General features: G+C 61.4%; 36 protein-coding genes and 2 pseudogenes (2 of these 38 cut by a window edge). 14 read left to right on the top strand and 24 right to left on the bottom strand.

Translation table 11 applies throughout. The features are described from left to right. From LOY35_RS28580 to LOY35_RS13155, 21 genes and pseudogenes are all read right to left on the bottom strand, one after another. Window positions 1-180, bottom strand: a pseudogene (locus LOY35_RS28580) (methyl-accepting chemotaxis protein) (its annotated part extends 330 nt beyond the left edge of the window); the annotation flags it as partial. 345 nt (window positions 181-525) lie between these two features. After that, window positions 526-669 (bottom strand): annotated as a pseudogene (locus LOY35_RS28575) (HAMP domain-containing protein); the annotation flags it as partial. Between the two features lie 1170 nt (window positions 670-1839). After that, complete coding sequence (locus LOY35_RS13245; RefSeq protein ID WP_258633117.1) at window positions 1840-2865, bottom strand: chemotaxis protein CheW; 1026 nt, start codon at window positions 2863-2865, stop codon at window positions 1840-1842. Then, entirely contained in the window at window positions 2865-3065 is a 201-nt protein-coding gene (locus LOY35_RS13240) for a hypothetical protein (RefSeq protein ID WP_258633114.1), read from the bottom strand. Before LOY35_RS13240 ends, LOY35_RS13245 begins: the two co-directional genes overlap by 1 nt. Window positions 3066-3337: 272 nt before the next feature. Next, window positions 3338-3979, bottom strand: a complete 642-nt coding sequence (locus tag LOY35_RS13235; RefSeq protein ID WP_258633112.1) for a response regulator transcription factor — start codon at window positions 3977-3979, stop codon at window positions 3338-3340. A 155-nt stretch (window positions 3980-4134) separates the two neighbouring features. After that, complete coding sequence (locus LOY35_RS13230; RefSeq protein ID WP_258633109.1) at window positions 4135-6051, bottom strand: diguanylate cyclase; 1917 nt, start codon at window positions 6049-6051, stop codon at window positions 4135-4137. A gap of 40 nt (window positions 6052-6091) precedes the next feature. Further along, complete coding sequence (locus tag LOY35_RS13225; RefSeq protein ID WP_258633108.1) at window positions 6092-9247, bottom strand: cellulose synthase subunit BcsC-related outer membrane protein; 3156 nt, start codon at window positions 9245-9247, stop codon at window positions 6092-6094. Next, entirely contained in the window at window positions 9235-9603 is a 369-nt protein-coding gene (locus LOY35_RS13220) for a glycosyl hydrolase family 8 (RefSeq protein WP_258633107.1), read from the bottom strand. The genes LOY35_RS13225 and LOY35_RS13220 overlap by 13 nt, the downstream gene beginning before the upstream one ends. A gap of 5 nt (window positions 9604-9608) precedes the next feature. Next, entirely contained in the window at window positions 9609-11903 is a 2295-nt protein-coding gene (bcsB, locus tag LOY35_RS13215) for a cellulose biosynthesis cyclic di-GMP-binding regulatory protein BcsB (RefSeq protein WP_258633106.1), read from the bottom strand. After that, window positions 11900-14491 (bottom strand): UDP-forming cellulose synthase catalytic subunit, encoded by a 2592-nt coding sequence (gene bcsA, locus LOY35_RS13210; protein WP_258633104.1) that lies wholly within the window; start codon window positions 14489-14491, stop codon window positions 11900-11902. Before bcsA ends, bcsB begins: the two co-directional genes overlap by 4 nt. Continuing rightward, window positions 14488-15210 (bottom strand): cellulose biosynthesis protein BcsQ, encoded by a 723-nt coding sequence (bcsQ, locus tag LOY35_RS13205; protein WP_258633102.1) that lies wholly within the window; start codon window positions 15208-15210, stop codon window positions 14488-14490. Before bcsQ ends, bcsA begins: the two co-directional genes overlap by 4 nt. Next, window positions 15207-15431, bottom strand: a complete 225-nt coding sequence (gene bcsR / locus LOY35_RS13200) for a cellulose biosynthesis protein BcsR (RefSeq protein WP_258633099.1) — start codon at window positions 15429-15431, stop codon at window positions 15207-15209. Before bcsR ends, bcsQ begins: the two co-directional genes overlap by 4 nt. Beyond that, window positions 15428-17047 (bottom strand): cellulose biosynthesis protein BcsG, encoded by a 1620-nt coding sequence (gene bcsG / locus LOY35_RS13195; RefSeq protein ID WP_258633097.1) that lies wholly within the window; start codon window positions 17045-17047, stop codon window positions 15428-15430. Before bcsG ends, bcsR begins: the two co-directional genes overlap by 4 nt. After that, window positions 17040-17234: a cellulose biosynthesis protein BcsF gene (gene bcsF / locus LOY35_RS13190; RefSeq protein ID WP_258633094.1), complete on the bottom strand. Its 195-nt coding sequence runs from the start codon at window positions 17232-17234 to the stop codon at window positions 17040-17042. The genes bcsG and bcsF overlap by 8 nt, the downstream gene beginning before the upstream one ends. Then, window positions 17231-18760, bottom strand: a complete 1530-nt coding sequence (bcsE, locus tag LOY35_RS13185; protein WP_258633599.1) for a cellulose biosynthesis protein BcsE — start codon at window positions 18758-18760, stop codon at window positions 17231-17233. The genes bcsF and bcsE overlap by 4 nt, the downstream gene beginning before the upstream one ends. A gap of 347 nt (window positions 18761-19107) precedes the next feature. Continuing rightward, window positions 19108-19737: a response regulator transcription factor gene (locus tag LOY35_RS13180; RefSeq protein WP_258633092.1), complete on the bottom strand. Its 630-nt coding sequence runs from the start codon at window positions 19735-19737 to the stop codon at window positions 19108-19110. Beyond that, complete coding sequence (locus LOY35_RS13175; RefSeq protein ID WP_258633596.1) at window positions 19734-23057, bottom strand: PAS domain S-box protein; 3324 nt, start codon at window positions 23055-23057, stop codon at window positions 19734-19736. Before LOY35_RS13175 ends, LOY35_RS13180 begins: the two co-directional genes overlap by 4 nt. Window positions 23058-23330: 273 nt before the next feature. Next, entirely contained in the window at window positions 23331-24602 is a 1272-nt protein-coding gene (locus tag LOY35_RS13170; RefSeq protein WP_258633090.1) for a sensor domain-containing diguanylate cyclase, read from the bottom strand. Window positions 24603-24606: 4 nt separating this feature from the next. Next, window positions 24607-25143 (bottom strand): YfiR family protein, encoded by a 537-nt coding sequence (locus tag LOY35_RS13165; protein WP_258633088.1) that lies wholly within the window; start codon window positions 25141-25143, stop codon window positions 24607-24609. Further along, window positions 25140-27014 (bottom strand): TonB-dependent siderophore receptor, encoded by a 1875-nt coding sequence (locus LOY35_RS13160; RefSeq protein ID WP_258633086.1) that lies wholly within the window; start codon window positions 27012-27014, stop codon window positions 25140-25142. The genes LOY35_RS13165 and LOY35_RS13160 overlap by 4 nt, the downstream gene beginning before the upstream one ends. A gap of 433 nt (window positions 27015-27447) precedes the next feature. Continuing rightward, window positions 27448-29961 carry a bifunctional diguanylate cyclase/phosphodiesterase gene (locus tag LOY35_RS13155; RefSeq protein WP_258633084.1) on the bottom strand — a complete coding sequence of 838 codons (2514 nt, stop codon included), beginning with the start codon at window positions 29959-29961 and terminating at the stop codon, window positions 27448-27450. A 385-nt stretch (window positions 29962-30346) separates the two neighbouring features. On the opposite strand from LOY35_RS13155, the gene LOY35_RS13150 reads away from it, so the two are divergent. The 12 genes from LOY35_RS13150 (at window position 30347) to LOY35_RS13095 (ending at window position 53156) form a co-directional block, all read left to right on the top strand. Continuing rightward, window positions 30347-31117 carry an ABC transporter substrate-binding protein gene (locus LOY35_RS13150; RefSeq protein ID WP_258633082.1) on the top strand — a complete coding sequence of 257 codons (771 nt, stop codon included), beginning with the start codon at window positions 30347-30349 and terminating at the stop codon, window positions 31115-31117. 1 nt (window position 31118) lies between these two features. Beyond that, window positions 31119-32459 carry a GGDEF domain-containing protein gene (locus LOY35_RS13145; protein ID WP_258633080.1) on the top strand — a complete coding sequence of 447 codons (1341 nt, stop codon included), beginning with the start codon at window positions 31119-31121 and terminating at the stop codon, window positions 32457-32459. A gap of 15 nt (window positions 32460-32474) precedes the next feature. Further along, window positions 32475-33209: an ABC transporter substrate-binding protein gene (locus tag LOY35_RS13140; protein WP_258633078.1), complete on the top strand. Its 735-nt coding sequence runs from the start codon at window positions 32475-32477 to the stop codon at window positions 33207-33209. Between the two features lie 242 nt (window positions 33210-33451). After that, window positions 33452-35158, top strand: a complete 1707-nt coding sequence (locus LOY35_RS13135; protein WP_258633076.1) for a molecular chaperone HscC — start codon at window positions 33452-33454, stop codon at window positions 35156-35158. Then, window positions 35155-36822, top strand: coding sequence for a J domain-containing protein (locus LOY35_RS13130; RefSeq protein ID WP_258633074.1), 1668 nt, complete (start codon window positions 35155-35157; stop codon window positions 36820-36822). Before LOY35_RS13135 ends, LOY35_RS13130 begins: the two co-directional genes overlap by 4 nt. Beyond that, on the top strand, window positions 36819-37766 hold the full coding sequence (locus LOY35_RS13125; protein WP_258633072.1) for a YiiG family protein: 948 nt from the start codon (window positions 36819-36821) through the stop codon (window positions 37764-37766). The genes LOY35_RS13130 and LOY35_RS13125 overlap by 4 nt, the downstream gene beginning before the upstream one ends. A 180-nt stretch (window positions 37767-37946) precedes the next feature. Continuing rightward, complete coding sequence (locus LOY35_RS13120; protein WP_258633070.1) at window positions 37947-38816, top strand: GyrI-like domain-containing protein; 870 nt, start codon at window positions 37947-37949, stop codon at window positions 38814-38816. A gap of 513 nt (window positions 38817-39329) precedes the next feature. Next, window positions 39330-46916 (top strand): Ig-like domain-containing protein, encoded by a 7587-nt coding sequence (locus tag LOY35_RS13115; protein WP_258633068.1) that lies wholly within the window; start codon window positions 39330-39332, stop codon window positions 46914-46916. A gap of 36 nt (window positions 46917-46952) precedes the next feature. After that, window positions 46953-48854, top strand: coding sequence for a TolC family protein (locus LOY35_RS13110; RefSeq protein WP_258633067.1), 1902 nt, complete (start codon window positions 46953-46955; stop codon window positions 48852-48854). Between the two features lie 8 nt (window positions 48855-48862). Further along, complete coding sequence (locus tag LOY35_RS13105; RefSeq protein ID WP_258633066.1) at window positions 48863-49612, top strand: efflux RND transporter periplasmic adaptor subunit; 750 nt, start codon at window positions 48863-48865, stop codon at window positions 49610-49612. Further along, complete coding sequence (locus LOY35_RS13100; RefSeq protein ID WP_258633063.1) at window positions 49609-50985, top strand: efflux RND transporter periplasmic adaptor subunit; 1377 nt, start codon at window positions 49609-49611, stop codon at window positions 50983-50985. Before LOY35_RS13105 ends, LOY35_RS13100 begins: the two co-directional genes overlap by 4 nt. Beyond that, complete coding sequence (locus tag LOY35_RS13095) at window positions 50982-53156, top strand: HlyD family efflux transporter periplasmic adaptor subunit (RefSeq protein WP_258633061.1); 2175 nt, start codon at window positions 50982-50984, stop codon at window positions 53154-53156. The genes LOY35_RS13100 and LOY35_RS13095 overlap by 4 nt, the downstream gene beginning before the upstream one ends. Before the next feature lie 88 nt (window positions 53157-53244). Here the strand turns inward: LOY35_RS13095 and LOY35_RS13090 are convergent, their stop codons facing one another. The 3 genes from LOY35_RS13090 to LOY35_RS13080 form a co-directional block, all read right to left on the bottom strand. Beyond that, window positions 53245-53880 (bottom strand): type II toxin-antitoxin system HigA family antitoxin, encoded by a 636-nt coding sequence (locus LOY35_RS13090; protein WP_258633058.1) that lies wholly within the window; start codon window positions 53878-53880, stop codon window positions 53245-53247. After that, the gene (locus tag LOY35_RS13085; RefSeq protein WP_258633055.1) at window positions 53877-54209 is read right to left on the bottom strand and encodes a type II toxin-antitoxin system HigB family toxin; all 333 of its coding nucleotides are present in this window, start codon (window positions 54207-54209) and stop codon (window positions 53877-53879) included. Before LOY35_RS13085 ends, LOY35_RS13090 begins: the two co-directional genes overlap by 4 nt. Window positions 54210-54286: 77 nt before the next feature. Next, window positions 54287-55486, bottom strand: coding sequence for a XylR family transcriptional regulator (locus LOY35_RS13080; RefSeq protein WP_258633053.1), 1200 nt, complete (start codon window positions 55484-55486; stop codon window positions 54287-54289). Between the two features lie 153 nt (window positions 55487-55639). Between LOY35_RS13080 and xylA the strand changes: the two genes are divergently transcribed. Continuing rightward, on the top strand, window positions 55640-56956 hold the full coding sequence (xylA, locus tag LOY35_RS13075; RefSeq protein ID WP_258633051.1) for a xylose isomerase: 1317 nt from the start codon (window positions 55640-55642) through the stop codon (window positions 56954-56956). Between the two features lie 147 nt (window positions 56957-57103). Continuing rightward, window positions 57104-57671, top strand: the 5' portion of a protein-coding gene (xylF, locus tag LOY35_RS13070) for a D-xylose ABC transporter substrate-binding protein (RefSeq protein WP_047703337.1). Its footprint extends 434 nt past the window's final position; the window shows 568 of its 1002 coding nt (coding positions 1-568); its start codon is at window positions 57104-57106; its stop codon lies beyond the right edge, outside the window.

Raw genomic sequence — 57671 nt, 5'->3', positions numbered from 1 at the left:
GCCGATGATGCTCTCGATCTGTCGGGTCGACTCCTGGGTCCGCCGCGCCAATGCCCGGACTTCGTCCGCCACCACGGCGAAACCGCGTCCGCTTTCACCCGCCCTCGCCGCTTCGATCGCGGCGTTCAAGGCCAGCATGTTGGTCTGCTCGGCAATGCCGCGAATCACATCCAGCACGGACGTGATGCCGCCAATCTGCTGCGCCAGATTCTGCAAGGCATCGGTGGTGTGCTCGATATCGCCAGCCAGGGACTCGATGGCACCGACGGTGCGCTCCACGCTTTCCTGGCCCTGGCGGGAACATTGATTGGCAGACTCGGACACCTGGGAAGCCGAGACGGCATTGCGTGCGACGTCCTCAATGGCGCTGGTCAGTTCGGTGACGGCGGTGGCAGCCTGGTCCAGTTCACCGCTCTGTCGCGTCAGCCCATGGCTGGCGTCCTGGGTCACGGCGCTCAGCTCGGCGGCGGTCGAAGCCAGGCGCCTGGCTGAGTTCATGATGCGCTTGACGGTCTCACGCAGTCCCTCCTGCATATGCTGCAGGGCTTGCAGCAAGCGGGCCGGCTCGTCCGTACCGAGGGTATCGATGGGGTGGCTCAGATCGCCCACGGTGATACGCTCGGCGGCCTGCAAGGCCGCGCTCATCTGCTTGAGCAACCGCAACACCATGGAGGTTGCCAGCGCGGCACCGACCAGCAACATCGCCAACAGGCCGGCGGACATCAACAGGATGTCGTGCCTGGCATCGTCGCGGCGAGCCTCGAGCGCATCGGCGAGCGCGGCCAATGCCGGGCGGTTGAAGGCGTACAAGGCATCGACCGTCCTGGCATAGTTCGCTATGTAGTCAGCCACCGGATAGCCGGGCTCACCGGCTGAGATCAACTGCGTGTCGGTCAGCTTCAAGGCCTGCTCGACCTGGGGGCGCAGTGTCGCCAGAGGCGCGCTCAACAACGCATTGAATTCAGGGCTGGCGGCGTGGACCTTGGTGAAAGAGCGGTTCAATTGGTCAAAGCTGTTCATCACCTGGATCGCCAGGCTGCCCAGGGCCGCACGCTGTTCGGGCTCGATCCGCCCTTGCGCCAGATACAAGGCACCGGTCGCACTCAACTGTCCAAGCAACTCGCCGGTCTGCGGCAGCTCAACCATCGTGCCGCTCATCAGGTAATAGGTTTCGAAGATCGGGTCCAGCGACAACTCGAAATGATCGAGCAGCCCATCCTCGACTTGCAAAGCGGCGGCGATCAACCGGACATGGGCCGCCAGGCTTTGCGAACCATCGATGGTCGCGCCCGAGACCTGCCTGGCCAGCTCACCCCATAGCCGGCGCACTTGGCCAAACGCATCCATCAGGCTGGCGGATACCTGTGAGTCATTCAATGTCCGTTCGGTTTGCTCGAAGGCGCGCTCCACCTCAGCCTGTTTTTTCTGCCTGGCCTCCAGTAATCCGTGGTTGCCACCCAGCACGGCGGACGAAAGGCCACTGTGCTGCTGGGTCAGTTGTACCAGTTGCAGCAGATCCTGCACCGGCTGCATGCCGCGAAACTCCTGCACTGCCTGACGGCTCTGACTCAAGGCGCCCAGTACATACAAGGAAGTCGGTGCTGCGATCAGTGCCAGGCAAAGCAACGCCAGCATTGAAAACTTGCCGGGTAAAGACAGTCGATCAAATAGGTGCATAGGTAGACTCTCGGCGCGTTATGGAGGAGTTCGCGGGGCCTGGATCCGCAACGCTGCCCGGGGTGAAGACGCTCATCCGTGGTTGCGATAGATCAGCCTGGCCGCTCGCTTCTTCGGCGACGGCCAGCTCTTCGGAAACCGATATAAGGCTTGGACGCAGGCTCATGACAGCAATTCGTCCTGTTCCTCTGGTGGGGTCGGCGCGCGCAGTACGATGGACTCGCTCGCCAGCAAGACCCGTTCGATGTCCAGCAACGTCACGCTCTGGGCGTTGACCATGGCAGTACCCAGGACGAACTCATTGCCGATCCTGTCGCCCGATGTTGTGGGTGCCACGATTTGCGTCCAGGGGATGTCGAGTATCCTGCCAACTCTCTCGGTCACTATGCCGACGCGCTGCCAACGGTCGCCCAGCGACACATCAACGATGACGATATGGGTGCTTATATCGATCTTGATGGGCTGCCCGCCGAAGTGCGCGCCCAGGTCGATCACCGGCACCAGTGAACTGCCCAACCTGACCGCTCTGGACTGCGACGACCGGCCTGGCTTGGGAGTGAGTTGAGTCGCCTCCACGAGGGCGTGCACGTTCAACAGGCTCAGCGCAAACGGCATGCCATCGAGCGTGAAGGAAAGGTACTGGCTGTCGAGTGTGCTGTTCAGGGCCGCTCCCGGCTCGACGTTACGGGTGAGCGTCTGGCTTTTTTCCAGCATATGAGTGGTCAAGTCCGCCAGGTGCTGCATTTTTTCGGCGAGTTGAACGAAGCTCTGGGCCCGACCCGCGTCAGGCTGGATGCCGATGGCAGGATTGGTTGCCAGTGAATCGCTCCGCCCCGTTCCGTGAGCTTGATCCGTACCTCGCACGGTGTTCAAGGGCAGAACCTTGTTGCTCAGGGTGGCGGAAATATCGGCAAGCTGCTCCATCGTACTGCGCTGGAAGTGCTCAAGCGTTTCAGGAGCACGCCCCGCAAGCGGGTCGCTGAATGGACCCGGGAGGGTCTCGGATGGATAGCGTCGGTAGTAGCTAACCACAGTCATCAGCATGATCATGCCGGGGGTGACCGCCAGCAATAACCAGAACGAAATCCCCAGGCCGCCGATAAGCGCAAACAGCACGACCAGCAGCATCAGCATGACGAAAATACCGCCGAACACGATGCCCGCATTCAGCCCTTTAAAACGCTTCATTACAGATGCTCACCTTGATCATTCCTGAAAACGCACGAAGCCTGCCGGCAGCGGATGATCTGGTTGAGCGGGTTCATCGCCGTGTTGATCTGGTTGACACCCGTGGACTGTTCCTCGGATGCGGCCGAGATTTCCGACAGGACCAGGACCGCCAAGGGCAGGCCCGCTGCGGAGCCGGGAGCTTCGATTGTTGCGCTCAAATGTGAACTCTCCGTCCGTGACCGGACCTGCTGGCGGATGCGGGACGCCAGTAGCCTTGCTTCAAAAATCTTGCGTCAAAGCAACAGTCAAAATGCCATGCACGGATGATGACGGTCGGGTGCAGCGGCAACCATCGGGCATTGCTGGTTTTTGGGTAGGCTCTACCGCGCAGGAAGTAGGCATTGCCCTACCGGAACAGTCGACGCAAAACCCTGTGGGAGCGAGCCTGCTCGCTCCCACAGGGTCGTCACTTGATCTTCAACTGAGCCCATCAATCGATCAGGTGTTGGCTCACGGCAAAGCGCACGATCTCGGCATTGCTGGAAAACCCCATCTTTTCCATCAACCGCGACTTGTGAGTGCTGACAGTCTTGTGGCTGATGCTCAGCGTCTCGGCGATACGGGTCACGCTGGTGCCGCGGGCGAACAGGAGCAGGATCTGAAACTCACGCTCGGTGAGGGTGTGGTGGTGGGAGTGCTGTTTCAACCCGCTGACTTCGAAGGCAATGCGTTCGGCAATTTGCGGATCGATGAAACGCATTCCGCCGGCCACGCGGCGGATTGCATCCAGCAGGGTCGACAGCGAACACATCTTGCACAGATAACCGGTGGCGCCGGCCCTGAGGATGTGCTGGGCAATCTGGGGTTCGTTGTGCACGCTCAGCACCAGCATTTTCTGATCAGGGTAGCGGGCACTGATGTGCGTCACCAACTCAGCGCCACTGATACCCGGCATGTTCATATCGAGTAGCAACAGGTCGACGCCGCCTCGCTGCAACCGCTCCAGCACCATGGCGCCGTTCTCGGCTTCGGCCACCACCTGCAGGTCGCCCGCCAAGACAAAAAGCTGTTTCAAACCCTCGCGCATGATGGCGTGGTCATCGGCAATCAACAGACGGATTTTTTTGCTCATGGGTGATGGACACGCTGAACTGAACGAACCGGGTGAGCGGCAAAGGCAAGCCCGATTCAGATTGGCATGGGAGCCACTCAGCCAGCTATCAGGGGGCGCTGGTTTTTCAGTAGGGAATCACCGTCACGGGTAGGCCAATGACTACCCGCGCGGGATTACAAGGCATTCGCCAGCACGGCCTGATTACGCCCCTGGGCCTTGGCCAGGTAGAGGGCCTGGTCGGCTTGCTTGAGCAGATCCTGGGCCGTGCGCTCTTCCATCAGCACCATGACCGACAGGCCAATACTCACCGTCACGACGCCCAACGGGGACATGACATGGGGCATCGCCATGGCTTCCACGGCCTGACCCAATGCCTGGGCATGTTGCAACGCCGTGTCGACGCTGGGCGTCGTGGTGATGAGCACGAACTCTTCGCCACCATAACGCGCCACCAGATCGCCCGCCCGCTGGGCGTGAGCCTTGAGGGCATTGGCGACGCTGCGCAGGCAATCGTCACCGGCCTGATGCCCGTAATGGTCGTTGTACTTCTTGAAGTGATCCACATCGATCAACATCAGCGACAGCAGAGTTCCCGCCCGTACCGAGCGACGCCATTCGTTGACCAGGGTCTCATCGAAATGCCGGCGGTTGGCAATGCCGGTCAAACCGTCAGTCGTACTCAACACGACCAGTTGGCGATTGGCTTCCTCCAGCGCAGCGGTACGGTCCTTGACCTTGAGCTCCAATTGTTCCTGGGCATCCTGGACCCGGTCCGCCATCTTGGCGAAGTCGCGGGCCAGTTCGCCGATCTCGTCGGCGGAGCGGATCGGCAGGGTGTCACGGTTCAGGCGCTCCCTGGACAGACCGAGCGAACGCGTGGCCTGGATCAATCGGAACAACGGAATGGCCACCTGTTTCTGCAGGATGGAGCGCAGGATGAAGATCTCCACCAAAAGGGTCAGCAGTCCAAGAGTGATCACGATGAGCAGGTTGTCAAAAATCGCCGGGATCATCTGCGCCCGGGGAAAGTGCACGGCCAAGACCCAGGGCGTACCGGGAACGATGCCCATCGCGACAATGTCGTCGCGAGTCTGCACCACTGTCGCCTCGCCGGGCGTCAGCGAAGCAACGGCCTCGAGCAGTGGATAGTCGCCGGCCAACCCGAGCGAGCGAATGGAGGCCTTGCCTTCGCTGCTTTTGACCTGGTCCATCTGGCCTGGATAGTAGACCAGCGTGCCGTCGCTGTCGGCGATGAACATCGTGCTGTAGGCACCGCTCACGAAGGGCTTGGCGGTGCGCTTCATGAGTTCATCGAGCAGCACATCGACACAGGCCAGGATCTGGTGCTTGCCGGAAGCATCGACCACGTCAGGTGTCGCGACAGTGGTCATCCAGGCGTTGTTGGAAGCATCCCAGTACATACGGGTGAACAGCGTTTCGTTGCCGGATGTCGCGAAGCCGCGCTCGTAGAACTCGTAGGTTTCCAGTTTCAGGGCATCCGGCCCCGAATAGGTGAAGACCTTGGCGATATCCGCCTGCTGGTAGATGGGAAAGCCTTTTTCCGGCACCACGCCATAGAAATTGAACAGTCGCCCCTCGGTGCTGGAACCGTACTTGTGGGAGAGGATATAAGACAGGGCAAACCGCGCCTTGATGTCGTCGTTGAGTGGGATATCGGGCGCGTAAGTGGCTGACATCCCGGCAAATCGCCGGCCGTCCGGCAGCGGTTCGCCTTCGAACAGCATCGGACGTTGCGTATAGGAGCCGTCTTCGTGACGGTAGAAGATCCGGTCGAAGTCCCGCACCAGCGTCGCCGCCATGCCCGGACGGGCCAGCGTGCTTTTGAATTCATTCAGGAAGTTGCGCTGCAGATCCTTGATCTCGTTGAATGGCAGGGCTTCGCGCTGCAAGGACTGCTCGGTGGACAGCAGTAGTTGTGCGGTAACCGCCGTCTCCAGCGAATGGAGATTCACGTAATAGGAGACCGCCCCGGCACACAACGACACCAGGCCGATCCGCGTCACCGCCAGGCGCAGGGCCCGTGAAGTGAGTGAGCTCTTGCTGGATTTGAAACCCGGTTCTGCTTGCACCCTCTCATCCTCTCTTTTCAACGTTTCGACGACCATACACTCAGCGCCAATCCGCGTAGGGTGTTATCGGTTCGACCGGCAATGGCAGGTTACCTTGCCACGGGTCGAAGACATAACGCAGATACAGCAGGGCACGGCTTGGCGCGTAGTCTTCGCTGTGCTGCCAGGTCAAACCGCCACCCAATACCAAATGGTCGCCAAGACGCCGTTCAATGAAACCCTGCAGACGCACGTTGGCACCGCTGCTGGCGCTGGCGCTTTTGGTGCGGTCGTCGGCGATGTCGAAACCGGCCTGTTCAACGCTGCTCAGCCACTGCGCGGCCTGGCCTTCCAGGGGATAGCGTTCACTGGCGCGGGTCTTTGCGTAAGACCAGCCCAGGGAACTCTCCAGTCGCACCGACCACTCGGCATTGCGCCAGGCGTAATTGAGCGGAACACCGATCGAGTAATATTGCTGTGGACTGTAATAACCGCCCTGCCCCAAGGTGTACTCGCTCAGGTCCTTGTCGTAACCCCAGTACATGACGGTCAGGCCGGTGCGCAGCTGTTCGTCGGCACGCTCGATCAGCTTGTAGTAATAGCCGGCCGTCGCCGAATGCCGCTGGTTGTCGGCGACGTTTTCGCCGCGCAGCCAATGGGCGCCGAGACTGGCCCAGACACCGTCCACGCCTCCGGTGTCGTGACTGAGATCCAGGGTCAGGCCATTGGCGGTAACGCCGCCCCAGCGGATGCCCGTTACCGGGTCGACCGCTCCGGCGTAGGACAGCAGCGAATTGCCCATTGGCCGACGGGAAGCCGTCAGCTTCCAGCCCAGGGTGTTCCAGTCGCTGGCGAAGCTGACCCCGCCGAGCCAGTTCGACACCTCGAACCCCTCAGGGGAATGACCGACATCCAGCGCCCAGTGATCGTCATGCCAACCGATCGCCAATCCGTTGCCGCGCGCGCTTTGCGTATCACCGGAACACCCGTTGGGCTGCACCACACCCGTCGCTCGATTGCGCAAGCGAATCGCGCAGGTACCGAATCGTTGCCGATGCAATCCGTCGGCATCGGTGTCGAAACGACCGGCATCCAGATCGACATTCTCGGCCTGGACAAAGCCCTGGCCCTGACCCAGAGGCGCATCGATGCGCAGGATGCTGGTCTGGGTGGTCAGGTCGGAAAGCCCCGGTACGCTGTCGTCATTGCGCCAGGTGTAGTCACGGTAGAGATTCACCGTCGGATTCTGCCGCTGATACAACCGGTCGACGTCACTGCGCAAGCTGCCTGGCAGCCAATCGTCGGCGTTTTTCTTCCGGCTGGCGAGGGTCATCGCACGATCATCCCGCGGATCGGCCTCGGCCGGCGTGAGCAATCCCGCCGCTGCCATGGCGCGCGCGTAATGATCCAGCGCCCGTTGCGGTTGCTCTTTGGACATCAGCCGGGCGCCGTCGCGATACGCCAGCGCATCATCCGGTGTTGAATTCAGCAGTTGGGTGAACAAAGCCTCGGCCTTCTCAACGTTGCCGACGGCGGCCCAGGCATTGGCCTGGCGTCGTTGATAGTCAGGCTCTGCGGGTGGCTCAGTCAGTTGCTCCAGCTTCTGCCGCGCCGAACGCACCTGACCGCGGGCGATCAAGGTTTCAATCAACCCCAATTGCGTTTCGGCAATTTGTCGGGCCTGTTGCAGCGCCTGGCGACGGCGTATCTGGCCATCCAGATCGCGCATCCCTTGGTTCCAGGCCGATTTCGGAATGCGCCCAAGCTCATCCAGTGCCGCCCCGTCAGCACCATTGCCGGACAGGTACAGGGCATGGGCGTAAAGCGCCTCGGGGTTATGGGCCTGACGCTGCATGAGGTGGCGCAACGTGTCATCCGCCACGCCGGTCTGCCCCAGCGCCTGTTGGGCCTTGGCCAACCGAAAGGCCAGCCACGGATCGTTCGGATCAAGCGTCCGGGCCTTGATCAGTAAGTCGTTGACCTGCGCCCAATCAGCCCTTTTTTCGGCCGCATCAGCCTGGGCACTCAGTCGCGCCAGAACCAGGCGCTGGCGCAATGCAGCGAATTCACGCTGCCGGGCAGGCGGCAGCGTATCGAGAAAGGCCTCCAGCTTCTGCGGTGCATGCGCCTGGTAGAAACCCACCAACGCTTGTGTCACAGGCGCGCTTGCCGGTTGCAATCGGTGCGCCTGCATCAGCAGGGACTCGGCAGCAATGTCATCCGCCTTGGCCTGGGCGATGGCAGCCCGTCGCACCAACGCCCAGGGATCATTCGGCTTCACTCTGCCGGCCCGCTTGTAGGCTTTCTCGGCACTGACCCAGTCTTTGCGCCGCATGGCCTGATCGCCCTGGCGCAGCAGACTCCAGTAGGGGTCGACGTACGGCCGAGGCTTCGCCGCGCCCCGCCATGCCGGGTCCGCCAGTCGCTGTTGCTGGAGCTGTAGTTGCCCGGCGGCTTTGCTATTGAGGGGGGAATCGGGATAGCGGGCGAGAAAGTCCTGCCACCCTTTCACGCCCGCCGGGCTGACCGGCTGACGGCTCAGATAGTTGTATTCCTGTTCGGCGGCGGCGTTGCTCGCCATCGGATCACTCGCCAGGCGATGCAGGATTGCCAGGCCATCGGCGTCCTTTTTCTGCTCGAACAGCAGATTGGCAAGCACCACTTGCAGCCCTACGTTCCCCGGATACTGACGATCCAGCACCCGCAACTGTTCGATGGCCAGTGCCTGCTGGCCGGCCATGGCACCGCGGGCGCGCCAATACTCCAGGGCGCTGGCAAGGTCCGGCGGGGCATCGCCGAAGAGTTGTCGATACACACCGACAGCGTCTTGTGCTTTCCCTGCCTGCGCCAACGCCCGTGCCTGATGTAAATCTTTCTGCCCGTTGGCGCTTTGCAGCTTCATCAGGCTTCGTGCCTGGAACAATTCCGGGGAGTCCGGTGCCTGGCGCTGCAACCTGTCCAGCAATAGGCCGGCCCGCGCCTGATCATTTTGCAGCAGCGCCTGGCGGATCCCAGCGACCAGCACCGGCGGCAGGTCGGGGGCGATCAGGTTCAGCCGTGCCAAGGCATCGCGCACCAGGTCTTCGCGATAAAGCGCTTCACCGACGCGCATCTGCTCCAGGAATCGCTGTTGCTGATCGACCTGGCCCAGCGACTGACCCAGCGCGGGCCCGCACAGGCAACCCAGCAACAATGCCCATCCGCTTATTTTTTGCATGCAGGGGCCCAAACCGGTAGCAACTGTCCGTTCTTGTCAAAGCGATAACGCCGTTCGTCCCAGCCCTGGCCGAACAGCAGCAGCGAGCGGTTGTAATACGCGTCGGGCGCGGGCGGTTCCTGATGAAGCCGCTCACGCTGTGCCGTCGTCCGGTCATTGGCCAGCAACGCGAAGAGCAGGCCGTAGCCCTGCCCTTCCGAGGTCGAGATCCGCTGCTCCGTGGACGCATCGATCACCCGACCGTCAGGGCTCACCAACGCCTGCTTGTAACTTTCCCAGGCCGGCCAGCCGCACTGCGCCGCACTCGCCGGGTTCACGATACCCAGCGTCAACAGCAGCGCAACGAAACCCTTCATCCGAATCATTCCTGGCCCATCAGTCGCCGCCGGGCGATCCAACTCAGCGAACGCCACAACATGAAGGCGATGAGCAGCACGATCAGCACCACCGTTGCCGCCAGCAACACCGGATGATTGGAGAGGTGGAACCAGAGCAACAACCACCAGGGCAGATGTCCGACGAAATACTGCTCGCCAACCTGACGGCTTTCCACGCCACTGCTGCGCACCAGGGCCACGGAGCCTGCTACGTCGCCCATCTTCCGGTTGTCGGCGAGCGTGTCGCGCAGCAGTTGGAAATCCTCGTCACTGTTGGCCAGCAGCGCGACAATGCTGCGCTGCTCATGGAACGGTGACTTGAGGCCAACGAAAGCGGCAATCGGCGCCTGAGCCGAGACTTCGACCCGGTGGGCCGGCTGATTGCGAATATCATTGAGCTGCCCGGCACGCGCCGAGGAACCGTTGAGCACCTGGCTGGAAGGTTCCAGTAACCAGTCCTTGAGGTGATCGAGCATCAGGTTCACGTCCGGGCTGTCGCCAACACCCGCGCCCATCCTCCCCAACACCAGCAGGTCGGCATCCGTCCGGGCCGCCATGTTCCAATCGGAGGACAACTGCAGGTTCAGCGCCGGCACACCCGAACGCGCGCTGATCGTTGCCAGGGTTTCGAACAATGTGCTGATTTGCGCCGCGCCGGCCTGGGGCGGCACCACGACCAGGGTTTCCGACAGATCAGCCATGCGATTGAACGGAAAGCCGCTGCGAGCAAAAGCCTTCAGGTCCGGCATCGCGATGAAATGGTGGAAGCCGGACAGATCAAGGGTCGAGGTCTCATCGATGGCCGCCCGGTTGCTGGCCGGCAGGGTGGTCTGGCAGTGGTCGCGTTGAGCACTGCCCAGGGTGCTGGCAAAGTTGAAGTCAAAGCGCAGATTGTTGCGCTCGCCGACTTTCAGTGCAGGAACCAACACCTCCTCGCCGGGATTGGCCGGGTCAGTGGACAGCACCGCCAACCTGAACTTCTGCAACCTCGAACCATCGCTGCTCGGCAGCGGCAAGCTGCTGATGAACTGATTGTTGAGGTTGATGTTCAACCGCGACTCATCCGTGACCAAGCTGGGGGTATAGCGATAATTGAGCTGCACGGGAATGCCCTGGCTGCGCCAGACGAACAGGTCCGGCGGCAGGTTCAGATCGAGATTGATCGGTGCCGGCCGCAACCCGCTGGTCTGCAACTGCTCGGGATAGCTGATAAGTTCGGCGAAACGAACCGCACGATCGGTACGAACCCAGTTGGGCGCATCGTAGGGTTGCCGGGGCCTGAGTTGCTGGACCTTGTCCACCGTTACCCGTGCGCCCCGCAACAGGTCCCCACCCAACGCCAGCGCACGGGCCGCGACGAGCAAGTCCTCATCGTCGCGACCGAGCACCAGCAACACCTTGCTGTAAGGCGCTTGCGGATTGTCGATGATCTGCAGTACCGGTGCCTGGACCTTTGGGAACCGCTCCAGGTCAGCCAGGAAGGGCGGACGATGGTCGTTGGTGGCAAACACAATGGCAGGCGTGGCCGGATCCACCCCGTCACTGTCGGGCAGGCGATCGAACAGCACCGGCAAGCGTATCCCTCGCCAGTCGGCCCGGATACCGAAATAAGAGGCCAGGATGCCCGCCGCACGCTGCTCACCCAGGGTCGGCGACTCGGCGAAAACCAGGCTCACCACCGGTTTGCCCTGCCCTCGTGCGTCGGAGAATGGCAGGGGAAAATAGGCCAGGTCGTTCTGCAGCGACAGCGCCTGCTCCCGTAGCTCGACCTCACTGCGCTCGCCGACATTGAGCCACAGCGCATTGTTGGCCGGATCTTCGCAGACATCGGTGTAGTGACCGACAAACTCCAGGCGTATCCGGTTGAAGTCCGTGATCAGGCGTGGATCGAGGGCCACCTGCCGCAATGTCCTGAGCCCGAGCTGCTCCTTCTCGATGGGCAGCACACTGACGAGTACGTCATTGAGGTAGACCCGCAAGTGTGAAAGCACCGGCAACAATGCCGGTGACGGGGTGTACTCCAACCGCAACGTGGCATCGCTGGCGATCCGGTCACGGCGCAACGAGAACTCGATCTGCTCGCTGTCATGAATACCCAGCAGCAGCCTGTCGCCGGCATGACCCAACTGCTCGAAGTTGTAGGTATTGCTCCAAGCGGGGGTCGCGTCGAGTGGCGGCGTGGCGCTCATGGGCGGCGTAACGGAGCCTTGCGCCTGGGCGCCGCCGACCATCAGCAGCACCATGCCGGCAACCAGGGATCTACTGAAATAGCGACTCATAGGGAACTCAATGACCGGGAAGTAGATGGAAAGAAGGTGGACGGCATCCGTGGCAGGTAACTCAACAGCCACCCCACCAGCCGCAGGGGCGGCCCGGCGATGCGCCGGACCCACGACGGCAGGTATTCGTAGAGTTGGAAGTAACCTTTGGCACCCAGTTTGAAGATGTCGATCAGGCTATACAGAGGCCTGTCGGGGACATAATTCTCACCCCAGTTCAACCAGGCATCGGCGCGGGCGAAGGTGCACTGCACGAAATCGATTTTCTGGCGGGTGGACAGCTCAGCGAAATTGATACCGATGAATTGCTTGTGGCTGCGGCTGACCTGGCCGGAGAACAGGAACTCGCGGGAGTCCCGCTGCATCAGCAACCCGATACGCCCACCGACCGGCAGCGACAGCGGCACATCGACCTGCACGCCGACACCGCCATCGGAATAGTCGAGCAGCGTCCCCGGGTAGCAATGGCCACTCTCCAGGCGTACCGACACCGGCAACCGGGTCTGCACGCGATGGGTCTGGCGCACCTGGCGGGCTTCGGCCGCCACCGCCACCGCCGCGCCCAGGATCAACAGGTTGTAGACCACCCACAGGGAGCTCACCAGCACCGTGCCGACCTCGTTGGCCGGCCCCGTGAAGAAACGCCAGCAGGCGAAGCCCAACCCCAGGATATTCAGACCCGCCAGGACCAGGTACGGACGCGCGATCTTCCAGTCGAACCGGTCGTACTCCATCAGGCCACCCTTGGAGGTGACATTGAAGGTGCCTTTATTCGGGTTGAAGAGCGCCACCGTGGTGGGGCGGGCGATGTACCAGGCCAGGACGGTCTCGTAGACCTCGCCCCAGAAGGTCTGCCTGAAGCGGCCCTGCATCCGCGAGTTGGTGAGGCCGGCGTGGATCATCGGCGGCAACACATACAACAGAATCATCAACGCCGGGGCGTAGATGATGTAGGCATGCAGCAGGAGGAACGCCAGAGGGGCGACCAGGAATATCAGTCTCGGCAGACCGGCGAGAAAGTGCATCATCGCGTTCGCGTAGCAGATCCGCTGGAACAGCGTCAGGCCCTTGCCCAGCAACGGGTTGTCGGTACGAAAGATCTGCGCCATGCCCCTGGCCCAGCGAATGCGCTGGCCGATGTGAGCGGACAGGCTTTCCGTAGCCAGACCTGCCGCCTGGGGAATGCGCACGTAGGCCGAGTTCCATCCCGCGCGATGCAAGCGCAAGGCCGTGTGGGCGTCTTCGGTCACGGTCTGCGTCGCAAACCCGCCGATTTCATCCAGCGCCGAACGACGCAGCACCGCACAGGAACCGCAGAAGAATGCGGCATTCCACATATCGTTGCCGTCCTGAATCAGGCCATAGAACAGCTCGCCCTCGTTCGGCCTGTTGCGAAACACCGCAAGGTTGCGTTCGAAAGGATCGGCGGACAGAAAGTGATGGGGCGTCTGCACCAACGCCAGTTTCGGATCGCGCAGGAACCAGCCCACCGTCAGCTGCAGGAACGAGCGAACCGGCATATGGTCGCAATCGAACAGCGCGACCAGTTCGCCGTCGATCCGGCCCAAGGCATGATTGAGGTTACCGGCCTTGGCATGGCGATTGTCCGGACGAACGATATAGCCGACCCCGACTTCGGCGGCGAACCGGCGGAAGGTCTCACGCTTGCCGTCGTCGAGGATATGGATACGCAGTTTTTCCTCCGGCCAGTCGATGCCCATGGCGGCATAGACCGTACCTCGCACCACCGACAGATCCTCGTTATAGGTGGGAATCAACAGATCGACCGTGGGCCAGCTTCGGCTATCGTCGGGCAGCTGCGCCGGCTTGCGGTTCAATGGCCAGCAGGTCTGGATGTAACCGAAGATCAGCACGATCCATGAATAGGTTTCCGCCGCCAGCAGCGCCAGGCCGCACAGCAGGTCCAGGGGCTGGTCCCAGTTCAACGTCGAGGTGAAGCGCCACCACAGGTAGCGGGAGGACACGATGCTGGACAACACCACCATCAACAGCGTCGCGAAACGGCCCGGGATGCCTCGCACCAGCATGGCCAGGCCCCAGAGCAGGAGCCCGAAGACCAGTTGTTCGAGATAGCCGAACGGTTCGGTGATGCACAACACCGTCAGCAGCACCAATTGTACGCACATGAAACCGCCCAACCACCATTGACGGTGCCGTTCCAGGCCTTTCCACCAGTGCACGCCCTGGTTCACCCGCGAATGATCACGGATGCGTCGGGCCTGTTGCTGAAGCCCCCTCCTCATCCGGCTGCGCAAGACCCGATACGAAGCGACGACACGCGACCACCAGGCCCAGGTGCTCGGGCGTTGCGCCGGCGCGACGGGTCGTATCAGCAGCAGCCAGACGGTTTGCAGGATGTAACGCAACGGATCGCCGAGGCTCGGAGTCTTGTCGGCCAGTTGCGGATACCAGCGTTGCCGCTGGTCCAGCAGCCGTCGCCAGGCCTCGGACTCCAGGCGCAACACCGACCAGGCCAAGGCACCCGACAAAGCGAGGATAAGCGCAACCAACGGCGCACAACCGTGCTCAACACGCAACTGCCGGTAGGAAAAGCCGCGCGCGATCATGTCGGCGCCCCTTGCTGGCTCCGGCACCAGACCGCCAGGCTGAGCACGTCCTGGGCTACCAGGCTGTGGGGGGCATAACGGCCCACTGGTTGCTTGCAGGCGAGCGCTTCGCGCATCGCTTCATCACTGTGTACGATCACCGGCAACAGCCGCTCATCATACTGCTGGCGCCAGAGCAGCATCAGATCGCGCTGGATCTGGCTGGCCGGATCAAAGCGATTGAGCAACAGGTAATCCGTGCGCTCTTCCTGCTGTTGCAACAGGACATGGCAAGCCGCGTCGGCTTCGATCACCTCGATCTGCAATTGGCAGGACACCGCGCTTTCGTGCCTGAGCGAACGCTGGGGCAGATCGAACAGGATCCAGTCGAAATTTGCCGCCAGGGCGCCGATGCGATGGGCCCAGCGTTCGGGCCGCAGGCGAAGCTCCTGCTCCATCTGTTGTTGCTCGGTCCTGACAAGACGACCGTAAGGCAACAGAGTCAGGTTCGGCGCGACCTCCCAGAACTCGCTTTTCCAGTCCTGGCCGTCAAGCCAGGCCCGCGCCCAACCGCCGGTTTGCGCAACCGCCAGGTTGAAGTGCAGGCGCAGCAGGTTGTCCGCACACATATCCACCAGCAACACACGCTGTTCCAGGGTGTACAGAGCGTATCCAAGCGCCGCCAGCAATGAGCTGCCGCCAGCGCCGCCGCGCAACCCGCGCAAACCCAGAGTCGTCACGCACTCACCTGCGTTTGATCAGGCTGTACCGGTGCCGCTTGCACGCCGGGTAGCGATTGCGTCTGGTCGAACTCGGCGAGCAAAGGCCAGCGCTGCAAGGCACGTCGCAACGCCCTCTGAACCGACACATCGATGTATTTCAGGGCCGGCAGTTGCAACTCGGCCTTCAACCGGGCGATGTCATCGGCCCGCTCCGAGCGTATCGAGTACCTGGTACTCATGGAGTCACCGACCGGTAAGGTAGCCAAGCGTCTTTCTCCTTGATCCGTACATAAGGCGTTGCGGCGTAGTCCAGCAAGACACTCCCTTCACTCTCGGACACCAAAGGGGTTTGCATCAGTTGCGCCAGTAACGATTGCCAGTCCGGTTGCAGGTCTTCGGCCCCGGATGGCGCGGTATACAGTCGGTCGATGATCTGCGCCAAGGCCAGGTAGCTGCTCGGTTCAGTAATGTGCAAAGGCGTGGAGCGAGGATTGCGTCCCATGCCGATCAGCTTGATGCCGACCGGCACCTGGGTAATCGACGGACTGGGTATTCCATACATGCCGGGGAGCTGCATGCGGTCGCCGCGCAAGGCCGCGCCGTGATCCGGGATGATCACCATGACCACCCTGCGACCGCTTTGCTCCAGTTGCGCGATAAAACCGTTCAAGTCATCCAGCAGCGCCTGGGCCCGCTCCTTGTAGTCGGCGCGACGGGTACCGCCGTCAGCCGTCACAATCCGGTTTCCCTCGTGCAGCGTCAGCGTGTTGTAGAGCAATGCCACACGCGACTGGGGCTGCTGTTGACGCAGCTTCCACCACAGATCCAGCACCTCGCCATCGCGCAATATCGGTGAGCCGTCCGGCCCCGACAGCATGGGTCGCAAATGACTGAGATTGGTCTCCGGGCCGGGCACCGAGCCCAGGGTCTGCACCGCGTTGAGAAAACCCTCTTGCCGGCCCGTATGGTTGAGCAGGGTTTCGCCGACGAAGCCCTGTTTACCCAGTTCATCGAACAGCAGGCAGGCGTCATCCGCGGGCGCATAGAGCTGGCGCAACGGCGTCTGGCCGCACCCGGCGCGTAACAGCCGAAGCGTGGCCGGCACTCGCTCGGAGGCGGCCGAGTTGAAACGGTCGAACAACACATCCATTTGCCGCAGCAACGGGTGCTCGCGCAGACCATTGAGTTCCAGATCGTCCCAGGCCATGGAATCTATGTTGATGAACAACAGATCGAAGGGCTGGCCGGCAGCAGTCGACGGGCTGAACGTCATCCGTCGCTCCGCCTGCACGGCGTAGAACTGCTGGAGGTAACTGTCGACCATCCCGTCGGGCCGGCTGGCCGTATACCCCGGCGCGGAGCTACGGGAAACATCCGCTTCGTCGTTCGGGTACGATGCCAGCACGCTGGTACAGCTCAACCAGACCAGCCCGGCCAGACTCAACGTGGTCATTCGCAACCAGGGGTGGATATACGCATACGCCACCGCCAGCACCAGCAGCCAGCCACAAAGGTTCCAGTCGATCAGGCGCCCGGCCAGCGCCAGGAGATGGCCAGAAGAAAGATCCGCCAACGAAGGCCACGCTGCCCACAGACCCAACGAGGGTAGCCAGGTATCGCCATAGAGCAGTACCACCGCCACCGGCACGGCAATCGAACGACGCGCGATGGCGTCGAGGCGCCTGCCCAATGGCATCAGCAAAAAGGCCGCGAACAACAGATTGGGCAGTACCTGAACGTTCAGGTACCCGCCCCAGTGCAACGCGAACTTGAGCATGAAATACAGATTCCAGTGGCCCAGGCCGGGCCAGACCCGCGAGACCGTTGCCGGGATCTCTGACTCGAATCTACTCATGAGGCGCCCTCGGCGGCACAGGCGCGCAGGCGCGACGCAGGACAGGACGAGGCTTCAAATAGCGAGGCGGCAGCAGGGATTGCAACCAGTCCCACCCCAGGCGCCAGAAAGCACGCAGCAGCAAGGTCAGCGCCAGTGTCAGCAGACTGCTCGCGGCAATGACCTGGAGTAATTCGTGATAGCTCATTCGCAATGGTCCATGATCGCCAGGGTGGTTCGCCTTGGTGTATAGGCATTCAGGTCGGCTGGCGCCCGTGTCGTCGCCTCGGCCCGGTCCGGAGCCAGATGAAACTCGCCCGGCAGATGGGTTGCATCGAGGAATGCGGTGCGCGGCAACTCGGCCAACTCGTCAAGGGGCCGGCAATCACTGAACAGGCTGCGCCAAGGCAGGCGACAAATGTTGCCCAATGCCGACTCAAGGCCATCGCTACGGCACGCGAACAGAAAGACATAGAACACGCCCTCCATCACCGTGGCGATGTCGCCGAAGCGGCGCAGGCTGACCTGATACAGGCATTGTTCAATCGTCAGCGAGGGTGGCGGTTGCAGTCGCAGCAACTGATGTTCGATTTCGCCGGACGCCCCCCCGTAGATCTGCTCCAGCGCCGTCAGAAACTCACGGGGAGACAACAAGCCGCGCATCGTCGGGGCTCGCAGGCGCTTGAGCAACGACTCCAGGTCGGCACCCGAACGCCTACGTTTCCAGAGCTGCCCCTGCACGCTGTCGACCAGGCTGAAGAAGCGAGACAACGGGATGCCAAACGGCACGACGATATTCGCCCCGCAAGACATCAGCAGGCGCTCGTCGCGATAGCGCAGACAGGGCTCCATTTCCCGCACGATGATTTTCAGCGCGCTACCACATCGTTCGCGCAACGCGTACAGATCCCGCGCCAGCACCTCCACCTGCTGGTCACTTTCAACAGCGACCAGCACACTCGCGGCGCGGGCCAGCGAAGCCTGCTGCAACAGATCGATGCGGCGCTCGAAGACCTTCCATTGCCTGGAGAGCGCCGAGGTGCTTTCCAACACGGAACGTTGAGCAAGGTAGAGGCGCTGATCATCGGTGCGGGTGGGCGCCGGCCCGGCCTGTTCGGTCCGGGTCAGGCCAAAGCCCGAGGCCAGCAGCTCGAGTTCGTACAACTGGGCGCCGCAAACCCCTGATTCGTTGCGCCAGAAGTGCGATTGGTAGTGGATAGCGCCATCGCGCCGGTACAACTGCGCCACCCCGGACAAATGCTCGTTGAGGCGGATCAACTCGGCATGCAGCTGCGGAGCCTGCCCATGACACAGCACCAGGAGCGTACAACGCCGCTCGTCCAGCCAGCGCCTCAGTCCACGGCACCACTGCCGCAAGCGTTCAGCGTCGAAGGTTTGCCAACTGGTCGCCGGCAACATCAACAGCAGCAGGCTACCCGGAGCCGTTCGCGCACGCTTCAACTCACCTGGCAGCGACTGGAGAGCCAGACGCATGACAGCCTCGGGTATTTCGAACAGCCCCCACTGCGCGCAGTCGGATCGCTCTTGCAGCGAGCCGATCAACTGCTCAGGGTAAAGGCCGGACCATATCAGACTGGCCCGATGCTTCTGCGGCAATGCCATCAGGCCTTGCAGAGCAAGCGTTTCGACATCGCGGCCACGGTCCACGGACACCCAGTACAGTCCTCCTTGACGCATTGACAGCTGCTCATCCGGAAGCCCCCGGATAGCCAAGGAAACATGACTCAAGCGTACGACCCCTTCCTTTCACTCGGACAAACTGACCACGTTGCGAATTTCGCCCGCACAACCCCGACCAAGCGCTATTGCCTGCGTGTCGGGTATTGATGACAAAAAGAAGCTCATGGCTGACATACAGCGCGCATTGGCCGGTCAGCCTTACAGATCAAGAATTGCGCCTTGCTCGAAGACAGCGATGGCAAAACGCCAACAGATGATGCAATCCATCAATGCGATGAGCCATCGGTCTTCGGCTGATTTTGAGTAGGTCTTGCACTTACCAAGGTAGGAGTCGCCCTACCCCTGATCCACAGGGGCACGGCATACAGCTCAGCTCTTGTTCACAACAGCCGCTGGCTGATCGCGTAGCGGACAATATCGGCGGTGCTGGTGAACCCCATCTTTTCCATCAGGCGGGCCTTGTGGGTGCTGACGGTCTTGTGGCTGATGGCCAACTCCGTGGCGATCTGCGAGACGCTGAGGCCCTTGGCAAGCTGGCGCATGACCTGCAACTCCCGGTCGGTGAGCCCGTCGTGCTGACTGCAAGGGCCCAGGCCGCTGGCGGCGAAGGCCATTTGTTCGGCCAGGCCGGCATCGATGTATCGCCCGCCCGCCGCTACACGGCGAACGGCCGCAAGCAGTGCCTCGGGATCGCGGTCCTTCGTCAGGTAGCCCGATGCGCCCGCCCTGAATGCACGCTGGGCGATCTGCACTTCATTGTGCATGCTCAGCACCAGGATCGGCAGTTGGGGATAGTGGCCACGGACCCGCGCCACCAGATCGTCGCCGCAGATGCCGGGCATGCTCATGTCGAGCAGTAGCAGGTCGATGTCACCCTGGCGCAACTGTTCGAGCAATGTGGCACCGTTTTCCGCTTCAGCGGCGACGTGCAGATCGCCGGCCAAGGCAAAGAGCTGTTTCAGACCTTCACGCATGATGGCGTGATCGTCGGCAATCATCATTCGAATCATAAGAGCGCTGGACCTGCTTGGAAGGGAATGTTCACCCGTACGCGTGCTCCCTGCCCGGGTGTGCTATCTATCGTGACCGTACCGCCAAACATGTGCCCGCGCTCGAGCATGCCAAGCATCCCGAGTGTGCCTTTGGGCAGTTGCGCGGGGTCGAAGCCTTTGCCGTTGTCACGTACCTCGATCTGGAGATGCTCGGCGTCCTGCTCCAGATGAATGTCCACCCGGCTGGCCTGGGCATGCCGGCAGACATTGGTCAGGGACTCCTGGATCACTCGAAAAATCGCCGTGGCGCGCTCGTCATCGAGCCTGAGTCTGGCCGGCGGCGCACTCAGTCGACAGTCGATGCCCGTGCCTTGGGTAAAGTCGGAAACCAGCCATTCGAGCGCGGAGGTCAGGCCCATATTGAGCGCTGCGGGCCGCAGGCTGCTGGCAACGTTACGCACGACCTGGATGATCTCGTCGACCCGTATCATCAGTACTTGTACTCGCTCGACCAGCAGCGGTTGGTCAGCACCGAATTGCAGACGAAGCAGTGATATGCCCATTCTCAATGCTGAGAGCTGCTGCCCCAGTTCGTCGTGAATTTCCCGGGCGATGTGCTTGCGCTCCTCCTCACGGGTACTTTCGCGGTGGCTGGTGAGCAGGCGCAGTTGCGCGTGAGACTCCTTCAGCCGTCGCTCCGCCGCGCGCCAGGCGCTAACGTCCCGGCCAACAGCGAGGATGCTGACGAGGAGTCCATGCGGATCCAGTTCCGGCACGATACGGACCTGGTAGCAGGCGGCTTCCGCACCCTGCTCAACCGGCATGTCCAGGGTAAACTCCGCCTCGGTCGCGCAACCGGTTTCAATCACGTATTCGAGCTTGCCCTGAAACGTTCGCACAGCAGAAGAAAGCGGCGATGTTTCACACAGAGTCTTGCCAAGCAAATAGCTCTGTGACCGGCCAAGCATGTTCTGTGCTACCGGATTGACATAAAGCAGACGGCACTGCGCATCGTAACGAGCGATAACATCCGGAGTATTCTCCACCAAGGCGCGAAGTTCCTGTTCGCGAGCGTGCAGTACACGCTCCGCATGCTTGCGCTCGGTGATGTCACGACAGATGCCGACCACCCGTTGCACGCAGCCGTAGGCGGTGCGTACCGGAATCAACGTCAAATGGAAGATTCCGAGCCCGGCGGGCAGTTGATACTCGACCTCCTCATCAATCGCAACGCCGCCATCCACGCACCGGCGATACCGTGTGATGGAGGCAGCAGCGGAGGACGACGAAAGCAATTGCCTGATCGTTTTTCCGAGCACCTCAGCCCGGGCCCTGCCCAGCTTGCGCTCAAGCACCTGGTTGACTTCGATAAGGCGGTAATCTTCGTCTCCGGCCACCTCCAGCAAGAACATGCAATCTGGCGAATGATCGAAAATCTCCCGGTAACGCTGTTCACTCTCGAGCAACAGACGCTCATGGTGCTTCAGCGCGGAGATGTTGTAGCCCTTGACCAGGATGCTGACCACCGTGCCGTCGGCTCCACGTTCGGCAATCATCTGAATGGCATGAACGACCTCTGCCCCGCGCTCTCCTCCCGGCCATTCAAGCACGGTCTCCACGGTTTCCCCGGTGGCTATCACTTGATGCAACAGTGCGCGGTAATCAGCCACCGGCATGTTCGCAGTCCAGCTCTCCTCAAGGGGTAGTTGCAAGGCACGAAAGGCAGGTATGCCGGTTGCCCGCTCGAAAGCCGGGTTGACATAGATTCGCCGGCAATCGAGATCGTAACGAATGATCAGGTTCAGCGAATTCTCCGCCAGGGCGCGGAACTGCTGCTCGCTGGTCAGCAGCCGGGTTTCCATCCGCCTGCTCTCGCTGATGTCGCGGCTGATGCCGACAATGCGATAAATATTGTCCTGCTCGTCACGCACGGGGACGAAGGTCGAGTGCAGGGCTATGCGCCCGGCCGGCAGATCGAGTTCGGCCTCACTTTCGGTGATTTCGCCACGAGCCAGGCAATTCATGAGTTCCGCCATGACCCTGCTGCCCGCTTCCGGCACCATCTCGCCAAGACAGCGACCGATCAACTGGCGGCGATCCAACCCCGACGAGCGCTCGAAGGCAGCGTTGACCTCGATATAGCGGAACTGAGAGTTTTTCTCCACCTCCAGCAGATAGAGACAGTCCGATGAATTATCGAAGACTTCCCGATAACGTTTCTCACTTTCTTGCCGGGCGGCCTGCAAGCGCCGACGCTCCGTGATGTCGCGAGCCAGCTCCAGGCTGTAGCTTTGACCGTCGATTTCAAGGTAAGCGACGCTGATTTCCACCGGAAATACATGGCCATCCCGACTCTGGTGACGGCTCTCGATGATCACTGGCGAACACTGCGGGCTATCGTCCCAGTCAGCCAATATCTGCTCATTGGTCCAGTCCGGGTCTATTTCCTCCAGCGTCATGCCCAACAGCTCGGCCCGGCTGAAACCCAGGCTGCGACAGGCCTCGTCATTGACGTAGCGCAAACGCGCCTGACGATCGATCAGGAACGCGGCCTCATGCACATGGCTGAGGGCAAAATCCAGCAGCGACAGGCGCTCCTCGCTTTCCAGCAGGGCTCGCTCCATACGCTTGCGCTCGCTGATGTCATGCAGAAACCCGAACCAGATAATCGAACCGTCCGCCTCCAGCGTCGGTCGGGACCGGCCTTCGAGCCATATCTCGCCCTTGACCGGATGGTGGACCCGGTATTCGCATTGCCACGGAGACAGCGTGCGTGCCGATGCGTCGATTGACGCCCGGACCTGGGCGACATCCTCGCAATGGATGCGTTCGAACAGGATGCTTGCGTCACGCACCAGCTCGTCCGGGGTCACGCCGTAGTACTCTTCGTAACCCGGCGACGCCCAAGGCATGGAAACCTTGCCATCGGGCGCCAGGCGCAGGATCCCGATGATGCCCGGCGAGGTCTCGACGATCCGCTGCAGCCATTGATCCTGCGCCAGGCAGCTGCCCAGGCACCTGGAAACCTCGAACGGAACGATCTCTACCAAAGACAGTTCATCGACCGTCCTCAGTTTGCTGCGCCCGTGCAGCAGGCCGCCATCCTTGCGTCGATAACACAACTCAGTGACCCGATCAGCCAAACAACCCGGCAAGCGCTCGCCTTCAGCGCCATGGACAAGCGCCTGGAACGCAATCCCAATCAACTCCGGCAAGGCATAGCCAAACAGCTCGGTGAAAGCGCGATTGACCTTCAGTATCCGGCCGTGGCCATCGAGCAGGGCCAAAGCGCAAGACACCAGGTCGAAGGTGGCTTCGAACAGTCGGGCCTGCGCCATCCTTGGAATTGAAGCGTCCGTATCCATAGAGAGCATCATCTGTGTTCGCTCATCGTTGCTGGGTGATTACTGACGACGCAAGTTGTTACAACAATAGTCAGACGATTATGCTGCATCGAGGAATTTTTGTCATAAGACCTAAGGCGTAGGGCAAGGTACTGTGGGGACGGGCTGACCCGCGAACGCGCAGGATCAGCCGACGGCGATGGTGAGGTCACGACGCCTTCGCAAGCAGGCTCGCTCCCATAGGGGCGTTACTTGACCCTTGACGCATCACGACGGGTCGCTTTGCGTTTCCGATTCGTACAGGTGGTAGTTATTCTTGCCGCTGCCTTTGGCACGGTACATGGCACTGTCCGCATTACGCAGCAGGCTGGCCGTGTCCGACGCATGATCAGGACACAGACTGATACCCAGGCTTGCGCCAACGTCGACCTGTCGGCCGTCGATGATAAAAGGACTGGACAGCGCGCTGACGATATTGGCCGCCACTTGCTTGGCCTGGTCGGCGCCCGGACCATTCTCCAGGATGACCGCAAATTCATCGCCGCCAATCCGGCACACCACGTCATTACTGCGCAAGGTGTCGCGCAGACGCTCTGCAACAAGGATCAGCAACTGGTCGCCGGTCTCGTGGCCGAGGGTGTCGTTGACGATCTTGAAGTCATCGAGATCGATGAACATGACGGCGCAGGAGGTGGCGTGGCGTAGCGCCCCCGTCACCGCGCCCTCGAGCTTCTCCTTGAAGTAATGCCGGTTGTACAGGCCGGTAACCGGATCGTGATAGGCCAACCGGTTGAGTTGCTGCTCGGCCAGCCGGCGTTGCCGCAGCTCGGCGCTGATCCTTTCATCGTGACGCTCGAGCTGAACCATCATGTCATTGAAGCTGCGAGCCAGACGCCCGGTCTCATCGTTGCCATATACCGTGGCTCGCAGGCTGAAGTCCTGCTCGGAACGCACCTGTTCGGTCAGATGCACCAGGTTCAGCAACGGCCGCACGATACCGGACGCGATCCGGCGCGAGAAAGCCAGAGACAGGACCAACGCCACGATGGCCGCAAAGCCGCCGAACATGGCCTGCAATGCCAGACGATGGTAGAGGGACGCCAGGCTCGCGTGCACCGCGATACTGCCGATGAACTGGCCATGCAGCACCACGGGCCGACGCACCAGCAGTGAGCGCCAGCCGATATCTTCCGCCTCGGCGTGGTTTTCCCCCGGTTGGACCGGTTCGCGCCGATAGACCGCCAGTTCCTGCCCATCGGGCAGCACGAACGCCGCCCAGGTGACGTCTGGAATGTGCTTCAGGGAAGCCAGTGTTTCATACGCTTCATCGGCGGCGCCGAACATGATCGCCGCCGCGCCATTGCTGCCGACCACCATGGCATGGGCCCGCATCTCCTCGGCCAGTGCCCAGCGCTGCATGACCAGTTGGTAAGCCAGCAGTGTGATCAGCAGGAGCATGATCGCCGCGGTCGTCAACAGAAAGCCCGTCTGAGTGAGCTTGTCCCGCAGCGGCCGGTCCTTGAAGGGTATATGAGGCATCGACCTAGGACCTGTAAGACACGAAGCTGGCGAGCTTGAGCAGTCGCGAGCTGAAATTGAGGTGCGCGCGCTGCGCCGCGATCAGGTTGATGTCGAAGACGATGCGTTGCTCCTGTCGTCGCATCTCGATCATCACGCCCCGGTCGGCAAAGCCCGCCGCGTCGGTAATGGTCAGCACCGGCGTCGTGGCAAGTCGATTCAACAGCGCATCGAGGGAACGGCGGTTGTGCTCGTCGATATAAAGCACCTGGCAGCCGGTGAGCGGGTCGTTGGGCAACACCCAGCGCATGCGGATAGGAAGGCCGTTCTGGACGCGCTTGCCTTGCAGACGGACGAGCTCCGCATCCAGTTGCGTGGTGCCGAGCACGCATAACTGGAAATCGGCGGCCGGCAATGTCGGCCATTGGGCAAACAAGGCGAAGTTGTACAGGTAGGCTGCCTTCATGGCACGCTCGTCCACCCCCTCGGCATCGGCTCTCGCCATATGGCTGGACAGGCACAGGGTGATAAGGACAAGCATGTGGAGGGCGGCGGTCTTCATTCGAACGCATACCCCAGGGTCAGCCAGACGCTGCGCTCCCCGCGCTCGGACAATGCGGCATCGTTCTCGAGTTCGAAGAGCGCGGCATCCTTGTAGCGACGGTCGAAGAGATTGCGCACGGCGGCGGTGACGCTCACACCCGGCACGATACTCTGGCTCGTGAAGGTGAGATCGGTTATCGCGTAGCCGGCGGCGCTGGTGTCGGGGCCCACCAGACGACGGCCCACGTAACGGGTGGCCAGGCTTGCCCGCAAGCGTTCGCCGACCACGGGCACCGATACCTGCAGCTTGGTCAGGTTACGCGGTGAATTGATCAGCGCACGCCCCAGGTCGTCCTCAGACTGTTGCCAGGCGTGGCTGCCCCGCAACTCAACGTCTTGCCATTGCCATTGCGCCTCCATTTCGGCGCCCCGGGTGTCGATCCACTGCAGAATCGGCTCGTCGAAGCGCCTGATCGGATCATTGATGCGGTAGCGATAGAGGGTGCCGAGCAAACGGAAATCCCCCTGGCGATGGTCAGCCACGAACTCGGTGGTGGTCACCCGTTCCGACTCGACGCTCCGGAGTTCGTTGAAGGTCACCTCATTGCGGCTCGCGAAGCGAGTGGCGCTGCCATGGGACAATGACAGGCTGGTGTTTGCCAGGCCGGTATAAACCAGGGCCGCCCGGGGGTTGGTGCGCAGCTGCGCGTTCTCGGCACTGCGCCGGTCGGTCCGCAGGCCCAGGTTCAGACTCAGGTCCTGGGGCAGCGCAATCTCGTCCTGGGCATACAGGCTGAAAGTCTGGGACGAGCTCCAGGTGTGATTCTCGAAATGCTCATCGCGCCGGGGAAAATATCGGCGTATCTGCTGGTCCTGTTGGTAGTCGTCACGATATTCGCTACCGAGCACCAGACGGTGCCCGCTGAAGGCGACGCTACTGAGGGTACCCTCCAGATTCCACCAACGACCGTCGGCAGTGATATCTTCGGTGAAGCGACGTCCGTCGTCGATAGGTTCGCGATAGGCATTGCGATAGGCGAAACCACTATGGGAGAGCCGAACGGAGGTGCGGAAGCTGCCGAAGTCGGCGTCATGACCCAGCTTCAGGAAGTTGTTCCGATCGGAGAAATTCAGATTCGCATTGAGAGGGATCGTCAGCTCTTGCTGCTTACGCTCGACAAATGCCCCCTCGACACTCCAGGCGCCTTGCGAGCCTTTGACGAACAGCCGATGCGCGTCCATGTCGTCGCGTAGAACATCATCGGTGAGCTGAATGTCAGGCAGATCGGCCTGGGACGCCGAGGCCGAAACCAGCCATTCGGCGCCATTGTCCAGCCGCGTCCCCCAACTGGTGCGCACCTTGCGGTCCCGGTTCGAGCCGGTGGTCATGGCGACCTGACTGCCATTCAGGTCGCGTCCCCGGAGCGTCACCACATTGATCACGCCGAGGAACGCCCCATTGCCGTACAGCGCCGATCCCGGACCCGGCGCATACTCGACCCGCTCGATCATCTCGGTGTCGAGCAAACCGTCCTCGCCGAGATAGAGCTGATTGAAGATATTGTCGGCAACAGGCTGACCATCGATCCGCAGCATGACACGCCCGGCGTAGTCGCCTGGCGCCCCATACCCGCGCCCGGCCGGATAGTAGTAGGCACCGTCGAAACCGACGTTGAGGCCACGCATGTTGTTCAGGATTTCGCCGAGCGTCCTGTAGCCGAAACGGCGTATCTCTTCGGCCGTGACGACCGAGACGGCCGAGGGTGAGTCAGTGAGCTGCTGGGAGAACTCGGCAGCGCCAACGACCCTGGTTTCGAGCAACTGTTCGAAGGGGACACTGGTCAGATCCTGAGCGGCCACCATCTGCGACACCAGCCAAAGACCCGACATGCAAAGCGATCCACACAGCCTCTGCAATGCAGGCCGGGATGGCGGCAGGTCGGCGGACGGTAATGGCATGGCTGTATTTGACTTTCCCGGCCCTGGCTTGGATCGATCCTGCTTCAGGGGAGAGACCGATGTCGGCGGCACATATTTGTGTTTCAAATTGACGAAAGACTATCGAGGAGCACGGACGACTCGCGACGAACCCTTTGAGCGAAAGGAGTAGTAGCAGAATGCCTTGCTTTTCGGCACACCACTATCGGCCCAGACCTATATTGGCCTGGGCCAATACCGCAGACAGCGTAGGGGAAGCCCTACGAGAACCGGAAAACGTGACGGGAACCTGTCATCACAGGTTCGCTTTTCTCAAGTGAACGGCATCTATCCGCCGGCCCCGCGACCAATACAGTGCCAGTGCCCGGCCGTCCGCAGGAGGACTTTAAAACGATGCTCCTCTTGTTTGAAACAGCGGCAGATTTTCGAACGCTTCCCGCGGCATGGCTTTGCCATACAGCCAACCCTGTGCGCTATGGCAGCCGTTGCGTTGAAGGAATGTTTGCTGAAAGTCTTCTTCTACACCTTCTGCAATCAGCATCAGCTGCAGGCTATGGGCCATGGAAATGATCGCCTTGACCAACTCGGCGTTGTCACGATTGTGTTGAATATCATGAATAAAAGAACGATCGATTTTCAGCGTTTCCACCGGCAAGCGATTCAGGTATCCAAGTGCCGAATAGCCTGTGCCGAAATCATCGATCGCGATCGAAATACCCATGGCATCCAGCTGCTCGAGCAGCTCGCGCACGGAAATACTGTTGTCCAGAAGCAAGCCTTCCGTTATTTCCAGCGTCAACCAGCCCGGCTCACAGCCGGTGTTCTTCAGAATCGTGCGAATTGAAGTCAGCAAGTCGTTTGCCTGGAACTGCCGTGGAGACAGGTTGACGGCTATTTTCAACGGTGGGTAGCGATCGCCATGATTCCAGGCAACAGCGCAGCGGCAAGCCTGCTCCAGAACCCATTCACCTATGCCGACGATCAACCCCGTTTCCTCGGCAACTGGAATAAAGGTGTCCGGCGGTATCGGTCCAAGCTGAGGATGGTTCCAACGCAACAAGGCTTCGGCGCCGTTCAGACGCCCCGTGGCCAAATCGATCTGCGGTTGATAGTGCAGCACCAACTCACCGTTCTTCAACGAATGTCGCAAACAGGCCGCCAGGGCCAGCCGTTCAGTGGCTTGTTGGGTCATAAGCGGAAAATAGAGCTGAACGTTGTTCCGGCCACGCGCCTTGATGTAGTACATGGCTGAGTCAGCGTATTGCAGGAGCTCACTGATGTTATCGGCGTCCATCGGGCTACGGGCAACGCCCAGGCTGCCGGAGACAAAAATTTCCCGCCCGTCGATTCGGTAGACCCCCGTCACAGACCGCAGGATATTCCGACATCGCTCTTCCAAGGCAGTTGCCGTGAGATTCTGAGTGAGAATCAGCGCGAACTCATCCCCTCCGAAGCGCGCCACGGTGCCCCCGCGGCATACGAAACATCGCAGGCGCCTGGCAACCTCACGCAACAACTCATCACCGGCCCCATGACCCAGGGTATCGTTCACCACTTTGAAATGGTCCAGATCGAGCATCGCCACCGCGACTGGGCGGCCATTGCTTTCGGCCCGAAGCAACGCTTGCTGCAGGCGCTCCTTGAATAGCTCGCGGTTAGGCAATTCAGTCAGCGCGTCATAAAAAGCCAGGTTATGCAAACGCTGTTGATAGGTTTTAAGTTCGCTGACGTCCTGGACAGTGCCGAGAATTTGTACGGGTGTGCCATTGGCAGCATATTCAATGCGCAGCTCGGAATGCAGATGCAACAGTTGCGCCCCCACCGTGATGCAGCACTCCAGCGCGACGGATGAGCGGCGGTTGGAGAAAGCACTGTAGAGACTCTCAAGCACCCGCGCCCGATCCTTGAGCACGACCATGTCGAGCACCTCCTGCTGGGACGGAAGCCAGTTGCGCGGTCTATCGACTATGCGACAAAGTCCCGCCGAAAGTCGTAGCGCCCGATGTCGATAATCCAGTTCCCAATGGCCCAGTCGCACCAGCGCTTCGGCCTGTTCAAGGCGCCGTTCGGTTGCCTTGAGACTCGAGATATCACGTGCAATGGTGAGCACGCTGGCGATCTGTCCGTGCTGATCGAGTTCAGGGACCACCTGGACATGATGGATGATCTGCTCACCGCGACCATTGTTCCAGACGGTCTCCACTGCCCTGGGCTGACCGCTTTGCAGGACACCGAGAATGCCCTGGTGACAACGGATCGCCACCTCTTGGGGAAACAGGCTCTTGTAAGTGATCGGAGTGCCGATGAGCTCGGCGACAGGCGTGCCGAATGTCCGCTCGTAGGCGGGGTTGAAATAGACACGCCGGCCTTCGGAGTCGTAGCGAACGATGACATCCGGTGTGTTCTCGGCCAACGTGCGAGATGCGAGCTTGTCGCTCAACGGTTGGCCTTCATAGCGCCCGCTCGCCGTCACATCGCGCGCGGTGTGGAAGATGTGGGTCGTACAGCCAGACTCATCCTGAACAGGGACAAGGCTGTGTAGAAAAAAAAACCGACATCCGCTGGCAAGCTCCAATTCGTACTCTACGCTGATGGGGGTTTGCATAGCGATGCAAGTGCGACCGTCCGTCGCTATACGCTGGGCGCTCGCTTCAGACAGCAACTCGTCCAGATACCGTCCGGGCACCGTCGTTTTGCCCTGGCCGAGCAATCGTTCAAAGACGGGATTGACTTCACGGATACGTAAACGGCCGTTCTCGGCGAATTCATAGAAGGCTAGACAGTCAGCGGTGCTTTCGAACGCCTTCTGATAAAGCCTGTTGCGGATATCCACTTGCTCAGAGGATAAAGGGCTAATAAGGGAATCGTTGAACCCAGGGTTTTCATGGATACTGGTCATCTTGTTTGCCGGTAAAGGAATCACGCTTTATGGAATTTCCCGGGCGGCCAGGGAAAGCCCTTGCAGAACTAAAGTGGACTTCCCGTCCCATGAGCAGACCTGGAGGGCAGGTCATTTGCCAGAGACTTCTTATTGAAGCTGGCGATACATGATGCAGCTCTTTAGAGGCAATCAGCCATCAGACCATGCTGCTTTTAAAGTAATCCTTCCGGCCATCCTTGTAGGCATAGGCTTACGGCACACTGTTGCCAGTTTTACAGCGAAAAGGTTCTCCTATCCGACGGCGACGGGTGACACTCAAGCCTGGGGCGATCCAGCCGATAACTATCGAGGAGAGAGTTCTTTGGCCCTACCGTGTCCTGCCGGTTTCATAAGGTAATTGTCGATGGTCCTGTCGCTTGACCGTTTGCTGGTGCTTGGCGTTCTGATGCTCATGGCTGCAAGCGGATTCTCGCCGAATGCCGCGGCAGAGCCTGCGCTGCGCATCGTTACGGAGGAACTGCCGCCCTATAACATGACGCAGGGCGGGCGGATGACCGGCATGAGCACCGAGGTGGTCCAGGCTGTGCTCAAGGAAGTCGGCATGCAAACCCCGATCCAGTCCATGCCTTGGGCGCGTGCCTATCAGTTGGCGCTCAACGACAGCAATGTGCTGATCTATTCCATCGCCCGCACCCCTGAACGCGAGGCGCTTTTCCAATGGGTCGGCGCCATCGCTCCGACCCGCTGGTACCTGTATTCGCTGGCCGACCGGCCAGTGAAACTCGATTCGCTGGAGGATGCCCGCGGTCACCAGATCGCCACCGTCAACCAGGACGTGGGCGAGCAGTACCTGGTCTCGAAAGGTTTTCGTATCGGCGAGGAATTGCAGTCGAGCACCAAGTACGAACACAACTACCGCAAACTCAAGGTCGACCATGTGGAGATGTGGATCTCCAACGAACTCAATGCGCAGTACCTGGTTCGCCAGAACGGCGAAAACCCGGCCAAGGTGCTGGTACGTTCTCTGCCGATTCCCGACTTGAGCAGCGACGAAGGCCTGAGCATGGCATTCAGTCGCCAGACGCCGATCGAGACCGTGGAGAAGTTCCGTGCCGGCCTGGAAGCCATCCGCCGCAATGGCGTCTACGACGCTATCCTGCATAAATGGCTGTGAGATGGCGCGAAACTCCGAGACTCCCTCAACCGAGCCACAGGTCAAGGCGTTCAGCTCGCTAGGGCGTCGCCTGGTACTCGCGACACTGTTGTTCTGTCTGCTTTTTACCCTGGCCATGGTCACGTTGCGTACCTGGATCGCCTGGGAAAACAACCTGGCGGAAATGAATTCGGAACTGGTGCTGATCGACCAGGTGTTCCAGAACACCTTGTCCCACGCCATCTGGGAACTGGACCGTGAATCCTTGGGCAAACAACTCTCCAGCGTCGCCAAGGCCGCGCCGGTGGGCCGCGTTGTACTCAAGATCCTGCGGCCCGGTCAATCGCCCGAAATCATCGAACTCAATCGATACGCCGTCGTCATGGCCGGCCCCGCGCCCGTGCTGCAGCGTGAACTCGTCGCACAACCCTACGAAGGCGCCAATGAAAAGGTCGGTGAGCTGATCATCGAAGGCGATAACAACCTGCTGTGGGAACGACTCTGGAGCGAGGCACGCAGCATCGTCATCACCCAGGTGATCCAGTCGCTGTTGCTGGCCGGGCTGGTCATGACCGTGTTCAATCGCCTGGTGACCGTGCACGTCATCCATATTGCGCGACACCTGGGTCAACTGACGCCGCAAACCCTGCGGCAACACTTCAAGCTGCAGCGTTCGGTGCGTCGCCAGGACGAACTGAGCCTGCTCGAATCCCAGCTCAACGAACTCCAGGACAACCTCCACACTCACCTGGAACGCCAGCGCCTGGATGAACAGGCCATGGAGGCCAGCCGCGATCAATTGGCCGAGCTGGTCGAGGCGCGTACCGCGGAACTCAAGGCGGCCAACCAGGCGCTCGAAGCCCTCTCACGTCATGATCCGCTGACCGGGCTGCCCAATCGTCGTTACTTCGATGAATTGAAGGAAGTCGAATTTCGTCGTGCGCTTCGCCACAGAACCCCACTGTCGGTGCTCATGTGCGATGTCGATTTCTTCAAGCTCTACAACGACACCTACGGCCATATCCAGGGCGACCAATGCCTGCAGCAAATCGCCGAAACCCTTCGCAGCGTCTTCGGCCGCTCCGGCGAGTTGACTGCCCGGGTGGGTGGCGAGGAGTTCGTCGTGATGTTGCCCAATGTCGATGCAAAGCAGGCCCTCGACGCGGCCCAACGGGTCCGTGCCAGCCTGGCCAAGCGCGAACTGCCCCATAGCGGCTCGGCAGTCTCACCCTTTGTCACCCTGAGCATCGGTGTTGCCGAGCTGGACCCGCAAACCATGGATCACTTCGACCTGTTGCTACAACGTGCCGACCAGGCGTTGTATCGGGCCAAACATCAAGGACGTAATTGCGTTGCCTTCTAAACCAGTGAGGCCTGTATGCACTATCGCCTGACGCTCTGCTTATGTTTGTTCGTGGCCTTGACCAGCCTGCACGGTCATGCCGAAGGGATCGAAGTGGTCACCGAAGATTCGCTGTACGCGTACCTGCGCGACGGCGAACTCGTCGGGCCGGGCACCCACGTCGTCGAGCAAACCCTGAATAATGCCGGGCTGACCGACCACCATATCCTGCTATACCCCTGGGCCCGGGCTTACGATAAGGCCTTGCATGAGCCCAATGTGCTGATCTACCCCATGGACCGCACGGCGCTGCGCGAGCCTTTGTTCAAGTGGGTGGGCGAACTGGAGCGGGTGACCATCAAACTCTACAAGCTGCGCGAGCGCGACGAGATCACCCTGGGCAATCTCGAAGATGCCAAGCTCTACACCGTGGGCGTGGTGCGCAACGACTCCAAGCAGTTGCTCATGCAGCAGCAAGGGTTTACCCGGTTGGTGGTGTCGGCGGACCGTCGCGATAACTTCCAGAAACTGCTCAACCGCCAGGTCCAGCTCTTGCCAATGCCGGAGAACGCCGCACGGATCGTCTGCGACGAAGCGCATGTGGCGTTCACCGACCTGGAGGAGGTCTACTCCTTCGATGAGCGGCCCGCCAGGGTCTACATGGCTTTCAGCCTGAGCACGCCGGATGAGATCGTCGCCCGGGCGCAGCACGCTTTCAGTCAGTTGGAAGCGTCAGGGGAAGTGGCGCGGATCATGCGGGAAGAGCGTTAAACCCCAGGCGACGCAACCCCTGTGGGAGCGAGCTTGCTCGCGATGACGGCGGCACTTTCAGCATTGACGGAAACTGAACCGCCGCTTTCGCGAGCTGGCTCGCTCCCACAGGCTTTTGGCTTGGCTGACATCAGGTAAGCCTCCCCCACAGGTTTCCACCATTTCACCGTTACAGGTCTGATACGCTAGCCGGCTCGCACGCAACGCCATCGCACAGCAACGACTAAGGAGAGTTGACGGATATGATTGTCGGCATTGACCTGGGCACCACCCATAGCCTGATCGCGGCATGGCGCGATGGCGCCGCACAGCTGGTACCCAATGCACTTGGCGAGTGGCTGACCCCCAGCGTGGTAGGCCTGGACGACGAAGGCCGGATGATGGTCGGCCGCGCGGCGCTGGAACGCTTGCAAACCCATCCACAGGTCACGACCTCGCTGTTCAAGCGCTACATGGGCAGCGCCCGCCTCACTACCCTCGGCAATCGCCAGTTCCGCGCCGAGGAGCTGTCGGCCATGGTCCTGCGCAGCCTGCGCGAAGATGCCGAGCGGCATTTCGGCGAGCCGGTCGAGGAAGCCGTCATCAGTGTCCCGGCCTACTTCAACGATGCCCAGCGCAAAGCCACGCGCATCGCCGGTGAGCTGGCCGGATTCAAGGTCGAACGACTCATCAACGAACCCACCGCCGCCGCCCTCGCCTATGGACTGCACCAGCGCGACAATGCCAGCACGTTCCTGGTGTTCGACCTCGGCGGCGGGACCTTCGACGTGTCCATCCTGGAGCTGTTCGAAGGTGTGATGGAGGTACGGGCCAGTGCCGGCGACAACTACCTCGGCGGGGAAGACTTCGACACGTTGCTGCTCCAGGCTTTCGTGGCCACCCAGGCTGGCTCCGACGCGGGCCCGGTGCCAATGGACGACGCGCAGCTGTTCGGCCGCCTGCGCCGTGAAGCCGAACGCGTGCGCAAAGCCCTGGGGCACGAGCCGAGCGCCACGTTCTCGGTTCGCCAGGGTGATCGCGAATGGCGCCATGAATACACCCAGGCGGCAATGGCAGAGCTTTACGCCCCGCTGTTCGCCCGACTTCGCGCCCCCATCGAAACGGCCTTGCGCGATGCACGTATCCGCGCCAGCGAACTGGACGAAGTCTTGTTGGTGGGAGGCACCACCCGCATGCCGCTGGTGCGAAAACTGACGGCCAGCCTGTTCGGACGTTTCCCGTCGATCCAGCTCAACCCCGACGAGGCCGTGGCTTTGGGCGCCGCCGTGCAGGCTGGGCTGAAAAGCCGCGATGCGGCGCTCGAAGAAGTGGTGCTCACGGATGTCTGCCCATATTCGATGGGTATCGAGATTTCGGTCGAGTACGGCAACAAACTCGAAACCGGCCACTACCTGCCAATCATCGAGCGCAACTGCGTGGTGCCGGTGAGCAAGGTCAAGCGTGTGGTGACCCTGCGTGACCAGCAGAAGGTCGTCCTGCTGAAGGTCTATCAGGGCGAAAGCCGCCAGGTCAGCGAAAACATTCTGCTCGGTGAACTGGAAATACCCGTGCCACCCATGCCGGCGGGCGAAGTGAGCATCGACGTGCGTTTCACTTATGACACCAACGGCCTGCTGGAAGCCGATGCACTGATCGTCCAGACCGGGGAACGGCGTAATCTGGTGATCGCCAACAACGCCGGGGTGCTCGACGAGGAAGAGATCGCCCTGCGTCTCAAGGCCCTGGAGTCGTTGAAGGTCCATCCCCGTGACGAACAGCCGAACACCTTGTTGATCGCCCGGCTTGAACGCCTTTACCAGGAAAGCCGCGGCGAGTTGCGCCATCGGGTCGACGACCTGGCCACGCGTTTCGCGCAGATGCTCGACACCCAGGACCTGCACGATATCCGCGCCCTGCGGATGCAGATCGCCGAGCAGCTCGAAGCATTGGAGCAGGATGTCTGGCGATGAGCTGTTGGGAAATATTGGGTCTGCCGGAGGATGCCGACAAGCGTAGCGTCAAGCGTCAGTATGCAAGCCTGCTCAAACGCCATCGGCCTGACGAAGACCCCGAGGGCTTCCAGCGGCTGCGTGAGGCTTATGAACAGGCGTTGGAGTGGAGTGAATGGCGACAGCAGGAGGAAGTGCTCGTCGAGCCACCGTCTGCGCCCATTGACTTACCGCTTGCGCAGTTGCTGTCTCAGCCGCAGGAATCACAAGGCCCCTCCCCAGCCCAGCGCCTGGCTGAGCAATGCCTGGAAGCGATCACGGCGACCAACCTCGCGGACCGCCTGGCCCAGGCACGCCTTTACGGATGTGCGCGGGAATTCGAACACGGCCTGCTGCAGCATTGCCTGATCGACGAAGACAACTACGCTCTCGCCGAGGCCGCCATCGGGCACTTGCACTGGCTGACGCCTTGGCAACACGAGGGCCTGTCCCGTGCCGCCCTGGAACAGCTGCGCGGCAAGCTCATGGAATGGGCCGAGACCCGCCTGAATGCAGCTTGCGCCGACACCGGACGCTTCATTGAATTGGCCCGGGAACTGGCTGCCAGCCCATGGCTACAAGGGCTGGATGCGCGCCAATGGTTGAACCAGAGCCTGGCCATCGCACTCCTGCAAGCACCGGGCTGGTCGGAACCGCTGTTCGACGCCATTTGTGCGCAGCAGGGCTGGAAGCAGTACGGGCACCATAGCCCCTGCCCCGAGCCGTGGTGGAGTCAACTCCTGGCTCGCAGCCACTGCCACACGTTTCTCCAACAACAGGGTCGGCTCACTCAGCTCTTCGACAGCAGCGAGTCTCAAGCGGCGCGCATGCTGTTTGGAGTCGCCGACGAAGACGCCCGGATACGCTTGAGCCTGACCTTCAGCGATGCCGATTGGCAGGCTTGCGAAGCGTTATATCGCACCGTTGAGCTTCGCTACTCACAATTGCTGTACCAGATGCCGCAACTGGCACCGGACAACTGGCGACCGCTGCGTCGGCGACCACCGGTCCTGGCCGTGCCGCTGGCGATTCTCAGCACGTCCGCCTGTATGAGTTGGTTCCTGGAATATCGCCTGGGTGGCTCGTTCTATGCCAGTGTGGTCGACATGCTCCTTCGCACGCTGTCGCTCGGCATCATCGCCTGGGGACTCCACACAGTCTGCAAACCGCTGAGCCGTATCGCCTGGCGCCTGGACCGAAAGCTTCATGCACACTTCGGCCGCTGGCTGAGCTTGCGACGTCCCACCCCGCTGCCGATCCGCGAGAGCCTCTGGGTCGGGTTGCTGGGCGGCGTCATCTACCTGGCCGGCGGGATTCTCGGGGCAGCCGCGTACTTCAGCAGTCTCACGGTATTGGCGGCCCTGAGCGGAAAAGCGTTCTCCGAATGTTGCGCGTCCTTTCTTTCCCGAGTCTATGAGCGGGTGCCTGCAGGCATCCTGATCGGGTTCCTTCTCGGCGTCCTTGTCCCCCTGCTTCTGCTGGGCAATGTTCTGGCCGGCAACGCCCCCCTCGCCGCGAATGAAGGCCTGCAGGCCTGGCCGCAGCGAACCTGCGCCGCCCGCCAGCACACGGCCTCCCCCTGCCCGTCCCAGTTGTCCGCCGACCAGTGGCACGCGCCCAACGCGGCCAAGGCGGGCCAGCCATGATCAGCAGCCGAGCGTTCGCAACCGCCGTGCTCGTGTCGTTGGGCCTGAGCTGGCTGGTCAAACAGATAGACCCGGTGCATATCGACTATGGCACCCGTTTGCGCTGGCAGGCAGTCCAGCAAATAAATACTTGCCTGGTGGACGGCGCGGACCTGCTGGAGCAGCGCTACAGCGTTTACCACAGCCTCGTTGCTCAATCCCAGAAAAATAATGAGCCCTGGAGGGGCTTTGCCGGCTTCGGCATGGGTTCGGGCGATGTCATTCCCCCTCAGGGAGCGCAACCATCGCCATGCTATCGATGGTTCGGCGGCGGCGACCCCGGTAGTTTGCAATACCTGGCCAAAAACTACCTTGGGGCGTATGACAACCTTCGACCGAGCGCCGAGGCTGCTGAACGATGGCTTGCGACTCGGGTGCCAGACCGGCCTCCCTTCGAACCCATCGAGCGCGCCCTGAACCTGCGGTTGCAGGACGCACGCGACCAGGCGATACCTTTGCGCCAAGCCCTGGAGCAGCCGCAGATACTCGTTCGCCAAGAACAACTGGCATCCATCGAAGAGCGCCTGGGACACGACCAGCATTGGTACACGCTGCGCTTCATGATCCATGCCCGCCAGACCATCAATGCCCTCGACGCAATGGCCAACGGCGCTTCACTGACTCCGCAACAGTTGTCCAGCCTGCATCGATCCCTGGCAAACAGCTGGTCGGACGCCGATGCCTTCGTAAAGGCACGGCCGCGCCTGCGTTCAGCCAATGACGGCCAGCCCGTCTGGAGCCAGATCAGTCTGACGGCCGAGCAATGGCTGGCCGCCCTCAATCGCCTGCAACAACACTGGGTCTCCGGAGCCGATGCGGCAGAGCTGAATCAGGACCTGGCGGCCGCCCGGGCCGGTTACGACGAGTTGCAGTCGCTGTACAACTTGGTAGCGAAACAGTATTGATTGACGGGGTTGGCGCTCCAGTGCGAAGCAACCCCTTGTTTTCAGGGCTGCCGCGCAGCCCAGCGGGAGCAAGCATCCACGCCACGACAGTGCTCGCGACCTTGAGCAAATACGGCTAGGCGAACACCTATCGGCATAACCGATCCTGTCACCCAACGTCCTTCCAGGAGCCTGTGCCCGGTGCCCGCCAAATCGACCAATGCCGCCTACATAAAGCGATTCAACACCGTACTCGCCTACATCGACGCCAACCTCGAAGGTGAGCTGTCGGTGAATACGCTGAGCCAAGTGGCGAACTTCTCGGCGTTTCACTTCCATCGACAGTTCACTGCATACATGGGTTTGCCTGTCGCACGGTACGTGCAACTGATGCGTCTGCGGCAGGCGGCCAATCGGCTGGCATCGCGTGCGGATTATGCGGTGCTGGAGGCAGCCCTCGATGCCGGTTTCGAAAGCCCCGAGGCATTCAGCAGGGCTTTCAGGCGGGCGTTCGGCGTGGCGCCGAGTACATTCAGGCAGCAACCGAGCTGGCAGGTCTGGAATGCGGCGTTCGAAGTCCCCCACTTTTCCAGGAGCGTCATCATGCAACTACATATCGTGGACTTTCCCGAAGTCAGGGTCGCCGCGCTCGAACATCGCGGCCCGGCACAGCTTCTCGATGAAAGCGTGCGCCATTTCATCCAGTGGCGCATGCAGAGCGGACAATCGCCCGTGGCATCGAGTCGTACTTTCGGCATTCCCTTCAGCAACCCCGATACCACACCGCCGGAGGCGTTTCGCTTTGCCATTTGCGGTGAGATACACCAGGCCGTCACGCCGAATACCTTCGGCGTACGGGAAACCCTCATCGCCGGCGGCCGCTGCGCCGTGGTGCGACACGTGGGCTCGACCGACCTCATCAGCGAGAGCATCTACCCGATCTACCGCGACTGGCTTCCGAACAGCGCGGAGGAGCTTCGTGACCAGCCGCTGTTCTTTCACTACCTGAGCGTGTATCCGGAGACACCGAAGGACCAGTGGGAAACGGATATTTATGTGCCGTTGCGGTAGGGATTGCCGAGCAGCGACCTCAAACAGGAGAAAGTAAAGCGGTCGACGCCCCTTGTAGCGAGGGGATTTTTATCGAGCCGTTGCCCCGCTGGATTGCGAAGCAGCCCTGGAGCCAGGCATGTCAGCATGCCTGCTTGATCGGGATTACAAGGGGCCGCTTCGCGAACCAACGGGTTGTGCGTAAAGCATTCAGCAGACCGATGCTCAATCGGTCAGAACGCCATTGATAGCTTCATGCAATCACGGTATAACCCTCTTCGGGCTCAAGGTACTGGCGTTCTAATGGCCAGATGGTGCAGGGGATGGCACCGATTCAGCCCGCTCCCCCCATGGATGAAAAAAAATGCTGTTGTGGCCCAAGGTTCTCACTTGCGGCCCGACCTGGCAGCGGCTCCGTTCGTGCCGCATAAACCATAAAATAAAAAATCCAGGGACGAACCAATGAAAAGCACCCAATCCCGTACAGATGCGGCCTCCGTGTCACGTAACAGGCTGTTTGCTCTCGAACAGCGGATGCTTTTTGACGGTGCGGCGGCCGTCATCGCCGATAACGCGATCGTGCCACGCAGCGGTGCGGAGGATACCCACGTAGCGATCAGCGGGGTCAGTGTCAGCGACGACAGTGCCACTCAGCACATCACCCTGAATGCCAGCCACGGTACGTTGAACCTGGCTGCCACCAACGGTCTCACCGGGTTGACCGGCAACGGTGGTGCGACGGTCAGTTTCAGCGGCTCTCTGGCGGACATCAATGCGGCCCTGAACGGTATGTCGTTTACCGGCGACCAGGACTTCAATGGCGGCGCCTCGTTTACCCTCACGAGCGACGACGGCAGCAACATCACCAGCAAGACCATCAGCATCAACATAACCCCCGTCAACGATACGCCAGTGATCAGCGGCAGCGGTCCGGCACTGCAAGTCGACGAGGGTGGCACCGCGAACTTCTCGGCGGCCTCCGACTCCGCCGATGGCAAGGGGTTCGTCCAGAGCAACCTGGGCCTGAACGACGTCGATAACGTGCAGCAACAGGTCATCGTCAAGCTCACGGCATTGGCCAGTGACGGTACCCTACTGCTCAATGGCAAGGAGCTGGGGGTCGGATCGAGTTTTTCCATCGACCAGATCGCCAACCTGAGCTATCGCCATAACGGCAACCAGGTCACGGACCCCGCCGGCCTCACGGACACCTTTACCGTGACCATCGATGACGGTGCCGGTGGCGTGTTGCGCGACCAGATCGTGCAGATTCACATCAATCCGGTCGATCAGGCACCGACGTCAAGCGGCACCATCACCATCATAGAAGGTGAGCAGAGCGTCAGCCTGACCGACAACGGCAACCTGGTCACACCGATCGGCACCCCGCGCGGCGCGATCCAGATCGACGATCCGGACCAGGCCCCCGGTGTCGACTACAGCTATACGCTGGACACCTTGCCCACCCATGGCACGCTGTTCTATGACGGTGTTGCGATTACCAACACCACGTTCGTCATCAGCGACCTGAGCAAACTGACCTACAGTCACGACGGCAGCGAGCCCAGCGCAACGGGCACCACTGACAGCTTCAACCTCAAGGTCACCGACGACGGCGGCGGCACGCTTACTCCGAAGACATCGACGCTGACCGTCAACCTGACCATCCTGCCGAACAACGACGATCCAGTGCTGGACCACAGCATTGCCCAGAACCTGGACCCGGGGGAAACGACACGCGTCGTCACCAGCGGCATGTTGCAGGTCACCGACAGCGACTCCTTCACCTCCAGCCTGACCTATACGCTCACTGCCGTGCCCGACAAGAACGTCGGGTATTTCACTCTGAACGGCGGCTTGCTGGTGGTTGGGTCAAAATTTACCCAAGCCGATGTCAACGCCGGCAACGTCGTGTACCACGTTCGTGCCTATACCGGTTCGGCGCGCACCGACAGCATCAGCTTCACCGTCAAGGACGGTGGCGTTCGCCTGTATCCAAGCGCGCGGGACGGCGGCATCTACGACACCGACACCGCCAACAGTGCGCTGACGGTCAATACCTTCAGCGTCAACGTACCGCCCGAACCGGCGACCTTGCCTGGCGCGATCCCAGCCGATCCGCCATCCAATACCGCGCCCGTCGTCGCCGGCGACAAAACCGCGACACTGGATGAAGCGGCTACTTACACCCTCACCTCCGCCGATCTGAGCGCCAGCGACGATTTTACCGCGGCCGACGGGCTGACCTACCGGGTCCTTGTCACACCAGGCAGCGGCACACTACTGGTCAATGGTGTCGCGATCGGCGCCTTCGGCACCTTCACTCAGGCGGACGTGGACAGTGGCCTTGTCACGTTCCGGCACAGTGGTAATGAACACTTCGTCGACAGCTTCCAGTTCTCTGTCTCCGACGGCACGCTGACCACCGCGACCGAAAACTTCAGCCTCAACATCGTTCCGAAGAACGACACGCCTACCGCCGTCAACGATGACCGGGTCTTCACCACCGAAGGCGGCACCGTCACCGTCACCCATGGCAATATCGTGGTCGCGGACGCCGACAGTCAGGCCGATGCCAGCGGCGGCACCCAGTACGCCACGACCAACGATGTGGTGCTGCAAGTCACCTCATTGCCGCAGTTCGGCGAGCTGACCCTGAACGGCGTCACCGTCACGTTGAACCAGATCATCACCGGGGCGCAGCTCGCCGCGGGCGATCTCAAATATGTCCATGACGGCAGCGAACATTTCACCGACAGTTTCACCGTCCTCCCGGTCGACGACCAGGGCGTGGCCGTCGGAGCCGGCACCAATCAATCGAGTACCGGCGCGGCACTGGTCGTACCCGTGACCATTTCACCGGTCAACGACGCCCCCGCGCTGAGTTCCAAATCCCAACTGATCGCGGGTGAAGCCGGCGCCATCCATGAAGGTGAATCCGCCGTCATCGGCGGCGCCACCGGCTATGCCAACGCCGATGGCTCAGGGGCCGTGAACGGCCCGGTGGCCGGTGCGCATCTGCTTTACGGCGATGACGACAACTCCAGCCTGCAGCGCCAGTACCGACTCACTGCGATTCCACAGAACGGCAATCTGATACTCAATGGCGGCGTGCTGGGGCTTGGCTCGGTCTTTACCCAGGCCGACCTCGATGCCGGTCGCGTCACCTATCAGCACAACGGTAGCGAAACCAGTACCGACTCGTTCTCCTATATCGTCAGTGACGGCGACTTCAGCGCGAATGACAACGGCTCATTTGCCCAGGACGCCGCCGCCACGGCCTCGACCTACAACATCGAGATCCTGCCCACCAACGACAAGCCCTCGGTGACCGCCCCGGGCAGCGCCATCAACCTCGACAGTACGACCGCCAGCAACAACCCGGTCGGTGGCTTCGTGGTGGCCGATACCGACGATCTCGGCGGCAGCTCCGACACGCCTGATTCGGTACAAGTCATCGTGCGCCTGACCCAGGCCGACGGCACGGCCTTTACGGCGGGCAACTATGCCGGCGTCACGCTTTCAGTCGGTCTCGGCGGTGGCGCGACTCGCGATGGTGACAAAGACGGCAATGGCGACTATCTGGTACTGCGTGGCACCCGTGCCGAAGTCAATGCGGCATTGGCTACCCTCTCCGCCAGTGTCAATGATCCCAGCAACGAAGATCATCAATACCGCATCCAGGTCATCGTCGATGACCGGTTGCGTGACGCCGGTGGCAACCTGACGACCGGCGCCAATGGCGGTACCCTGAACCAGGCGGCAACCCCGGGCGGCAGCGGTCAGCCGATCTCCTCCGTAGAGTTCAACGGCTATACCGATACGGTCGCCAACACTGATCTGAACCTCGCCCAGGCCAGCGTGTTGATTCGCGTCTCGACCCTCAATGACGCCCCTGCCGTAACGATCCCGGCCAGCCAGCAGATCAACGAAGACCGGCGAACCCCCATCAGTGGCATCACGGTGCAAGACACCGAATCCACTGCGCTCGATGTTCCGGTCTCCGTCACGGTCAGCGTTCCAGCGGGTCGAGGGATATTGGGCATTGCCGGCACCGGCACGCAGACCTCCATCACCCTGGCCTCCGGTCGTACCGTCAGCATCAGCGCGGATAACAGCGCCAGCGTGACGCTGGTCGGACGCGCCGACGATATCCAGACGCTGCTCAACGACCTAACCAACGGCTTGACCTATACCAGCGCGAGCAATGCCAACCATGACGCCAACGGCGTGGCGGCGGGCGATGTAACGCTCAGCGTACGGATTGACGAAGGCGCCGCCGCCATTGGCGGTGACACGGGCAGCGGCAGCGTTGCACCTGTGTCTCAGACAAGTGAACTCGCTATCACCTTGCAAGCCACCAACGATGCGCCAACCGTGGCGGCAGGCAGCGGCAACCTGGCCGTCGGCCAAGGGGGCGTTGCGGTGGCAGTGCCGGGCTTCTCGGTCGCCGATCCGGATTATGTCGATGGCGGTGGTATCACCGCGCCCGCGGGTGAAACGGCTTCACCGGAGCAGGACTTCATCCAGGTCACGGTCCGTCTGACCAACGCCAGCGGCGTTCCATTGAGCCAGGCGACGTATGCCGGCATCGTTATCGATTCAACCAGCTCACCGACCGAAGACCATACGACCTTCGAGATCGATGACACTCAATCCGGTGCGGGCAATGCCTTGGTCATCCGTGGCAGCCGGGGCAATGTGAACGCCTACCTCGCAGGGCTGCAAGTCACGCTCAGTGGCAGCCTGGCCAACACCGACACCAGCTACAAGGTGCAGGTGATCGCCGACGATCGCGTCCGTGACGTGGCGACCGGCACGCTGGACCCTGGCGGCCTGGCCAACGGCGGCTTGAATCCATCGGGGGCCACGGTTGTCGGCGCGCCCACCACCACTATCGATCCCTATGCGGCGCTGCCTGCGCTGGCGCTCAACGTGGCGAGCAACACGCGCAACCTGTTCGTGTCCAGCATCAACGACCCGACCGTCATCACCGCAGGGGACGTCACGGTCAAGGAAGGCTCGGCGACCCTGAACCTGACCGGCGCCGTGGGTGGGTTTTCGATCAGCGACCCGGATGCCAACGGCGCCAACACCTTCTCTGCCACTGTCCATGTCAGCCAGGGCGTCATTTCCGGTGTGGGTGGTAGCGGCGGTACCCTTGGCGGCCTGGGCAGCGATACGATCACCATCACCGGGGCCACCCAAGCCCAGGTCAATGCGCGCCTGCAAGCCTTGACCATCACTTATCCGACCGCCGCGAGCGCTCCGGCAGCGGCCGACTACACCGGCAGCTTCACTGTGACGGTCACGGTCAACGACGGTGGAAGCATCGGTCAGCGTTCCGGTGTCTTGAGCGGCGATACCAATGATGCCAGCCAGAACCCGGGCGACTACGACTACGCAGATTCCAGCAGCGCCCAACTGGTCACGACCCGTACGATCAATGTGACAGTGACCCCTGTCAACGACACGCCGGACGCCTCGGGACTGAGCACCGTCCAGACCACGACCAAGGGGGGTGGTCCTATCCGCCTGGACAGCGATGGCAACGTGACGGTCCATGATCCCGAGCTGGACTTGAGCCCGGACAAATGGATGGGCGCGACCTTGACCATCGCCCGTCACGGCGCCAGCAATGCCAATGACGTCTTCGGTCTTTTCGACAGTGACACCAGCAATGATGCGGTAGGTGTCCAGAGCAACGGCAGCGACCTGATCGTCGACGGCGTGACCGTCGGCACCCTCAGCAATGGCTCGGGCAGCTTGCAGATCACCTTCAATGGCAATGCCGACAACGCGGTGATCGGCAGGGTCATGGGCGCCGTCACCTACAGCAACACCGATCCTTCGACGTCTCCCAGCGCCGATGTGCAAGTCGACTTCGTCCTGGATGACCAGAACCCGAACACCACCGACAGCGGCACTGCCGGCACTGGCCAGGACCAAGGCGCCGAAGGGCAGAAAACCGCGACCCAGTCGATCACCATCCACCTCAATACCGCACCGGTCGCCACGGACGATGGCCTGCAAACCGTCCAGCAGGGCAATCCGGCCAGTGGCAATGTACTGCCCAATGACACCGACCCGGAAAGCAATCCCCTCAGCGTCAGCGAATTCAGCGTCGCCGGGGTTTCCGGCAGCTTCAACCCTGGCGACACCGCGACCATCAGCGGCGTCGGTACGCTGACCGTGAATGCCGATGGCAGCTATCTGTTTACGCCAACCTCGACCTATCACGGCGACGTGCCGGTGGTGACCTACAGCATCAGCGATGGCACAGGCGGCAGCGACAGCGCCGACCTGACCATCCGTGTCAACGCGCCGCCCGTTGCGGTGGATGACGGCCTGCAAACCGTCCAGCAGGGCAATCCGGCCAGCGGCAACGTGCTGCCCAACGACACCGACCCGGAAGGCAATGCCCTCAGTGTCAGCGGATTCACCATCGCCGGGGTTTCCGGCAGTTTCAACCCTGGCGACACCGCGACCATCACGGGCGTGGGTACCTTGATCCTCAACGCCGACGGCAGCTACCTGTTCACGCCAACCTCGACCTATCACGGCGACGTACCGGTGCTGACCTATAGCATCAGCGATGGCGTGGGCGGCAGTGACAGCGCCGACCTGACCATCCGCGTCAACGCGCCGCCCGTTGCGGTGGATGATGGCCTGCAAACCGTCCAGCAAGGCCATCCGGCCAGCGGCAATGTACTGCCCAATGACTCCGACCCGGAAGGCAACCCCCTCAGCGTCAGCGGCTTCACTGTCGCCGGGGTTTCCGGCAGCTTCAACCCTGGCGACAGCGCGACCATCAGTGGTGTCGGTACGCTGACCATGAATGCCGATGGCAGCTACCTGTTCACCCCGCTCGCCAGCCATTTCGGCAACGTGCCCACCGTGACCTACACCCTCAGCGACGGCGTCGGCGGCTCCGACAGCGCCGACCTGACGATCAGCGTCAACTCCAAGCCGACCGCCACCGACGACGGCGTCTTGCTCACGGATCGCGACACACCGCTCCAGTCCATCAATGTGCTGGGTAACGACAGCAGTCCGAATGGCGACCCACTGACCGTCACCCACGCCGAAAGCGCGGACGGCAGCGTCTCGATCAACCCTGATGGCACCCTGAACTTCACGCCGACAGCGGGTGTCACCGGTGATGTGACCATTACCTACGTGATCATCGACAACCACGGCGGCAGCGGCACCGCCCAGGTGCGCATTCACATCAACGAGCCCCCCGTGGCGATCGACGACGGCGTGCGGACCGGGCTTCAAGGCGACCCTGTCAACGGCAGCGTGCTCGGCAACGACAGCGATCCGGAGCACGACGCGATTCACGTGATCGACTTCAGTATCAATGGGGTAGCCGGTACCCATGCGACAGGCAGCAACGTGGGGATTGCCGGCGTCGGAACGTTCACGCTGGCGCTCGACGGCACCTACCAGTTCGTGCCGGACAACAACTTCACTGGCACGGTACCGACGATCACCTACCGGATAACCGATGATCATGGCGGTTTCTCCAGCGCGCAATTGAGGTTACGCATCGACCCCTCGGTGTTGCCACCGCCGCCGGCCTCCGAGGTGACAGCCGATCAATCCCGACTACCGGGAGACGTCGAGCGTCACGTCTATCCGGACTGGCATCTGGACCTGTTGAGTATCCAGCGCTCGATGGTGCCCGGACTGTTCGTCACCCTTCCGGTGATTGACTCCCAGGCTCAGGCCAGCGACCGACTCGATCCGCTCCTGTCCAGCTACAACACGGCGATCAGCGGGCAAATACAATCGGAGTCGATTGGCCTGGGGCTCGGTTTCGTACCTGACCTGCATGTCACGCAGGCAGTGCAGGACTCGCAAAGAGCCGTCGACTACCTGGAACCATCGCTCAGGTTCAAGGACAGCGAGTACTTCACCGGTGGCGACAGTCTGTTCGATGACTTCAACACATGGGCACCGCGTGCCAACGAAGCTCCCGCGGCAGGCCTTCAGCCCACCTCCGGGCCCCAGGCCGCGGTCTCGTTCAGTGACCAGGTGAACAAGGCTGCGACGCAGCGCCAACCCCACTTGTTCAATGAAAGCAACCGCCCGCCCGCACCACAGCGCAAAGGCTGAACCATTTCTTTTTGTCTTGATAAAAACGGTACCCACATGCGCTTGATGGAAAAAAATCGTTCAGTGTTGGTCCCCGGGTTGCTCCTGACCGTCCTGTTCATGGGCCTGGCAGGTTGCTCCGTTGCCCCACAGCCGTTGAAAGATGATGAAGTTCACCAGCGCGTGGCCGGTGACCAGCTCCAGCTTTATGCGGACCAGGAACCGATCAAAGGGCCAATGACCTTCGCCGATGCACTGGCGCGCTCGCTCAAATACAACCTCGACTATCGTCTGAAGCTGATGGAGTCGGCGCTCGCCGCCGGCCTGCACGACGTTTCCCGCTACGACATGCTGCCCAAGATGCTGGTCTCGGCCGGCTACGCCTCGCGCAACAACGAATCGGGCGGCACCAGCGTGGGTATCGAGACCCACACCGTTTCGTTGATCCCCTCCTCCTCCGTCGAGCGCGACCGCACTCTGGCCAGCGCCGAGTTTTCCTGGAACCTGCTGGACTTTGGCGTCAGCTATTACCGGGCCAAACAAAGTGCGGACCAGTATCTGATAGCCGAAGAACGCCGTCGACGGGTCATGCAGACCGTTCTGCAGGACCTGCGCACATCCTATTGGCGTGCCTTGGGAGCCCAGCGCCTCGAAAGCCAGGCCGACGATCTGCTCAAACGTGTACGCATCGCCCTGGGCAAGTCCCGCGAAGCCGAAATACAGGGGCTGCTGCCCCCCGCACAGGCCTTGGCTTACCAAAGTGCCCTGTTGGACGCGACCACCTTGCTCAACGCCCGGCGGCAGGATCTGGAGTTTGCCAAGCGCGAGCTGGCGGCGCTGATGAGCATTCCACCAGGTACCCAGTTCACCTTGGCCGAAGAAAGCGAACCGTCGTTGCCAGGCGTTCCCGCAGATATTGCCAAGCTTGAAGAAATCGCCTTGCAGGCACGTCCCGAGTTGCGCGAAGAGGATTACCGCAAGCGCATTTCAGCAGACGAAGCGCGTCGCCAGTTGCTGGCCTTGCTGCCAAGCCTGGGCATCAACATCAACAGCCAGTACGACTCCAACAAATACCTCTATAACAACAGTTGGGTCGACAGCGGCGTGCAGCTCAGCGCCAATCTGTTCAGGCTGGCCGCCATTCCGGCCACGCAAAAAGCCAGCGACTCCCAGGAAAAGACCGACAACGCTCGCCGCCTGGCATTGTCGATGGCGGTGTTGACCCAGGTACGCATTTCGGTCGAACGCTACAAATTGGCCCTGGTCGATTACGATCTGGCCGACCAGTCGAGCCAGGTCGATCAACGGATGGCCAAGTTCGCCCGGGCCTCGCTGACCTCGCGCACCGACTCCGAACTGGAAGTGATCCGCACCGAGACCCGCGCCCTGCTCGCTCAGTTCCAGCGCTACTCCGCCTACGCCACCGCGCAGACCGCTTTCGGACGCATCTACAACTCCCTGGGGCTCGACGTACTGCCCGAAAACGTCAACGACTCCAGCAATCTGCAAGAGCTCTCACAGCAACTGGAGAAAAGCCTCGGCAATTCGGAACGGCAAGCGTTCACCACAGCAGTCGGTGAGCGACCTTCGCAGCAACCCATCGCGGTCCGTATCGAGTACCAGGGCAATGCCCAGGCGGCCAATGCCATGCTCAACGTAGCGCGCAAGGCACTGGAGCGTAACCTGTTCGTCCTTGCCGAAAACGACCCAGGGGTGCCTACGCTGGTCATGCGGCTACAGGTGTCCGACGTCCAGGATGGCATACGTCGCGGTCAGTGGAACGTCAGCCTGCTCCGTGCGGGTGGCAGCGTGGCGGGCACCAGTCATTATCAGAGCACGTTGCGAGCCCAGCCGGATAGAGACTCATTGAACGCCTTCTGCGAAGCCGCCACGGTGGCTGAATTGCCGAACCTGCGCGAATGGTTGAAATCGGCCTCGGTACAGGTCGCTTCCAAATGAGCCTGTCCATGCGTTGTCGTCCATTGCTCATGCTGACCGGCCCGCTGCTTGGCCTGGCCTTGGCGGGTCAATCGGCCTGGGCACAGAATGAAACCGACGCCGGGGTGCGTGTGCTGCTGGTAGCCGATCAGGAAACCACCCTGGCCAGCCAGTTGGTGGGACGCGTGCGTGCGGTCAATGCGTCGCTGGGCTCGTCGTTCCGCAAGGGCGACGTACTGGTCAGCTTTGACTGCGACGAACAGACCGCCCGCCTGAAAATGGCCCAGGCCGACCTGAGTTCCGCGCGCGAGACCCACGACGCCAAACTGCGTCTGCAAGGCTTGCAATCCGCCGGCGAAGTGGAAGTGTCGCTGGCCGCCAGCGCGGCGGAAAAAGCCGCCGCCCAGGTCGCTCAATACCGTGCCCAGCAACAGCAGTGCATGGTCCTTGCGCCGTTCGACGGGCGCGTGGTCAAGGTCCAGGTCAAAGCCTTCCAGGGTGTCAACCTGGGCCAGCCATTGCTCGACATCATCAGCAACGGCCCGCTGAAAATGCGCGTCAACGTGCCCTCCAGATGGCTGGCCTGGCTCCGGCCCGACCAGACCTTTCAGGTTGACCTGGGTGAAACCGGCAAACGCTACCCGGCCAAGGTCAAAGCCATCAACGCCCAAGTCGATGCCGTCAGCCAGACCATCGAGCTTGAGGGCGTGATCGAAGGCCAGCCCAAGGACCTGCTGGCAGGCATGAGTGGTACTGCGCTGTTCGAAGCCGCGCAATGAATGCCCAAGCCCATCCAGTGAACCCGGTCGCGGCGCTGCTGCATCTGGAGTTGCGCGCCCAAGAGGCGCGCAGCACTGAGCAGTTGGGTTTTGTGATCGTCAACGAAACCTGGCAGCTTCTGCAATATCGCCAAGGGTACTTCTTCGTCAGTGATGTATTGGGCAAACCCGCGCTGAGCAATGTCTCAAGCCTGGCGATGCTCGCGGAGGAGTCACCGTTTACCGTTTGGCTCAAGGGTCTGGCTCATCATCTCTGGTCAGCGCCCATGGCGGCGGACGACCCGACACGGGCTCCCGTGGTAGGCCTTTGGCAAGCACAGTCGCTCCCCGACAGCTTCGCCGAGGGCTGGGCTGAGTGGATGCCGGCGCACCTGCTGTGTATTCCACTGCCCGGTCGCGACCATTCGCGCCGGGGCATGTTGCTGCTGGCCTGTGACACCGAGCCGGACGAACACACCCAGGCTCTGCTCGCCCGACTGAGCCAGACCTATGCCTACTGCCTCGCCGCGCTGACCGACAAACGCCCCACGCTCGGCGCTCGCTGGCAAGTCTGGCGACGGCGGCCGTTGCGGATGGCCGGACTGGCTTGTGCCGTCGCCCTGGCGTTTCTGTTCCCGGTTCGCCTGAGTGCCTTGGCCCCGGCCGAAATCGAAGCGCACAACGCCATGGCCATCGCCGCACCCCAGGACGGCGTAGTGCATGAGTTCCTGGTGCAACCCAACCAACTGGTACAAAAAGACCAGCCGCTGTTCAGCCTCGATGACACCACCCTGCGCAATCGCCGGGCCGTGGCCTTGCAAGCACTGCAAGTCGCCCGTTCCGAAGCCCTGCTCGCTGCCCAGAAGGCGTTCGACAACGCCCAGAGCAAAGGCGAACTGGCCGCGCTCAACGGACAGGTGCAGGAAAAGCAGGCCGAGGTCGCTTGGCTCGATGAGATGCTCGAGCGCAACGTGGTCAGGGCGCCACGCGAGGGCATCGCGATCTTTGGCGACAGTAACGACTGGATCGGCAAGCCAGTGGTCACTGGCGAACGGATCATCCAACTGGCCGACCCACAAGATGCCGGCGTACTGATCTGGCTGCCGGTGGCCAATGCCATCAATCTCGATACCGGCTCGCAGATTCGCCTGTTCCTGCATGTGGCCCCTCTTTCGCCCCTGACCGCCAACCTGATCCAGACCAGCTATCAAGCCACCCTGTCGCCGGACAATGTCCCTTCTTACCGGATTCGCGGGCAGTTCCAGGGCGATGTCAGCCAGTTGGCCCGTATTGGCCTCAAAGGCACCGCCAAGCTGTATGGCGAACCGGTACCGTTGATCTATTACGTCTTGCGACGCCCTTTGGCCGCCTTGCGTGAATGGAGCGGCCTGTGAGTGAACTGGACCTTGCGGCCATGCCATCAAGCCCCTCCACCGGCTTGACGCCCCAGGGCTCGGACATCGAGCTACCGGAAAAGCTGCCAGCGATACGCGAGGACCTGCGCCTGACTCCGGGCGCGACGCAGCGCGATGGGTCGCCGACCTGGATGATCCAGGATCCGGTCGGCAACCGTTTTTTCAATATCGGCTGGCTCGAATTCGAGATGCTGTCACGCTGGTCTCTGGGCAGCCCGACTCGCTTGCTCGACACATTGGCGGCAGAAACGCCCCTGCGGGTCAGCCGCGGGGAGCTGGCCGCCCTGTTGTTGTTTCTGAGTCGCCATCAGTTGCTGCATATCACCGATGTAAATGGGACCCGCAGCCTGGAGGAAATGGCCAGGCAACGCGGACACACAGGCTGGCAATGGCTGCTTCACAATTATCTGTTCATGCGGGTGCCGCTCTGGCGTCCGCAACACCTGCTGCAGAAAACCCTGCCGTGGGTCGCGCCCCTGTTCAGCAGGGCTTTCCTGACGGGCGTTGCCGTCGCCATCCTGTTCGGCCTGTTTTTCGTTGAACAACAATGGGACGAGTTCGTTGCCAGCTTCAAGCAGAGTCTCTCGCCACAAGGGATGGTCGGCTACCTGATAGCACTGGCCGTGACCAAATGCCTTCATGAACTGGGACATGCCTACACCGCTACCCGTTATGGTGTGCGTGTTGCTCATATGGGTGTGGCGTTCCTGGTGCTGTGGCCGGTGCTCTACACGGACACCAGCGAGTCGTGGAAACTGGCCGACCGGCGCCAGCGTTTCCATATCGCCGGCGCTGGCATCCTCGTGGAGCTGATGATCGCGGGAATCGCCACGTTGGGTTGGGGGCTATGCGAGAGCCCCATGCTCAAAAGTGCGTTGTTCTTTCTGGCAACCACCAGCTGGATGATCTCGCTGGCACTCAACGCCAGCCCGTTCATGCGCTTTGATGGTTACTTCCTGCTGTCCGACTGGCTCGACCTGCCGAACCTGCACGAACGTTCGGGAGCATTGGCGCAAGCCTGGATGCGTCGCCGACTGTTGGCCTGGGACGAGCCAGACCCCGAAGTCGTGGCGTCGCGCCTGCGGCGTTCTCTCATCGCGTTTGCCGTGATCACCCGAATCTATCGCCTGGTGGTGTTTCTCGGGATCGCCGTCGCCGTGTACTACCTGTTTTTCAAGGCGCTGGGCATCTTCCTGTTTCTGGTTGAAATCTGCTGGTTCGTCATCATGCCTATCCAGCGTGAACTCAAGGTCTGGTGGCGCCGTCGCGAGGAAATCCCTGCCCGCCGTGGCCGCGTGCTGTTGCTTGGGCTCGGCTTGCTGGGGCTGGCGGTTGCCCTGCCGTTGAATACCCATGTGCAGGCACCGGCCTGGTTGCATGCGGAGGTTCAATACACGCTCTATAGTCCACTGCCTGCAAGGTTGACGGAGATATCCGCGGCAGGACAAAGAGTCGAAGCCGATTCGGTCCTGGCCGTTCTCGACTCTCCCCAGATACGCGATAGAGCCGAACGGTCGCACAAGGCCGCCCTGGCACTGCGTGCGCAACTGGACGGCCTTGCCGGGGCGGTGGATGGTGCGGAAAAATACACCTCGATTGCCAGCCAACTCAGCCGCCAGCAAGCCGAGTCGGCGGCGCAATCAGCCGAACTGCAACGCCTGTCTTTACGCGCCCCGATGGCGGGGGTACTCACGGACATCGACCCCTCGATACAGCCTGGTGTCTGGGTCAAGCCGAATCAACCACTGGGGGTACTGGTCAATCCCGACAGCTGGACAGTTGAAGCTTTCGTCCGGCAACAGGACCTTTCACGCTTGAGCATCGGCGCCCGTGCGCGCTTCTATGCCGAAGGCGACGCAGGCACAGCGCTTGGAGGACAGGTTGTCAGCATCGACGATTCGCGCACCCAGAACGTTCCTCATCTGATGTTGAGTACCGCCTATGGCGGTCCGATTCCTGTCTCTGGCAAACCGGACAGCAGCTTGCAGGTGCGTGACGCGCTTTACCGGGTCAGGATCAGCCTGGACACCCCGCCCGCTCAAACGATGATGCGCTTGGGAAAAGTCTCGATCGAGGGCTCCCACGTAAGTCCGGTTGCCGGATTGCTTACCGATGCCCTGTCCATTCTGATTCGGGAGAGCGGTTTTTGACCTGCGATATTGCACGCGCTGCCATTGCAATCAGCCCCCGCGGATGACTGGGTGGTAACCACAACATCCGGGCTCTGAACAGACTGCCCTATTCCTTGGCGGGATCCTTGGCTGTCGGTTTGCGCTTCCTGGAAGCCGCCACCTTGTATTCACCGGTACCGGCCTCTGTCGCCAGGTGTGCGATCAGTGGCTCGTTGCGAACGCTGTACTTCGCAGGCTTCCTGGCCGCAGGGCGAGCGGTTTCAATGGAGGTCGCCTTGACGGGGGCTGACGACAGGAAAGCACCCGGTTCCATCGCAAACCGCTGTGCCAACGCATACGCCATCTTGTGGCTGATGGGCCGATCCCCACTCAACACCTTGGATACCGCCGTCTTGTCGCCAATTTCGGGGAGGTCCGAGCCCGTGAGCCCAAGCGTCTCCATCAGGTCCCTGATCAATTGCACCGGGGTGCATGTCGCTTCAAACGCGGCGGTGGATTCGCGAAACTGGTCGGAGTCGCGCTGGTAGGCCAGTATTTCGTCTTCGAGCTCGACGAGGATTTTCTCCTCGACCTTGCTCAGCTCACGCCCGTCGGTGAGCTCGTCCAGCAGATCGGTCGCACGCTCATAGTCGGCGGGCGTCTTGATGCCATGCACGAACTCACCGCGCAGACGCTCCAGCACCGCGTGTAGCTCGCCAAGCGTTGCGATCACGGTCTGAAAGTCATTCCTGACTGCGCTCATCGTTTTACTCCTTTGTTGCTTGCATACCAGACGTTGGCTACGTCGTAATCGGCATGTGTGTAGATGTGCTTGACGTAGAATTTCTGTCGGATGTAGTGGACACCTCCTATCACTCTGAGATTGTTGCCCCCTACGTCAATCACGACCCAATTCGCCGTGGCTCTCGGCTTGAACAGGTCGATACCTTGAGTACCGAACAGTTTCTGGAGATCTGCGAGTGCTGTCGGACGGGCCATCTTCAAGATGCGCCGGCAGCGATCGAGCCCGGCCTTATCGTTCGGGTACAAAATGGCGGCGGCGTCAAAACATGATGGCTTGAGTATATCCATAGGCTTCCCTGTCCTTGAGTCGGATGCTACTCCAGTTGTGTTTTTTCACAACCGGAATTTTTCGGCAATGGTGAAGTTCAGAGGGCGTTCTCCGGAGGATGGTCGCGCTCCTCCTGCTGATACTGCCTTGGCGTGCACCCAAACTCCCGACGAAATACTGTGTGCAGATATTGCGCCGACTTGAACCCGCAATTGCGGGCAATGTCTGCGATCGCCAAATCCGTCCTCTCCAACCCACTGGCAGCCGCGGCCAACCTGAACCGCAGGATCTCGTCATGCACGCTGCACCCCCGCTCCTTGCGAAAATGCGTTTCCAGCGATGACCGCGATACCCCTACGTATCCCGCCACCTGCGCGGTCTTGATGCCCTGGCAAGCGTATTGGCGGATGAATAGCAGCGCCTGCATGACGTAGGGATTACCCAACGGTTGATGCAGGCTCGAGGCCTGCACGTTGATCGCGTCGGGAGGTATCAGTATCTGCGTACCTGTGGACGGCATGCCGTGCAGCATCTGGTGGAGCAGGCGCGCGGCGGTGCGGCCCATGGTTTCGGTGCCTTGGATCACCGAACTCAGGGGCACCCGGGTCAGGCTGCGGGTCAGTGGGTCGTTATCGATACCGATCAGCGCCACTTGCTCCGGTACGGCGATGCCGGCGGTCAGGCAGGCTTGCAGCAGTTGGCGGGCACGGGCATCGCTGACGGCGATGATGCCGATGGGTTTGGGCAGGCTTTGCAGCCAGGCGATCTGCTGTTCGACGGCGCTGTCCCAAAGTGGCGCGCTGGTGCCCATGCCGCGATAGACCTCGGCCGGCAGGCCATCGCGGTGCACGAGGGAGCGGAAGGCTTTCTCCCGCTCCTGAGCCCAGCGATTGGCCTGTGCTTCGGGCAGGCTGAAGCAGGCGAAGCGCGTGAGGCCGGCTTCGATCAAGTGCTCGTAGGCCAATTTCATCAGCGCGAAATTGTCGGTGGCGACATAAGGAATGCCCTTGGGATAGGCGCGCCCGTCCTGGTAGGAGCCGCCCACCGCCACCACCGGCAAGCGGATCCCGGCCAACGCCTCGCCAATCAGCGGGTCGTCGAAGTCGGCGATGATCCCGTCACCCTGCCAACGTTCGATCCCCTTCAGCCGGCACAGGAAATCCTCCTCGAGGAAGAGGTCCCAGGACGCACGGGTGCTGCTCAGGTAGTTACCGATGCCGCTGATGATGCCGCGGTCATAGATCTTGCTACCGTTGAACAACAACGCAATGCGGTGGACGGGGGGGACGGTTTTCATTGTTTTTCACCCTTGGCCGGTGAACACAGACTAGGCGCGTGAACCACGAAGCTCAATACAAAATCGAACTACTCCTTGGTGATTTTCATAATTTTCACCCACAGGGCCGGCGTTAGTATCGAGACACCGCCAAGAATAAAAAGGATATCGCCCATGCCGTACTTTCCCGGTGTCGAGAAGATTCGCTACGAAGGCCCCGCCAGCGATTCGCCCCTCGCCTTCCGTCACTATGACGCTGACAAGCTCGTCCTCGGCAAACCCATGCGCGAGCACCTGCGGATGGCGGTGTGCTACTGGCACACGTTCGTCTGGCCGGGGTCCGATGTGTTCGGCGCCGGCACGTTCAAGCGCCCCTGGCAACACGCCGGGGACCCGATGGAACTGGCCATCGGCAAGGCCGAAGCGGCCTTCGAGTTCTTCTCCAAGCTGGGCGTCGACTACTACTGCTTCCACGATACCGATGTTGCCCCGGAAGGCAGCTCGCTGAAGGAATACCGTAACCACTTCGCGTTGATGACCGATCACCTGGAACGCCACCAGGAACAGACCGGGATCAAGCTGCTGTGGGGCACCGCCAACTGCTTCAGCAACCCGCGCTTCGCCGCCGGCGCCGCCACCAACCCGGACCCGGAAGTCTTCGCCTGCGCCGCCGCCCAGGTGTTCAGTGCCATGAATGCCACCCTGCGCCTCAAGGGGGCCAACTACGTCTTGTGGGGCGGTCGTGAAGGTTACGAAACCCTGCTCAATACCGACCTGAAGCGCGAGCGCGAGCAACTGGGCCGCTTCATGGGCATGGTGGTCGAGCACAAGCACAAGATCGGCTTCAAGGGCGACCTGCTGATCGAACCCAAGCCCCAGGAGCCGACCAAGCATCAATACGATTACGACAGCGCCACGGTCTTCGGCTTCCTGCAGCAATTCGGCCTGGAAAACGAAATCAAGGTCAACATCGAGGCCAACCACGCGACCCTGGCCGGGCACAGTTTCCACCACGAGATCGCCACGGCGACCTCGTTGGGAATCTTCGGCAGCATCGACGCCAACCGTGGTGATCCGCAGAACGGCTGGGACACCGACCAGTTCCCTAACAGCGTCGAGGAAATGACCCTCGCCACTTACGAAATCCTCAAGGCCGGCGGTTTCACGAATGGCGGGTTCAACTTTGACGCCAAGGTCCGTCGCCAGAGCGTGGACGAGCTCGATCTGTTCCACGGCCATGTCGCAGCGATGGACGTCCTGGCCCTGGCCCTGGAGCGCGCAGCGGCCATGGTGCAGAACGACCGACTCCAGCATTTCAAGGATCAACGCTACGCCGGCTGGCAGCAGCCGTTCGGCCAGGCGGTGCTGACGGGCAAGTTCAGCCTCGCCTCGCTGGCCGAGCATGCCTTCGTCAACGAGCTCAATCCCCAGGCGGTCAGCGGCCGGCAGGAGATGCTCGAAGGCGTCGTCAACCGGTTCATCTATCCCTGACTCTGTAGAATTCGCTGGCGCAGCGAGGCTGTTACATTCTCGCGACAAATCTCTGCCCGCAGCGCCTCGCGACTCTCTACAGTTCTACCGGCATCACGCTCATCGTCAGGCAGTGTCTTTCAAACAAAAATAAAAGGACGCACCACAATGAAAAACGTAAAACGCACGTTACTCGCCAGCGCCCTGGCCCTGCTGTCGCTTCCGGTCATGGCCGATGCGGCGCACCCCAAAATCGGTTTCTCCATTGACGACCTGCGCCTGGAACGCTGGTCCCGGGACCGCGACTACTTCGTTGCGGCGGCGGAAAAAATGGACGCCAAGGTCTTCGTGCAATCAGCCGACGCCAACGAGCAGAAGCAGATTTCGCAGATCGAAAACCTCATCTCCCGTGGCGTCGACGTGATCGTCATCGTGCCGTTCAACGCCACTGTGTTGACCAACGCCGTCGCCGAAGCCAAGAAGGCCGGGATCAAGGTGGTCTCCTATGACCGGCTTATCCTGAACGCCGATATCGACGCCTACATTTCCTTCGATAACGAAAAGGTCGGCGAAATGCAGGCCAGCGGCGTGCTGAAAGCCGCGCCCAAGGGCAACTATTTCCTGCTCGGCGGCGCCCCCACCGACAACAACGCCAAGGTCCTGCGCGAAGGCCAGATGAAGGTGCTGCAACCGGCCATCGACAAGGGCGATATCAAGATCGTCGGCCAACAGTGGG

Origin of the sequence: Pseudomonas sp. B21-028 (assembly GCF_024749045.1) — a bacterium.
GTDB lineage: Bacteria > Pseudomonadota > Gammaproteobacteria > Pseudomonadales > Pseudomonadaceae > Aquipseudomonas.
This window is presented reverse-complemented; position numbering and strand designations above follow the sequence as displayed.

Coding starts and splice junctions, on each gene's coding strand:
- LOY35_RS13245 (WP_258633117.1), bottom strand. CDS start 2,865: ATGAAGCGTTTTAAAGGGCTGAATGCGGGCATCGTGTTCGGCGGTATT.
- LOY35_RS13235 (WP_258633112.1), bottom strand. CDS start 3,979: ATGAGCAAAAAAATCCGTCTGTTGATTGCCGATGACCACGCCATCATG.
- LOY35_RS13225 (WP_258633108.1), bottom strand. CDS start 9,247: ATGCAAAAAATAAGCGGATGGGCATTGTTGCTGGGTTGCCTGTGCGGG.
- LOY35_RS13220 (WP_258633107.1), bottom strand. CDS start 9,603: ATGAAGGGTTTCGTTGCGCTGCTGTTGACGCTGGGTATCGTGAACCCG.
- bcsB (WP_258633106.1), bottom strand. CDS start 11,903: ATGAGTCGCTATTTCAGTAGATCCCTGGTTGCCGGCATGGTGCTGCTG.
- bcsA (WP_258633104.1), bottom strand. CDS start 14,491: ATGATCGCGCGCGGCTTTTCCTACCGGCAGTTGCGTGTTGAGCACGGT.
- bcsR (WP_258633099.1), bottom strand. CDS start 15,431: ATGAGTACCAGGTACTCGATACGCTCGGAGCGGGCCGATGACATCGCC.
- bcsG (WP_258633097.1), bottom strand. CDS start 17,047: ATGAGTAGATTCGAGTCAGAGATCCCGGCAACGGTCTCGCGGGTCTGG.
- bcsF (WP_258633094.1), bottom strand. CDS start 17,234: ATGAGCTATCACGAATTACTCCAGGTCATTGCCGCGAGCAGTCTGCTG.
- LOY35_RS13180 (WP_258633092.1), bottom strand. CDS start 19,737: ATGATTCGAATGATGATTGCCGACGATCACGCCATCATGCGTGAAGGT.
- LOY35_RS13175 (WP_258633596.1), bottom strand. CDS start 23,057: ATGGCGCAGGCCCGACTGTTCGAAGCCACCTTCGACCTGGTGTCTTGC.
- LOY35_RS13170 (WP_258633090.1), bottom strand. CDS start 24,602: ATGCCTCATATACCCTTCAAGGACCGGCCGCTGCGGGACAAGCTCACT.
- LOY35_RS13165 (WP_258633088.1), bottom strand. CDS start 25,143: ATGAAGACCGCCGCCCTCCACATGCTTGTCCTTATCACCCTGTGCCTG.
- LOY35_RS13160 (WP_258633086.1), bottom strand. CDS start 27,014: ATGTCGGGTCTTTGGCTGGTGTCGCAGATGGTGGCCGCTCAGGATCTG.
- LOY35_RS13155 (WP_258633084.1), bottom strand. CDS start 29,961: ATGACCAGTATCCATGAAAACCCTGGGTTCAACGATTCCCTTATTAGC.
- LOY35_RS13150 (WP_258633082.1), top strand. CDS start 30,347: ATGGTCCTGTCGCTTGACCGTTTGCTGGTGCTTGGCGTTCTGATGCTC.
- LOY35_RS13145 (WP_258633080.1), top strand. CDS start 31,119: ATGGCGCGAAACTCCGAGACTCCCTCAACCGAGCCACAGGTCAAGGCG.
- LOY35_RS13140 (WP_258633078.1), top strand. CDS start 32,475: ATGCACTATCGCCTGACGCTCTGCTTATGTTTGTTCGTGGCCTTGACC.
- LOY35_RS13135 (WP_258633076.1), top strand. CDS start 33,452: ATGATTGTCGGCATTGACCTGGGCACCACCCATAGCCTGATCGCGGCA.
- LOY35_RS13130 (WP_258633074.1), top strand. CDS start 35,155: ATGAGCTGTTGGGAAATATTGGGTCTGCCGGAGGATGCCGACAAGCGT.
- LOY35_RS13125 (WP_258633072.1), top strand. CDS start 36,819: ATGATCAGCAGCCGAGCGTTCGCAACCGCCGTGCTCGTGTCGTTGGGC.
- LOY35_RS13115 (WP_258633068.1), top strand. CDS start 39,330: ATGCTTTTTGACGGTGCGGCGGCCGTCATCGCCGATAACGCGATCGTG.
- LOY35_RS13110 (WP_258633067.1), top strand. CDS start 46,953: ATGCGCTTGATGGAAAAAAATCGTTCAGTGTTGGTCCCCGGGTTGCTC.
- LOY35_RS13105 (WP_258633066.1), top strand. CDS start 48,863: ATGCGTTGTCGTCCATTGCTCATGCTGACCGGCCCGCTGCTTGGCCTG.
- LOY35_RS13100 (WP_258633063.1), top strand. CDS start 49,609: ATGAATGCCCAAGCCCATCCAGTGAACCCGGTCGCGGCGCTGCTGCAT.
- LOY35_RS13090 (WP_258633058.1), bottom strand. CDS start 53,880: ATGAGCGCAGTCAGGAATGACTTTCAGACCGTGATCGCAACGCTTGGC.
- LOY35_RS13085 (WP_258633055.1), bottom strand. CDS start 54,209: ATGGATATACTCAAGCCATCATGTTTTGACGCCGCCGCCATTTTGTAC.
- LOY35_RS13080 (WP_258633053.1), bottom strand. CDS start 55,486: ATGAAAACCGTCCCCCCCGTCCACCGCATTGCGTTGTTGTTCAACGGT.
- xylA (WP_258633051.1), top strand. CDS start 55,640: ATGCCGTACTTTCCCGGTGTCGAGAAGATTCGCTACGAAGGCCCCGCC.